The organism is Myxacorys chilensis (assembly GCF_059505265.1).
In genome coordinates this window covers 1-56,193 of the sequence record NZ_JCACKG010000195.1, presented here as the reverse complement: position 1 = coordinate 56,193, position 56,193 = coordinate 1, and the positions used below count along the sequence as shown (strand labels likewise).

General features: G+C 47.9%; 58 protein-coding genes (1 of these 58 only partly in view). 24 read left to right on the top strand and 34 right to left on the bottom strand.

The genetic code is table 11. The features are described from left to right. From AC5JLB_RS18140 to AC5JLB_RS18105, 8 genes are all read left to right on the top strand, one after another. Positions 1-214 carry the 3' portion of a hypothetical protein gene (locus AC5JLB_RS18140; RefSeq protein WP_495875255.1) on the top strand. It extends 191 nt beyond the left edge of the window, so the window shows 214 of its 405 coding nt (coding positions 192-405); its start codon lies beyond the left edge, outside the window; it ends in the stop codon at positions 212-214. Beyond that, the gene (locus AC5JLB_RS18135) at positions 180-641 is read left to right on the top strand and encodes a hypothetical protein (protein ID WP_495875229.1); all 462 of its coding nucleotides are present in this window, start codon (positions 180-182) and stop codon (positions 639-641) included. The genes AC5JLB_RS18140 and AC5JLB_RS18135 overlap by 35 nt, the downstream gene beginning before the upstream one ends. Beyond that, a complete protein-coding gene (locus AC5JLB_RS18130; RefSeq protein WP_495875228.1) occupies positions 638-1,705 on the top strand; it encodes a hypothetical protein in 1,068 nt (355 codons plus the stop codon). The genes AC5JLB_RS18135 and AC5JLB_RS18130 overlap by 4 nt, the downstream gene beginning before the upstream one ends. A gap of 451 nt (positions 1,706-2,156) precedes the next feature. After that, a complete protein-coding gene (locus tag AC5JLB_RS18125) occupies positions 2,157-3,617 on the top strand; it encodes a glycoside hydrolase family protein (protein ID WP_495875227.1) in 1,461 nt (486 codons plus the stop codon). Positions 3,618-3,820: 203 nt separating this feature from the next. Beyond that, positions 3,821-6,988, top strand: a complete 3,168-nt coding sequence (locus AC5JLB_RS18120) for a PAS domain S-box protein (protein WP_495875226.1) — start codon at positions 3,821-3,823, stop codon at positions 6,986-6,988. 137 nt (positions 6,989-7,125) lie between these two features. Beyond that, the gene (locus AC5JLB_RS18115; protein WP_495875225.1) at positions 7,126-7,455 is read left to right on the top strand and encodes a carbon dioxide-concentrating mechanism protein CcmK; all 330 of its coding nucleotides are present in this window, start codon (positions 7,126-7,128) and stop codon (positions 7,453-7,455) included. Positions 7,456-7,484: 29 nt separating this feature from the next. Continuing rightward, the gene (glsA, locus tag AC5JLB_RS18110) at positions 7,485-8,417 is read left to right on the top strand and encodes a glutaminase A (protein ID WP_495875224.1); all 933 of its coding nucleotides are present in this window, start codon (positions 7,485-7,487) and stop codon (positions 8,415-8,417) included. Between the two features lie 217 nt (positions 8,418-8,634). Continuing rightward, positions 8,635-9,420: an SH3 domain-containing protein gene (locus AC5JLB_RS18105; RefSeq protein ID WP_495875223.1), complete on the top strand. Its 786-nt coding sequence runs from the start codon at positions 8,635-8,637 to the stop codon at positions 9,418-9,420. Positions 9,421-9,539: 119 nt separating this feature from the next. Here AC5JLB_RS18105 and AC5JLB_RS18100 read toward each other — a convergent pair whose 3' ends face one another. From AC5JLB_RS18100 to AC5JLB_RS18055, 10 genes are all read right to left on the bottom strand, one after another. Continuing rightward, positions 9,540-11,804, bottom strand: a complete 2,265-nt coding sequence (locus AC5JLB_RS18100; RefSeq protein WP_495875222.1) for a caspase family protein — start codon at positions 11,802-11,804, stop codon at positions 9,540-9,542. A gap of 105 nt (positions 11,805-11,909) precedes the next feature. Beyond that, positions 11,910-13,073, bottom strand: a complete 1,164-nt coding sequence (gene sat / locus AC5JLB_RS18095) for a sulfate adenylyltransferase (RefSeq protein WP_495875221.1) — start codon at positions 13,071-13,073, stop codon at positions 11,910-11,912. Positions 13,074-13,216: 143 nt separating this feature from the next. Further along, entirely contained in the window at positions 13,217-13,693 is a 477-nt protein-coding gene (locus AC5JLB_RS18090; protein WP_495875220.1) for a hypothetical protein, read from the bottom strand. 240 nt (positions 13,694-13,933) lie between these two features. Next, entirely contained in the window at positions 13,934-14,509 is a 576-nt protein-coding gene (locus AC5JLB_RS18085) for a TIGR04376 family protein (protein ID WP_495875219.1), read from the bottom strand. A gap of 101 nt (positions 14,510-14,610) precedes the next feature. Then, entirely contained in the window at positions 14,611-15,756 is a 1,146-nt protein-coding gene (locus AC5JLB_RS18080) for a type II secretion system protein N (RefSeq protein WP_495875218.1), read from the bottom strand. 241 nt (positions 15,757-15,997) lie between these two features. Then, positions 15,998-16,294, bottom strand: a complete 297-nt coding sequence (locus AC5JLB_RS18075) for a hypothetical protein (protein ID WP_495875217.1) — start codon at positions 16,292-16,294, stop codon at positions 15,998-16,000. Between the two features lie 189 nt (positions 16,295-16,483). Next, a complete protein-coding gene (locus AC5JLB_RS18070; protein ID WP_495875216.1) occupies positions 16,484-17,011 on the bottom strand; it encodes a hypothetical protein in 528 nt (175 codons plus the stop codon). A 717-nt stretch (positions 17,012-17,728) separates the two neighbouring features. Beyond that, positions 17,729-18,712: an RNA polymerase sigma factor, RpoD/SigA family gene (locus AC5JLB_RS18065; RefSeq protein WP_495875215.1), complete on the bottom strand. Its 984-nt coding sequence runs from the start codon at positions 18,710-18,712 to the stop codon at positions 17,729-17,731. A 969-nt stretch (positions 18,713-19,681) separates the two neighbouring features. Then, entirely contained in the window at positions 19,682-21,487 is a 1,806-nt protein-coding gene (locus AC5JLB_RS18060) for a glycoside hydrolase family 15 protein (RefSeq protein ID WP_495875214.1), read from the bottom strand. A gap of 202 nt (positions 21,488-21,689) precedes the next feature. Continuing rightward, positions 21,690-22,817: a beta-galactosidase gene (locus tag AC5JLB_RS18055; protein ID WP_495875213.1), complete on the bottom strand. Its 1,128-nt coding sequence runs from the start codon at positions 22,815-22,817 to the stop codon at positions 21,690-21,692. Positions 22,818-22,934: 117 nt separating this feature from the next. On the opposite strand from AC5JLB_RS18055, the gene AC5JLB_RS18050 reads away from it, so the two are divergent. Continuing rightward, the gene (locus tag AC5JLB_RS18050) at positions 22,935-23,708 is read left to right on the top strand and encodes an SGNH/GDSL hydrolase family protein (protein ID WP_495875212.1); all 774 of its coding nucleotides are present in this window, start codon (positions 22,935-22,937) and stop codon (positions 23,706-23,708) included. Between the two features lie 194 nt (positions 23,709-23,902). On the opposite strand, the gene AC5JLB_RS18045 is transcribed toward AC5JLB_RS18050, so the two are convergent. Then, positions 23,903-24,526, bottom strand: a complete 624-nt coding sequence (locus tag AC5JLB_RS18045; protein WP_495875211.1) for a cold shock domain-containing protein — start codon at positions 24,524-24,526, stop codon at positions 23,903-23,905. A 74-nt stretch (positions 24,527-24,600) separates the two neighbouring features. Beyond that, the gene (locus tag AC5JLB_RS18040) at positions 24,601-25,110 is read right to left on the bottom strand and encodes a pyridoxamine 5'-phosphate oxidase family protein (RefSeq protein WP_495875210.1); all 510 of its coding nucleotides are present in this window, start codon (positions 25,108-25,110) and stop codon (positions 24,601-24,603) included. A 262-nt stretch (positions 25,111-25,372) separates the two neighbouring features. Here AC5JLB_RS18040 and AC5JLB_RS18035 point away from each other — a divergent pair, with 262 nt between their 5' ends. Then, the gene (locus AC5JLB_RS18035; protein ID WP_495875209.1) at positions 25,373-26,104 is read left to right on the top strand and encodes a DUF928 domain-containing protein; all 732 of its coding nucleotides are present in this window, start codon (positions 25,373-25,375) and stop codon (positions 26,102-26,104) included. A gap of 53 nt (positions 26,105-26,157) precedes the next feature. Here the strand turns inward: AC5JLB_RS18035 and dapB are convergent, their stop codons facing one another. Continuing rightward, positions 26,158-26,979: a 4-hydroxy-tetrahydrodipicolinate reductase gene (gene dapB / locus AC5JLB_RS18030; protein ID WP_495875208.1), complete on the bottom strand. Its 822-nt coding sequence runs from the start codon at positions 26,977-26,979 to the stop codon at positions 26,158-26,160. A gap of 293 nt (positions 26,980-27,272) precedes the next feature. Here dapB and bchI point away from each other — a divergent pair, with 293 nt between their 5' ends. Beyond that, positions 27,273-28,373 (top strand): magnesium chelatase ATPase subunit I, encoded by a 1,101-nt coding sequence (gene bchI, locus AC5JLB_RS18025; protein ID WP_495875207.1) that lies wholly within the window; start codon positions 27,273-27,275, stop codon positions 28,371-28,373. Positions 28,374-28,716: 343 nt separating this feature from the next. Here bchI and AC5JLB_RS18020 read toward each other — a convergent pair whose 3' ends face one another. Beyond that, positions 28,717-30,522: a PA14 domain-containing protein gene (locus AC5JLB_RS18020; RefSeq protein ID WP_495875206.1), complete on the bottom strand. Its 1,806-nt coding sequence runs from the start codon at positions 30,520-30,522 to the stop codon at positions 28,717-28,719. An 888-nt stretch (positions 30,523-31,410) separates the two neighbouring features. Here AC5JLB_RS18020 and AC5JLB_RS18015 point away from each other — a divergent pair. Beyond that, on the top strand, positions 31,411-31,641 hold the full coding sequence (locus AC5JLB_RS18015) for a low temperature requirement protein A (RefSeq protein ID WP_495875254.1): 231 nt from the start codon (positions 31,411-31,413) through the stop codon (positions 31,639-31,641). Positions 31,642-32,098: 457 nt separating this feature from the next. Here the strand turns inward: AC5JLB_RS18015 and cysW are convergent, their stop codons facing one another. From cysW to AC5JLB_RS17995, 4 genes are all read right to left on the bottom strand, one after another. After that, a complete protein-coding gene (gene cysW / locus AC5JLB_RS18010; RefSeq protein ID WP_495875205.1) occupies positions 32,099-32,971 on the bottom strand; it encodes a sulfate ABC transporter permease subunit CysW in 873 nt (290 codons plus the stop codon). Next, positions 32,964-33,818 (bottom strand): sulfate ABC transporter permease subunit CysT, encoded by an 855-nt coding sequence (cysT, locus tag AC5JLB_RS18005; protein ID WP_495875204.1) that lies wholly within the window; start codon positions 33,816-33,818, stop codon positions 32,964-32,966. Before cysT ends, cysW begins: the two co-directional genes overlap by 8 nt. Positions 33,819-33,968: 150 nt before the next feature. After that, complete coding sequence (locus AC5JLB_RS18000) at positions 33,969-35,087, bottom strand: sulfate ABC transporter substrate-binding protein (protein ID WP_495875203.1); 1,119 nt, start codon at positions 35,085-35,087, stop codon at positions 33,969-33,971. 176 nt (positions 35,088-35,263) lie between these two features. Further along, the gene (locus tag AC5JLB_RS17995) at positions 35,264-36,046 is read right to left on the bottom strand and encodes a class II glutamine amidotransferase (protein ID WP_495875202.1); all 783 of its coding nucleotides are present in this window, start codon (positions 36,044-36,046) and stop codon (positions 35,264-35,266) included. A gap of 238 nt (positions 36,047-36,284) precedes the next feature. On the opposite strand from AC5JLB_RS17995, the gene cysE reads away from it, so the two are divergent. Both cysE and AC5JLB_RS17985 read left to right on the top strand, forming a co-directional pair. Next, positions 36,285-37,034, top strand: a complete 750-nt coding sequence (gene cysE, locus AC5JLB_RS17990) for a serine O-acetyltransferase (protein ID WP_495875201.1) — start codon at positions 36,285-36,287, stop codon at positions 37,032-37,034. 39 nt (positions 37,035-37,073) lie between these two features. Next, positions 37,074-37,679 carry a Crp/Fnr family transcriptional regulator gene (locus AC5JLB_RS17985; protein WP_495875200.1) on the top strand — a complete coding sequence of 202 codons (606 nt, stop codon included), beginning with the start codon at positions 37,074-37,076 and terminating at the stop codon, positions 37,677-37,679. A 92-nt stretch (positions 37,680-37,771) separates the two neighbouring features. Here the strand turns inward: AC5JLB_RS17985 and AC5JLB_RS17980 are convergent, their stop codons facing one another. Then, positions 37,772-38,647 (bottom strand): DUF4037 domain-containing protein, encoded by an 876-nt coding sequence (locus AC5JLB_RS17980; RefSeq protein WP_495875199.1) that lies wholly within the window; start codon positions 38,645-38,647, stop codon positions 37,772-37,774. Between the two features lie 54 nt (positions 38,648-38,701). Then, a complete protein-coding gene (locus tag AC5JLB_RS17975; RefSeq protein ID WP_495875198.1) occupies positions 38,702-39,694 on the bottom strand; it encodes a Rieske 2Fe-2S domain-containing protein in 993 nt (330 codons plus the stop codon). 52 nt (positions 39,695-39,746) lie between these two features. Between AC5JLB_RS17975 and AC5JLB_RS17970 the strand changes: the two genes are divergently transcribed. Next, positions 39,747-40,532 (top strand): TetR/AcrR family transcriptional regulator, encoded by a 786-nt coding sequence (locus AC5JLB_RS17970; protein ID WP_495875197.1) that lies wholly within the window; start codon positions 39,747-39,749, stop codon positions 40,530-40,532. Positions 40,533-40,650: 118 nt separating this feature from the next. Here AC5JLB_RS17970 and AC5JLB_RS17965 read toward each other — a convergent pair whose 3' ends face one another. Beyond that, positions 40,651-41,070, bottom strand: coding sequence for a hypothetical protein (locus AC5JLB_RS17965; RefSeq protein ID WP_495875196.1), 420 nt, complete (start codon positions 41,068-41,070; stop codon positions 40,651-40,653). A gap of 43 nt (positions 41,071-41,113) precedes the next feature. On the opposite strand from AC5JLB_RS17965, the gene AC5JLB_RS17960 reads away from it, so the two are divergent. Continuing rightward, positions 41,114-41,722 carry a TetR/AcrR family transcriptional regulator gene (locus AC5JLB_RS17960; protein WP_495875195.1) on the top strand — a complete coding sequence of 203 codons (609 nt, stop codon included), beginning with the start codon at positions 41,114-41,116 and terminating at the stop codon, positions 41,720-41,722. A gap of 12 nt (positions 41,723-41,734) precedes the next feature. Here AC5JLB_RS17960 and AC5JLB_RS17955 read toward each other — a convergent pair whose 3' ends face one another. The 5 genes from AC5JLB_RS17955 to AC5JLB_RS17935 form a co-directional block, all read right to left on the bottom strand. Next, positions 41,735-42,199, bottom strand: coding sequence for a heavy metal-responsive transcriptional regulator (locus AC5JLB_RS17955; RefSeq protein WP_495875194.1), 465 nt, complete (start codon positions 42,197-42,199; stop codon positions 41,735-41,737). 205 nt (positions 42,200-42,404) lie between these two features. Further along, the gene (locus AC5JLB_RS17950) at positions 42,405-42,824 is read right to left on the bottom strand and encodes an alr0857 family protein (protein ID WP_495875193.1); all 420 of its coding nucleotides are present in this window, start codon (positions 42,822-42,824) and stop codon (positions 42,405-42,407) included. A 609-nt stretch (positions 42,825-43,433) separates the two neighbouring features. Continuing rightward, complete coding sequence (locus AC5JLB_RS17945) at positions 43,434-44,246, bottom strand: nickel/cobalt transporter (RefSeq protein WP_495875192.1); 813 nt, start codon at positions 44,244-44,246, stop codon at positions 43,434-43,436. A gap of 182 nt (positions 44,247-44,428) precedes the next feature. Then, positions 44,429-44,890: a hypothetical protein gene (locus AC5JLB_RS17940; RefSeq protein ID WP_495875191.1), complete on the bottom strand. Its 462-nt coding sequence runs from the start codon at positions 44,888-44,890 to the stop codon at positions 44,429-44,431. Between the two features lie 115 nt (positions 44,891-45,005). Then, a complete protein-coding gene (locus AC5JLB_RS17935; RefSeq protein WP_495875190.1) occupies positions 45,006-45,179 on the bottom strand; it encodes a hypothetical protein in 174 nt (57 codons plus the stop codon). Between AC5JLB_RS17935 and AC5JLB_RS17930 the strand changes: the two genes are divergently transcribed. Next, positions 45,178-45,876, top strand: coding sequence for a DUF4142 domain-containing protein (locus AC5JLB_RS17930; protein WP_495875189.1), 699 nt, complete (start codon positions 45,178-45,180; stop codon positions 45,874-45,876). The genes AC5JLB_RS17935 and AC5JLB_RS17930 overlap by 2 nt on opposite strands. 121 nt (positions 45,877-45,997) lie before the next feature. On the opposite strand, the gene AC5JLB_RS17925 is transcribed toward AC5JLB_RS17930, so the two are convergent. From AC5JLB_RS17925 to AC5JLB_RS17910, 4 genes are all read right to left on the bottom strand, one after another. After that, positions 45,998-47,368 carry a DUF2330 domain-containing protein gene (locus tag AC5JLB_RS17925; RefSeq protein ID WP_495875188.1) on the bottom strand — a complete coding sequence of 457 codons (1,371 nt, stop codon included), beginning with the start codon at positions 47,366-47,368 and terminating at the stop codon, positions 45,998-46,000. Further along, complete coding sequence (locus AC5JLB_RS17920) at positions 47,365-48,192, bottom strand: RnfABCDGE type electron transport complex subunit D (RefSeq protein WP_495875187.1); 828 nt, start codon at positions 48,190-48,192, stop codon at positions 47,365-47,367. Before AC5JLB_RS17920 ends, AC5JLB_RS17925 begins: the two co-directional genes overlap by 4 nt. A gap of 427 nt (positions 48,193-48,619) precedes the next feature. Further along, the gene (locus tag AC5JLB_RS17915; protein ID WP_495875186.1) at positions 48,620-48,874 is read right to left on the bottom strand and encodes a ribbon-helix-helix domain-containing protein; all 255 of its coding nucleotides are present in this window, start codon (positions 48,872-48,874) and stop codon (positions 48,620-48,622) included. A 263-nt stretch (positions 48,875-49,137) separates the two neighbouring features. Then, the gene (locus tag AC5JLB_RS17910) at positions 49,138-50,118 is read right to left on the bottom strand and encodes a hypothetical protein (RefSeq protein ID WP_495875185.1); all 981 of its coding nucleotides are present in this window, start codon (positions 50,116-50,118) and stop codon (positions 49,138-49,140) included. A 626-nt stretch (positions 50,119-50,744) separates the two neighbouring features. Here AC5JLB_RS17910 and AC5JLB_RS17905 point away from each other — a divergent pair. Next, a complete protein-coding gene (locus AC5JLB_RS17905) occupies positions 50,745-51,017 on the top strand; it encodes a hypothetical protein (protein WP_495875184.1) in 273 nt (90 codons plus the stop codon). 426 nt (positions 51,018-51,443) lie between these two features. Here AC5JLB_RS17905 and AC5JLB_RS17900 read toward each other — a convergent pair whose 3' ends face one another. From AC5JLB_RS17900 to ndhC, 3 genes are read right to left on the bottom strand one after another with little or no spacing between them, the layout of a single operon-like run. Beyond that, positions 51,444-52,007 carry an NAD(P)H-quinone oxidoreductase subunit J gene (locus tag AC5JLB_RS17900; RefSeq protein WP_495875183.1) on the bottom strand — a complete coding sequence of 188 codons (564 nt, stop codon included), beginning with the start codon at positions 52,005-52,007 and terminating at the stop codon, positions 51,444-51,446. After that, on the bottom strand, positions 52,000-52,731 hold the full coding sequence (locus AC5JLB_RS17895) for an NADH dehydrogenase subunit K (RefSeq protein WP_495875182.1): 732 nt from the start codon (positions 52,729-52,731) through the stop codon (positions 52,000-52,002). Before AC5JLB_RS17895 ends, AC5JLB_RS17900 begins: the two co-directional genes overlap by 8 nt. Next, positions 52,722-53,084, bottom strand: coding sequence for a photosynthetic/respiratory NAD(P)H-quinone oxidoreductase subunit C (gene ndhC, locus AC5JLB_RS17890; RefSeq protein ID WP_495875181.1), 363 nt, complete (start codon positions 53,082-53,084; stop codon positions 52,722-52,724). The genes AC5JLB_RS17895 and ndhC overlap by 10 nt, the downstream gene beginning before the upstream one ends. A gap of 390 nt (positions 53,085-53,474) precedes the next feature. Between ndhC and AC5JLB_RS17885 the strand changes: the two genes are divergently transcribed. From AC5JLB_RS17885 to AC5JLB_RS17860, 6 genes are all read left to right on the top strand, one after another. Beyond that, positions 53,475-53,810, top strand: a complete 336-nt coding sequence (locus AC5JLB_RS17885) for a rubredoxin (RefSeq protein ID WP_495875180.1) — start codon at positions 53,475-53,477, stop codon at positions 53,808-53,810. Between the two features lie 75 nt (positions 53,811-53,885). Then, positions 53,886-54,893 (top strand): photosynthesis system II assembly factor Ycf48, encoded by a 1,008-nt coding sequence (locus tag AC5JLB_RS17880; protein ID WP_495875179.1) that lies wholly within the window; start codon positions 53,886-53,888, stop codon positions 54,891-54,893. Positions 54,894-55,054: 161 nt separating this feature from the next. After that, positions 55,055-55,321, top strand: a complete 267-nt coding sequence (gene psbE, locus AC5JLB_RS17875) for a cytochrome b559 subunit alpha (protein WP_495875178.1) — start codon at positions 55,055-55,057, stop codon at positions 55,319-55,321. A 20-nt stretch (positions 55,322-55,341) separates the two neighbouring features. Continuing rightward, entirely contained in the window at positions 55,342-55,476 is a 135-nt protein-coding gene (gene psbF, locus AC5JLB_RS17870; protein WP_495696217.1) for a cytochrome b559 subunit beta, read from the top strand. A 12-nt stretch (positions 55,477-55,488) separates the two neighbouring features. After that, entirely contained in the window at positions 55,489-55,617 is a 129-nt protein-coding gene (gene psbL, locus AC5JLB_RS17865) for a photosystem II reaction center protein PsbL (protein ID WP_495875177.1), read from the top strand. A gap of 69 nt (positions 55,618-55,686) precedes the next feature. Further along, positions 55,687-55,806: a photosystem II reaction center protein J gene (locus AC5JLB_RS17860; protein WP_495875176.1), complete on the top strand. Its 120-nt coding sequence runs from the start codon at positions 55,687-55,689 to the stop codon at positions 55,804-55,806. A gap of 91 nt (positions 55,807-55,897) precedes the next feature. Here the strand turns inward: AC5JLB_RS17860 and AC5JLB_RS17855 are convergent, their stop codons facing one another. Continuing rightward, positions 55,898-56,026 (bottom strand): photosystem I reaction center subunit VIII, encoded by a 129-nt coding sequence (locus tag AC5JLB_RS17855; RefSeq protein WP_495875175.1) that lies wholly within the window; start codon positions 56,024-56,026, stop codon positions 55,898-55,900. Between the last annotated feature and the right edge of the window lie 167 nt (positions 56,027-56,193).

Genomic DNA, 56,193 nt, shown 5'->3' with positions numbered 1-56,193 from the left:
GGTTGAGCAAGGAGCCACTAAGAGTAAGGTTCGCGGAATTTTAAAGGAGCCTCATTGCAAATTGCCAAAGGTTCAGGTTCGAGCCGATACGCCACCTGAGCGAGACGTTTACCTAGTTGACGCCGATGATTTTGTGGAGCTTCAGCCAAAGACTCAACTGGTGGTTTTATACGATGGGGATGAGTATAAAGGGTTTCGGTTCTGGGTGCATTAAGGCAGGACTGATCGCCCTGTTGGCTGGCGGATGCCAATTGCAGTCTGCTACCCGCTCTAAAACTAATGTGCCGCTTTACCAATCCTGGCAATTGCAGCCGGGAGATGCGATCGCGGGCTACAAGGTTGCAGGTGGTTTGGGCGACATCTCCATTGTGCTAAACGGCAAGCCGGTGTTTGCGCCCTACGACGGAGACACGTTTCTTGATCAGCGAGGCTGCCTTTATTTCTCAACTCCAACGATTCCGGCTTACTTGTTTCGATATTGTGGGCTGCGATCACCGACGATTGGCTCACTCAAGCAAGGACAACCGCTTGGAACAGCAACGATTCTGCAATTTGCGGCGCTGCTGAAGCAGCCAGATAAAACCTGGGCAATTGTTGAACCCGATAGAACCCTTTTGCAACGAACCTTAAAAACACCATGAAACGACTTGTGGTTGTAGCGATGAGCCTTGCGGCTCTGATGTTTGGTGCTGCGAGATCTGCTCAAGCGGGCACCGTGTTAAATTTTGCGCCTCCTGTCAAAGAGGCGATTCATTCAAACCGAGAAGAACGGCCTTCATACCGCGATCGCAGCAAGAGCGAACCTAAACAGATCAGCGCTGATGCTCAGCAAGATAGTTCTGCTCAGGTTGTAGTACCCGTTAAACAAACTGCCGCGCTTCCAAGCCCGTCGAGAAGCGAATCTCAGCGTCGTGTTGCAAAGCGAGCCGCAGTTACCTTTCAGCCTTCACCGCGTCGAGATGCCATTGATGCCAGCGCATCCGACTCTTCCAACGCATCAAGATCTGAACCGCTAACATCTGAACCGCCGATGTCGATCGGAGCAGATGCGATCGCACCTGCATCTCCTCGTCCTGCCCTCTTTCTATCTGCTGACCAGCTTTTCGAGGGCGGATCTGATTCTCTAGTCGCTACTGCCGTTGGTAGTGCTGAGGGAACCCGGACGCCTAATGGTGGGAAGACTTGGGCGTACTATGGGCATGTCGATCCGGGAAATGCACAGTGGAATTTGGGCAGTTTCTCCTATCAGCATGGAGCGCGATCGCCAGAAGAGGCCGATGAACGACAACTCAATCGATTGCGTCGGCAGTTTGAGATGATTCGTCAAACGGCAGAACTCAGCGGATTGAAACTATCTCTAGAAGAGCAGTTAAATGCGATCGATTTAGCCAATCAAGCTCCGTTAGCGGCCCTCGCAAGCGGTGGCTATATTGAGCGACTCCGCCAAGCCTATACTGAAGGCTTTCAAGGAACCGACGCCGTTCTGCGTGCCCGCACGTACTCCTACATTAACCCTGCGACTCGCCGATGGGATGCCCCCGGACTTGGCAACACCGAGTACAGCATTAGTCGAGATCAGGCGCGGCGATTGAGCGCGATCGCGCAGGCCCTCTCTCTTCACCCATCGACTCGCGCTCTAGAATCCGTTGCTGAGAAGCAAAACTCCACATCAAAACCCGATTCAAGAGTAAGTCGTCTTCCATAGCATCTTCCATAGAAGTAAAGAGCAGGGCTGAATGTCCCCGCTCTTTTTCTATTAGCAAGAATATAGATTGTGCAAGGATTGCGATCGCAGTATTAGTCTTGAAACTGAAAAGGGTACACTCTAGGGTGCAAGGTTGAAACCTTTCTGTCGCTTCTGTCACTAAATGGTCTGACACCCATATTTGACTGGCTCAAATTTGACTTGCTTAAAGCGGTCTTGTTAAAGCTATTTAGTGATTTTTTGTGACCACTCTCCTACTTCTGGTTTATAAGACTGAGGGTGAGGAGGTTTAGCTGTTTTATAAGAGTTGTGCGATCGTTCTATGGTTAATGGGCGTCTTTTTTCTAGGAGTAGTGCCGCTGCGTCTCACTCTGTCGGACTTCAAAACATTACAAAACACGTTTGTAATACCATCACTCGGAGCTTAGTCTCTCTTGCAGGAGCGAGTCTGATGGCGCAAAATTTCTGGATTCCTCCTGCTGGAGCCGCCGATTTTCTTCCCTACTGTCAACAGACATCGGATGGTATTGCCCAAAAAGAAATTGCCCGCCGTGATGCGACCAGTGGAAAAAAAGAGGCGCGGCAGCGGTATCAAGACATTATTGCTAAACAAGCCAATCAACTGAAACAGTGTCGCGGTCAGAACTGGCTGAAAACGCAAGCAATTTGGATACGGCTGTATGAGTGTGACCTAAGGCCCGGAGCGCTAGATGAAGTATTAGATCGCATTGTCGATCGCGGCTACAACCAGGTGTATGTCGAAACCTTCTACAACGGACAGGTGTTATTACCTGCGGCTGACAATCCGACCGCATGGCAGCCGGTTGTTAGAAGCTACGGCAACGAGAAGGCTGACCTTCTAGCACAGGTGATTCAGAAAGGACGAGAACGCGGCTTAGGCGTTTACTCCTGGATGTTCTCCATGAATTTTGGCTATAGCTACGCGATTCGACCCAATAAGCAGATTTCACTCTTACGCAATGGTCGCGGACAAACGAGCTTGTCTGCCAACACGCTTGCGGGACTAAGTACCGATTTGGGTAGTCTCAATCCCAACGAAGCGTTTATCGATCCGTATAGCTTGGCAGCGAAACAAGACTATTACCAAATGGTACAAGCGGTGCTAAAACGCCGCCCCGATGGAATTTTGTTCGACTATATTCGGTATCCGCGCAGTGTGGGCAATGCCTCGATCGCAACCAAAGTGCAGGATCTATGGATCTACGGCGAAGCGGCTCGAAAAGCGTTTTACGATCGCGGAACCAATGGCAAAGGGCGAGAGTTAATTAAGCGGTTCCTCGATCGCGGGTTCATTAATACGGCGGATGTGGTTGCGGTTGATAAACTCTTTCGCAACGAAACAACCCCCATGTGGCAAGGACGCCAACCGCTCGCCAATGAGTTTCGTGCTTCTGTTGCTCAACGCCATTCAATTTTGCAAACCGATCTTTGGCGCTTGGGTGTTGCCCACGCAATGCAAGGTGTTGTGGACTTCTTGAATGCCGCCGTCTACCCGGCTCGGCAAACAGGAATCCCTGCCGGAGCGGTCTTTTTTCCAGAGGGTAACCAAACGATCGGGCGAGGCGGATTCGATTCGCGATTACAGCCGTGGGATCGATTTCCTAACGGCGTTGAGTGGCATCCCATGTCGTACGGGGTGTGTGGTCGAACCGACTGCATTGTTAGTCAGGTGCAGCGTGTGATGAGCCAAGCCCGACCAGGAACGCAAGTTAAACCTGTGTTAGCCGGAATTTGGCAGCAATCGATCAGTAACCGTCCCCCGTTAGAAGTGCAGATGGAAGCACTGCGGCGATTTGCCCCACGAATTTCATCTATTAGTCATTTCGCTTACTCTTGGCAAGAACCGCAGTCCGATCGCGATCGCAAGTCTTGCCCCGCTAGGAAGTTTTAAAGCGAACTGTAGTTTTAAAACGAACTGTGATCGTTTGTGAATGAATTGTGTAACGAATTTGCAACGATCTATTGAGTTCTATAGCGTCTAGCGTTTTCGGATCGGAGTGGGCACTCCACCAGAATTAAGTTCCCTTGATTTTGATATGACTTCTGTAAACTGAGGTGATAGGTTTAACTCATCCTAGAGATATAGGAGTGGTTATGCCGCCGTCTTATTCCTGGGTTGCGCTGCCCGCCTTAGAAGAATCTGTGATCGATCAACTTCCGCTAACGGTCGCACCGCATACGATCGTGGCGGATGCTATTCGCGCCCTCTGCAATTCTGACAATGTACAGATCCAGCCATTTGGAATTCTACTAAATCACGCACCGCATATTCCATCAACGACTCAACCGACGGCTCAACTGATCTCTCGTTCTCAACTTGAAAGCTGCATTTTAGTGGTTGAGACAGATCCATTAGATCCGGCTCGTCAGCAATTGGTCGGCATCTTCACCGAACACGACGTTGTTCAACTGGTTGCTAAGGGTGTAGATCTCTCGAAATTAACGATCGCAGACGTGATGTCGTCAGAAGTGGTGACGCTCACTTTGCCATCAACCCACTTAACTCAAATCCATTCAACTCAAATCCATTCAACTCAAACCCTACCTACACAAACGCTCCTCACGGCGTTGTCCTTACTCCATCAACATCAGATTCGCCATCTGCCCGTTTTGGATGAGCAAGGCAATTTGATCGGTGTGACGACGCTCGATCGGCTCAGCGCTGTTTTAGAAGATCAATTTGCGGCAAGAATCGCGCAGAACGCCGCTTCAGAACCGTACGAGTTAGAGCAAACACGCCCGCCACTCGACATTCTTGCAAGGCGCAACTCCGCTGAAACCGTTAATCAACCGATCACTGATCCACAGGATTCTGAGATGCTGCCTCATCAGCAAACCGACCCCGAAAATCTTGTCGCTCATATTGCTCAGCGGATTCGGCAATCGCTCAATTTAGATGAAATATTGCAGACCACTGTGGATGAAGTGCGACAGGTTTTGCAGACCGATCGCGTGCTGCTATTTCGCTTTGCCCCAGATTGGCGCGGCACAATTGCCGTTGAATCAGTCGGAGATGAGTGGACGGCGATTTTATCCACCAAAATCTACGATCCGTGTTTAAGCGAACAGTATGTAGAACCTTACCGGCAAGGGCGCGTGAGCGCGATCGCAGATATTCACGCGGCTGGTGTGACCCCGTGCTACGCCGATCTGTTGTCTCAATTTCAAGTCCGAGCCAACCTCGTTGTTCCGATTTTGCAAGGAGAAACGCTGTGGGGACTGCTAATTGCTCATCACTGCTCGGACGTGCGATCGTGGGAACTCTCTGAAATTGAATTACTCCAGCACATTGCAACTCAAGTGAGTATCGCCATTCAGCAGGCCGGACTGTACCATCAAGTGCAAACCGAACTGATTGAGCGACAGCAGACCGAAGCCGCCCTGAGAGAGAGCGAAGCCCGCTTTCGCATGATGGCAGATACCGCTCCAATGCTGATTTGGCTTTCTGATGTCGAGAAGGCGCGGATCTATTTCAATCGGGTTTGGATGGAGTTGACGGGGCGATCGCTAGAACAAGAACTCGGTGACGGTTGGGTCATGAGCGTTCATACTGACGATCGGGTTGACTGCTTTGAGACTTACACCACTGCCTTTGATGCCCGCCAATCTTTTCGGATGGAATATCGACTGCGCCGATCGGATGGTAAATATCGTTGGATTTTAGACGAAGGGACACCGCGCTTTGCTCCAGACGGAGAATTTTTAGGATACATTGGCTCTTGTGTTGATATTACCGATCGCAAACTCGCTGAACAAACCATTCGCGAACAGGCAACATTAATCGATGTTGCAACCAATGCCATTTATGTTTGTAATTTAGACTATCAGCTTACGTTTTGGAATAAAGGAGCAGAGCGGCTCTACGGGTGGACAGGCGAAGAAGCGCTGCACCAAGATGTCACTCAATTCCTCCATCGCAGTTCATCTCAAGCGTTAGACCTTGCCCACACTACGGTTTTTCAGCAGGGAGAATGGCAAGGCGAACTCTCAAAAGTTACGAGATCGGGTAAATCGGTCATTACCGAAAGCCGTTGGACGCTGGTTCGCAATGAGGCAGAACATCCCGTTTCGATCTTGATGGTGGACACTGATATTACCGAGAAAAAAGATCTCGAAGCGCAATTTTTACGAACACAGCGCCTAGAAAGTCTAGGAACCTTAGCCAGTGGAATTGCGCATGATCTCAACAACATCCTGACGCCGATTCTCGCGATCGCGCAACTTTTGCCGATGAAGTTGTCTGACCTCGACGAACCCACGCGATCGCTGCTAGTCATGCTAGAAACGAATTCCAAGCGGGGCGCGAATCTTGTCAAACAAGTCCTCTCATTTGCACGCGGCATCGAAGGAGAACGAACGATTCTTCAGTTGCGCCATCTGTTGCGGGATGTACAGCAGATGATGCGGCAGACCTTTCCCAAATCGATCGAGGTCGATCTCACGCTGCCTCAAGATCTGTGGGTGGTATCTGGAGATGCGACCCAACTCCATCAGGTCTTTCTCAATCTAGCCGTGAATGCACGAGATGCCATGCCAGAGGGCGGCAAACTGCGCGTCACCGCCGAAAACCGAGTGATCGATGAACAGTACGTTCGGATGCACCTAGACGCGATTGTAGGCACGTTTAGCGTCGTCACGTTCTCCGATACAGGTGTTGGCATTCTGCCAGAGGTACTAGACCACATTTTTGAACCGTTTTTTACCACAAAGGAGCTAGGCAAAGGAACCGGACTCGGACTCTCAACGGTAATCGGCATTGTCAAAAGTCACGGGGGATTTATTGAAGTGTCGAGCGTCGTTGGCAAAGGCACGCAGTTCAAAATTTTCCTACCCGCCCTGATTGGGTCTGAAGCGCCGCAAACTCAAGCCCCTGAAACTTCAGATGGGCAAGGCGAACTGATTTTGCTCGTCGATGATGAAACCCCGGTTCGAGAGGTTTTAAAAGCAACGCTAGAAGCGCATCAGTATCAGGTGATGACGGCTCGTGACGGCATTGATGCGATCGCACTCTATGCTCAACATCAGGCTGAGATCCAGGCTGTGGTGATGGATATTATGATGCCTTCGATGGATGGAATCACCGCGATTCGCACCTTAAAGCGGCTCAATCCGCAGGTTAAGATCATCGCCTTGAGCGGACTCAGCACCAACGAAGCCCAGACTCAAGCCGCTAGCGTTAAAACGTTCTTACCCAAGCCTTGCACGTCAGAAGATCTGCTCATTGCCGTACGACAAGTCCTCTCATCGTCGCTCGGCTCCTGAAATTCTGTTCTTCTCCAGGCGAGAGGCTAAGATCGTTCATAAGCTCTTCTAATAGATTCCACAAGCCAAATCATTTCACCAAATCCCACGATGCTGTAATAATCTTAGGTATTAGAACCTGGAAGGGAGTTTTGGTCATGGGCTACGCTGTTGGAATGGTCGAGGTGCGCGGGTTGCCGCCTGCCCTCTCGGTCGCAGATGTTATGTGTAAAGCCGCTCGCGTAACCCTCGTTGAGATGGAGAAAGTCAGCGGTGCGTACATCACCATCGTGGTGCGCGGCAATGTCTCAGAAGTCAAGATTGCTGTTGAGGCTGGTATCGAAGCTGCCAAGAAAATGAATCCATATAAGGAGGGCGATAAGCTGTTCCTGTCCTCTCACTACATTCCGCGCCCGAGTGAGAACCTGATGGCAGTCTTGCCGATTGAATATACCGAAGACACGATCGAGTTTAACGAAGCGAGATGAGACGCGGGAAAGGTTAACCCGGGATTCCTATGAGTCTGGCAATGCTCACACCTGCTCAACTCGATCGTTGGCTGACTCAAGCGCGATCGCTCACCTCTCATGGACGGTTGCCAGACTACATTCCACAATTGGCTCGCGTTAACCCTCAAACCCTCACAATTCAGGTTGAAACCGTCGATGGACGGCAGGTTGTTGCGGGGGATTGGGCGCAGCCGTTTACGCTAATGAGCGTGATCAAACCGTTTCTCTTGCTGTTTGCCCTTGAGCAGTGGGGCGCAGAGGCAGTGTTTCGGCGGGTAGGAATGCGGCCTTCGGATCAGCCCTTTCATTCTGTCGCTCAACTGTCACTCGATCAGGGGTTTCCCCGTAATCCCATGATTAATAGTGGCGCGATCGCGCTCACCGCATTCTTGACTGGAAACTCGGGTGAGAGCCGCTGTGAAGTATTGCGGCAATGGCTCAATACCCATGCTGGCAGTCAGCTTGTGCTGGATGAAAAGATGCTGCACTCGGTGCGATCGCTCACCAATGAAACAAATCGTGCGATCGCGCGGCTGTTAGTGGAAGCGAAACATCTAGATCAGGTCGAAGTCGCACTCGATACTTACAACCATATCTGCTGCTTGTCAGGCACGATTGCCGATCTTGCTCACCTCGGTCTGTTGCTGACGCGCTCTAACGCCGTTCCTTTGGAGGCTTATCCTCCGATCGCAACTCAGCATCAGCGCATTGTCAATACACTTATGCTCACCTGCGGGCTATACGAAGATTCTGGAGCCTTTGCTGTCCGCATTGGCTTGCCGCTCAAGTCTGGGGTGAGTGGCGCACTATTGGCGATCGTGCCGCATCAAGGCGCGATCGCCTGCTACAGTCCAGCCATTGATCAAACTGGAAATTCTGTTGCTGGACTGTTTTTAGTTGAAGCTATTGTTCAAACTCTAGACCTCAGTATTTTCGGCTAATTAAAATAGTTACTCTGCACCCGTAAGAAAATCTTTAACTTTTCTTTATAAAAAATCCGTGATAATACTCAGATAATTTTAAGTGGGCTTGAATGTTTCACGTAGTGAAAGCCATTTTTCTATGAAAAGATTAATCTTTTCTCCGTAATGCTCCGGAACGAAGCTACAGTAAGCTGATTTTATATTCCACACGTGTAATTATCGGGGAATTCATACCATGGAAACTTTTGCATTTCTTGAAACTGCTGTCGCCCATGAAGATCCTTCTCCGGATCTCCAGGTGCGATCGCTAAAGGAACTAGGTTTAACGGTTCCAGCGGCAGCATCAGTTGGGCTTGCAGGTTTGCTTTTGGCGACCACACTTTTGGTGAGTGTCCCTAACGCAAATGCTCTTCCCGCTTCGGTGACTGTGACCTCATCAGGCTTGAATATTCGGTCAGGTCCAGGAACAGGATATCCGGTCATCGGCGGATTAAGCAGTGGTCAGACGGTAGGCGTTAGCGACTATTCTGGCGGTTGGTATCGCATCAGCAGTGGTGGTTGGATCGCCTCAAACTATACTACCTATTCTGGTGGTAGCGGCGGCGGCGGCGGTGGAGCCCCAATCGACACCCGCGTCAGAGTTACCGGCAGCATTGTCAATGTCCGTAATGGTCCAGGAACAGGCTACGGACTCAATGGCAGACCGCTCTACTATGGTGAAGTCGTAAGAGTGGTTCGCTCTTCCGGCGGTTGGTATCAATTGCCGGATGGCGGTTGGTTCTCATCCTCCTATGCCACTAGTGCCGGCTCTAATCCAGGTACTGGTGGTGGCGGTACTCCGATCGATCGAGTTGTGACCGTTACGGGTAGTGTTGTCAACGTCCGCAATGGCCCAGGGACAGGTTATGCACTCAATGGCAGACCGCTCTACTACGGTGAGCGGGTACGTGTTGTGCAGTCTTCTGGCGGTTGGTATCAATTGACAGATGGCGGCTGGTTCTCAGGATCGTATGCCAACTAACTGAGCCGACTTCTTCAGAAAAACCTGCTACACCTGAGTCGCCTGTAGAAGTACTACAGGCGACTTACTTTTGGCTCAACGCATGTGTTTAACGATGCACCTGTTCAGCATGTTCTATGTCATACCATCACTTGATAGGTAAATCGGAATGTTGCCCAAGCATTGACATCTAATGCAAAAACGTCAGTCGCCCCAATCCACTGGGCACTGTTCGCGTCGCGAAGCTCCGAAGGAGCGCTGGCTTGATGCAAATCCTGTAGTACTGCTTGAGCGACCTCTAAAAAATTCGCGATCGGGTGGATCACACCACTACTAGAATCAGCCGCCAGTAACCGTTCAGTTCGCTCAAACGGAGTGCGGCTGCAAATCACATAAGTTTCTGCCAGTCCTGCCGGGTCGCCAACAATCCATTCGGAATTAGTCCCTACAAGTGGAATCGTCATGCTTTCGTTGGGTGCAATGCAGTTCGGAGGACTGGGGGCGCTAGATGGAGATTGCAGGGCAACCACTTGAGGAGGATGCCCAACCCTAACTGCCGTTCCTCCGTTATCCAAGCCCAAAATCAGAACATAAATCGGTTGAGTACTCGTATTCTGAATGTGATACTGAACGCGGCTACCAACCGGAATCGTGATCAGCTTTCCATCAGAAGGCGTAACAAGATTAGAATCAGCAGCAACGCGATCGGTCTGTTGTTGCACCAGCCATTTTTCGGGTGTTCCAAGTTGAGCTAACGTTGCCCGGACTCCTAGCTGTGAGGAGCTGTCATTCACCGTCAGACCCAGTAATTTAGCGCCTAGCAAGGTTTGCAGTTGGGGCGCTAAGCGACGGACAGCAAATTTGACCGCTTCATCAGAATCACCAAGCGTCTTTGGAATCGCTTCTCGTCCTTGAGAAAAAAGCCCATAGCTGGAGGGCGAAATTGATCCCGCGATCGCATCGTTAGACAGAGACGCCACTTGAGTCGTCGTGCGAACGCTACCAAACAAATAATCTGCCGATTGCTCTCCAGCCGTGACGGCTGAAATATGAGATATGGCCGAAAAGGCACTGATTGCATCGACGCGCTCGATCCGTTTGAGGTTGGCATCAATAGCGATCGTGAGTCCCACCGATCGCGGCAACACGCGAATCGCTTCTTGGACTCGTTGCCCTAGGCTCAACGTTGCATCTTGCGTTGCTGGGGTTGCGACCGTCTTGGCTCGTGCCGTTAATCCATTCCGTTCATACACCTGTAGCAGGGGAAGAGGCTGCAATTCAGTCTCGGCTTCTTCAGCCGCTTCTACAGTGAACAAAGAATTGAGGCTGTACTGCTCAAGCACTTGTGGAGCTAATCCGCCTAGCCAGAGTTGGGCTGTTTTAGAGTCGTCGATCGCAACGATCACTCCATCTGCTGGAGGTTGAGATGGTGACAAGTTATAGGGCTTTAAGGGACTATTAGCGCTGAGCGCAGATCCAGAAGAACCACGATTCTTGCCGCTCAGCGTGATCTGTTGTTTTTGATCAACGCGCCTGCCAATCCGCTCAGCGGTTCGGCTCAGGTTAAGCCGTAGGCTTGAGTCTGGCAGAGCTTGCCACAGTTGTTGCGTAAGGGCGTAGGTAAAAAGTCCGGCATAAAACCCGTTCCAAGGCGCTTCGGTGGCAACTTGCTGATCTCCCGCCGCCGACAGAACGATGCCCGGCATTTGCCCGGAGCGGCGCTGAGTCCTGACTTGAGCGCGATCGAGACCCAGGGTGTTGAGCAGCTTTTCTTGCAACAGATGCTCTGTTTGATCGATCTGAGCCACTTGATCGAATTCGCCTGGTGAGGCTAACGAGCGGATGTTCAAGTTGCCTTGCAAGGGATATCCAGGATAAAAGTAGCTCGTGTCTAAAACAGTGGTGACTTGATGCGTGGGCAGCGATCGCAGTAACAGGTACAGCGTGTCTTCTGGAATTGCATTTGTGATCAGCTCCTGGGATGGCTCATCAGCGGTGATCAGGGCAGACTGCACATCATCTGTCGTAGCGCCTAGCTTGAGCAGGGTACCATAGCCGCTGAAATGAATCACGACAACATCATCGGGTTTCGCTTGATTGATCAGATGTTCGGTAAAGGCAGTTTCGATCTGCGATCGCGTTGCTTTCTCATCAGTCAGCGTGACAATATCGCTCGGCTGAAACCCAAATCGATAGGTTAGCAACTCTCGCTGCAATTCCACATCTGTAAGACTGCCGTTTAAGTTGCCATTGCGGTAAGCATTAATTCCAATGAGTAGAGCAAGCTTGCGAGTCGTCGGCTGCGCTAGAGCTTGAGCGGTGTGACGGAAGCCAAGACCCAGTTGAGCCGTGCCCCAAGCTCCAATCAAAAGCCCTGTTTTCTGCAACAACGATCGTCGCTTCATCTTCTCAATCACCCTACGCCCATAGCTATCAGCGTAACAGGTAAAGAATTCGTAATTCGTAATTTTGAAAAGATCTGCTTAACTACGAATTACGAATGACCTACATTAGGCTTTCATGGCTTTTGCAAGCTCGGCAGCCACTTCAGGACGCGAAAACTCTGGCGGAGGTAATTCTCCCCGACGCAGCATTTCTCGCACTTTTGTTCCAGATAGATGAATGCGTTCTTCTGGTGTACTCGGACTCGTTTTTGTCGTCGCCATACCTTGAGTCCGGGTGCAGTAGAAGGCATGTTCAAACTTCATCGGCGTGATGCCTAGCGCTGCTGGATCGAACTGATCAAAAATATATTGAGCGTCGTAAGTGCCATAGTAATCACCAACGCCAGCGTGATCACGACCGACAATAAAGTGAGTACAGCCATAATTCTTTCTTAAGAGAGCATGAAAGATGGCTTCGCGAGGTCCGGCATAGCGCATTGCCGCCGGATTAATGCCGAGAATCACCTGATTTTTTGGGAAATAATGCTCCAGCATAATTTCATAACAGCGCATCCGAATGTCGGCAGCGATGTCATCTTCTTTTGTTGCGCCTACAAGCGGGTGCAGAAATAAACCGTTCACCGTTTCTAGCGCACACTTAATAATGTATTCGTGAGCGCGGTGGATCGGATTGCGCGTCTGAAAGGCGACAACCGTTTTCCACCCTTTCTCTCGAAACATCTGCCGGGAGGCGGCTGGATCAATTTGATAAGTAGGAAACAAAGGATGAGCATCCCGCTCTAGCAACCAAACATCACCTGCCAGATTCACATTTCCCTGACCGTATACCACTGCAACGCCCGGATGCTTCTCTTCATCGGTGCGATAGACGTTAACGGCTTCGTGAGCTTTATCGTAAGTATATTTTTCCGTGAGCTGCAAAACGCCGATAAAGCGGCCTGTCAGGTCATCTAACCGGATCAAAGCACCTTCCTTTAGCGGTTCTGCAACGTCTTCGCTAACCGAAAGAGTGACAGGGATCGACCAAGGTAATCCATTGGCGAGGTGCATGTCAGTGACCACACGATCGTAGTCTGCTTTGCCCATGAATCCGGTGAGGGGACTAAAACCTCCGATCGCAATCAGTTGCAGATCAGACACAGCCCGTTCGTCAAGCTGCACTCTCGGCAAAAACTCTGCTTTAGAAAGAAACTCTTCACGCTGTTGCGGCGTTGCGATGCGATTAATCAGTTGACCCCCATGAGGGGCGATGCTATCGGGATGACTCATAAGTTCCAGCCAGTAAGGGTTAAGCTCCTCCTTCTCTATCAAGAAAGGGGTCTTTATTGAGAGTAGCAGGATGTGATGCAGTTTAGAATGCCTGTTTTAGGTCAGCGCGGGGACAAGGCAGGGAAAGGAACCTGGCGTTAGTTTTAGGTGTTGCTGAAGAAGAGCGGCAAGCCATCTGCGATCGGGTCTTTTACATCTTCACCCTGGATCTGTGCCCAAAATTTGCTCAGGAAATGAATCTGCCGCAATCCGACAACCAAATTTAATCCTGGAACAAACATCCACCACACAATCAGCGGTTCTTTCAATCCAGCTTGTCGATGCAACGTATTGACTGTGCGATACAAGCGGAACTGCACGATATAGATCCAAACAATGCCAAGCAGCGAAGCCCAAGCGAACCCTGTTGGCACATCGGGATCAAACCTCGCCAGTGCTAAGGGAATGGTGACTCCTAAGACAAACGGCATTAAACACAGCGTTCCTGACCACCCGTAGCCGTTGTAGTGTCGCAACTCTTCTTGAATTGCCCACTTGTAATATCCGTAATACAGTAACCCCGTAACACCAGACAGCAGAATTACAAGCCAAAGGGGGCGCGGTTTACCAGCGTGCGACATGAAGGATAAGGACAAAAAAACGATTGCTTCTTAACCAATCTTAATACAGAAACGTTCCGCCTATTTTTAGAGTCAGTCAAATTCAGAGTCAGTGAAAGCACGGGCGATCGCTCCAGATCCGTACTTTAGCTATGGCACTCAGTTTTTGATGCGACCCCTTGCGGGTAACTCGAAGAGATCGCCGTGATAGCGGATGTAGCAAATAATCCTCCTGCTCGACGCTTCCGCTTCAGTCCTTCCTCATCTCCCCATCTGCCGCTTCATTTGTTCAATCTCTTCCTGCGTTTCCCACGTTCTGAACCTCTGCTCTAGCGGATCGCTTGCATCACGAAACGCATTTGTACTTTGATTCCATCCCGTCGTTGATGCCCAACGTTGTTCGGCTTGCGTTGCTCGTGCCGTTTGAACTTGCGCGAGTTCTTCCTTTACTTCCTGTCGGCGCACCTGAATCTTCGGCAAAAGCTCTTCGGTTTGTTTGATGCGATCGCGCAGAACTTCCATCTGTCCCCACTTCTGGTTGCCTTCTCGCAAAAGGGACGCTTCATGCGCTTGAGCAGGCTCGGCAAGATCCGTCCGACCTGCGGCTTTTGCTTTCTCAATTCGGACATGCCAACGCTGAATCTCTTGAGCGGTTGTGAGAATTTCGCTCTCAACTTGCTTTTCGCGCGATCGCAAGTCTGAGATCAACCGCCTTGTTTCTAACTCTTGCTCTCGGAGCTTCTCATCCAATGCTTGCAGTTCGAGATGAGGATTGTTTTTGAGAAATTCATCCAGTCGACTTTCTAGAAACCGACCGAGATCATCAAACAGACCCATAGTGAAACTCCGATACTAGCGATTAACCTCAAGAGTAAAGCGATGGAGTACGGTCTGATCACCATCAAGCACTCTCCACTTACTCTCACCTAATCGCTATTCTAGAATTTTTGCCCGGTTGAGAACGTTCGGAGTTCCCCATTGCGCCTCAGCACAATGCTACTTCCTGAAATCTCAACAATACTCCAGCCGCTAGAGCCAATGGTTTCCCCTGTATAATATCGCTGAGTCACGCCATTGGTATCGACTAACGCCGCCGACTGACTCGGATCAGTCGCAATCACCAAGCCCCGAATGGTGCGTTGCAACTCAGGCGCAGCTTGAGCGGCTCGCGTTGGGGAAGCTGTCGGCGGCTGAATCACGACTTGCGGACGGTTAACCGCAGGATACATTCGCTCTAAAACACCAGAGAGCCGTGCCAAAAGTTGATTTAGCTCCTGACGTGCCGGATCGTTGACTGTAACGGAGGCTGGAGCAGTCGGGGGAGCCGGAGGAACAAAGGGAACAGAGGGAACATTAACCACGACTGGCACTTTTGGCAGCAAGGTCGAAGACTTGACGCTGCTGACTGGAACAGTCGCAAGACTGGTTTTGTAAGGAGTTGTGGCGATTCCTACGGAGTTGCGCTCTGCGCTAATCGCGCCCGATTTTCCACTCGCTACTTTCCGATCGATAGCGTTGAGCGATCGCTGCACATAGTCCGAGAACTGCTGATTGAGTTCAACGGGCGGTGCTTTTGCCATTGCCGCTGGGGTCACTACTTGAGGTTCTTGAGCGATCGCTCTGAAAAATCGACTCGCCACGCCTCGTTGACTGAGCCACACTGCTGCCGCCGCGATCGCAGAGGCACACAGCGCTACGACTAGAGCTTTTTGAAGTACACTACTGAGCCGAGATGGAGACGGCTTAGCGTTGATTAATTCATCAAGCTCTGGAACCGCTAAACTGTCTTCTTTGATATAAGTATTCCACTGGGGCGCTTTTGGCTGTGGAACAATGTCTGAAAATTGTGGAGTCGGACTGAACTCAATGGGCTGTCGTTTAGCCGTTGCAATAGGTTTGAGAGGGGGTGGTGGTAGACTCCCATCTAGCAATCGTTCAACATCATCAAATAGGTCATCCATCAGCCGATCAGCAAATGAGTCAACCCGAGGTGGTTCTGGTGTTGCAACGGCTTGAAGAGCCTTCCCAGAAGCATCTTGGGACGGGTCAAGAAGAGCCTTATTACCGCTGATGTCTTGAGGCATGGCTTTGGTGTGAATGACAAATCAAAGGAACAGAAAATGCAAAGAACACTCTGAGTCGGTCGCCAAGATTCTGCAAAATTTGGCAACCTCATTTGTGCGCCTACCTCATCTCTCAAGCCTCCGTCAGCACAAGTCCAAACGGTAAGCTCTACGCGTAGTTGAGGGCGCATGTTTGCGATTATACTCGTCGAATTTGAAATGGGATCAGCTTACGGAGGGCAAATCCAGAAGTCTAGTAGATCTACTGCTCTTGCGCTAAATTCTTGCTCAGGATGTCGATCGCTTGATCAGCCGTAATGAGTCGCTTCAAAACGACTTGCCCGATCGCCGCCATCTCTGTTTCTGACTTCGGTTTAACCTCTACCATCAGTACGGCGTCTTCAACACGGTAAAGCCAAAGCTTTTCGCCATTTTCCCAAATGCAAACGGTCATCTGCTCAATTTGGGGTCTGCGTCGCCAGGACAGGTCGTTCCACAAACCGCCGAGTTCCCAAACGCGACCTACTACCCACCCATTAGTTAGAAAGAAGTATTTCACAGGAATGTTTGCCTGCTAGAGTCAGCATTTGCTGTTTAACCAGTTGCTGTTTAACATAGCGTGAAAGTTTGACACGCTAGTTAGAACAAAGTAAATCTTGTTCGTTTTATCACCTAGACGTAAAAAACAGGGACATTCCATAGAACATCCCTGCCAAAGTAAACCTTTTTTTATATGTCTTTTATCGAACTACTTCCAAACGCGGTTTTGATGATCGGCTTTGCACGTGTTGAGAATGCGGCGATCGGTGTCACTAATCCGGGAAATTTGATGAAACCCTTCGAGTCCAATGGGAGAAAGAACCGGATTGTTAAGCGATGCGACAGAGGCGTTGCGCTCGATTGCGATCGCGTAGGGATTTTCAGTCTTCTCATATGAGTTGACTACCGTTAGCGCGACTTTATTAGATTGCACTGAGCCATAGGTACAATCGAACGACGATCGAGGCATATAAAGCCCGCCGATCAATTTGCCTTGCTTGACCTCAAATACAAAGTACGACTTGCCAACCTGCTCAGGCTGCGAAGACTGTCCGTAGAGATAGACTCCATTAGGAAGCGTTGCGGTTGCTGCTGCAATCTGAGGTTTGCGAAGCGGCACAGCTTGGGATGGAATACTCGTTGCGAGTAATCCAGTTGCAACAGATAGCCCAGTCAAAAGGCGAGCGGCTGTCTTAAAAGGATTAAAAAATGTGCTGCTTAGCAGTGTCGTTTTCATTACAAATGCTCTCTTAAAAAATATACAGTCAAAAAAGTTTCACTATATCTACCCTGATGATTACAGGCGATTAGTGAATAGATTAGGGGTTAGTGCAGGTATCACTACTCTTCCTATAGGTGGGATTTCGGAAAGAAATTGAAATCTAAGAGTTATATTTTTTCTTAGTACTTCGGGTGTGGCGGAAGAGCGAACAGAGGTTTAGAAATCGATAGAATTGTGTACATACGACTAATGACTCAATAAGAAGATTTACCTTCTTTGAGCAGCAGTCAATGCCATATCGCTATCAAATCATTTGTGTAGAGCTTACACAACCGACCATCGTGACAGTCTGTGTTTTGACCCCTTATAGAAGTGCTTTCAAAACGCTTTAGAAAATGCTGAAGCTATCTATGGTTGATAGTTAGCGGGCAATCAGAATCTGGCTTCTTCAATTCAGATTATCACAACCCACAGAGCGAGAAAGTTCCCCTCCAAGAAAGGGGCGCATAACTTAACATCTATTTTCTAGTTATTCAAAAATAAAAGTTCAAGAAGCGATTGAGGTCTACTTACGGCAGGTTGAAAAACACTTCTGAAGAAACGCTCCAGTTTGTTCAAGATGGCACTGTAACTTCTAGACTACTCTTAGTTAAATAAGTAACAACTAGCTTAAAAAAATCCTCACCCCTTTGAAGTAGAAGGGTGAGGATAGAAGACAGAATCTAAACGAGTCTAGCTGGCGATATATTCGCGGACATTGGCTTTGCGACGACGCAAGTGGTCTAACGCCTGCCGCTCAAGCTGACGAACCCGTTCGCGGCTCAAGTTTAAGCGATCGCCAACTTTAGCAAGAGATAGCTCGTGACCATCATTTAGGCCATAACGCAACGCTAAGACCTCACGTTGCTGAGGGGTCAGATCGTCCATCATGTTGTTGAGATCTTGACGAAGAAAGTCTTGAGTTAAATAGACATCAGGTGATGGCCCATCGTCTTCAAGCAACTCTTGTAGCTCAGTATCTTGGTTGTCTCCGACGCGCATATCGAGTGATACGGGTTGGCGAGACATAATCAAGAACTCACGGATTTGCTCTGGCTCAAGCTCAAGCTCTTGAGCAATCTCAGTAGCAGACGGACTACGTCCTAACTGCTGAGATAACTCGCGCTGGACTTTCTTGATCTTGTTGAGCTTTTCGGTAATGTGAATTGGCAATCGGATCGTGCGGGCTTGCTGCGCGATCGCTCGGGTAATGGCCTGACGAATCCACCAGTAAGCGTAGGTCGAAAACTTATAGCCACGGGTTGGATCAAACTTCTCAACGCCGCGCTCTAAGCCAAGCGAACCTTCTTGAATCAAGTCCAAGAACTCCAAATTACGCTTCTGATACTTCTTCGCGATCGAGACGACAAGCCGCAAGTTCGCCTCAATCATCTTCTGCTTAGCGCGACGACCACGCTGAAAAATACCATTCAACTCTGACTCGCTCAAGTGAACATGCTCAGCGAATTCTTGCTGACTTGGCTCGTGATCAAGCTTCTTAGTCAGCGAGTCTTTTTTGTCTTGCAACGCCATCATCTGCTGCACCTGCTTTCCGTAGAGAATCTCCTGCTCATGGGTCAGCATCGGCACACGCCCAATTTCGTGCAAGTAAGTTCGCACCATATCGGCTGAGAAGGTGGACTTGGAAGCTTTGGATTTGGTGTTGGCAGTAGCCATGATGTGCTTGTGAACTCCGTGAAAACAAACTGAAAAACTGTTGCGGGGCAAAAATAGGAAGAGAAACAGTCCACTTATCCTATTAGGGTAAGGAATGGGCTATAGAGCTTCATCTCTCGGTGTAAGGAGATGAATGCTACGAATTCTAAGGAATCATGACAAAACGAAAGAAGTAATGGTTCACTGAATCTGATTTAGAAGCTGAGGGAGTGGCGATCGCAAATGAGTCGCGTTGAGCTGTAGATAAATTGACAATGAGCTGTAGCGTGGTGGAGCGGTGCTATCTCGAAATCAGTTCGACTTCAGGTTATGCTCTAATGATATAGCACTTTTTCTATAAAGTAAAGGGTTTGAACCTATTTCTAGAGGTAATTTTTTCCAGCCGCTGACGGAGCAGAAAAACATACTTAGCAAGGGATACAGCATGACTGAATCACTCCACAAACTGCGTTCTTTATAATCATGAATGTTTAGATAGAGTTTGAATAGAGAGCATTAAGGGGGATAACCGAACCTTTCTAAAGCGATTTTGTAGGGCAATCTGAATGAACCTTTTTGGGGGCGTTCCGAATGCTGAAACCCATTAACAGAAAGACTTTCTGCGATCGCTCAAATCCTGATTCCTGAGAGTTTGACTTAAAAATAATGCGATAAATAATTCAAAGTTACGCTCTAGAACTAATATATGAAATTCTTGTGTCATTGAGATGCCAATTGAATAGCACCACAGTGAAACTTTGCGAATTAAATCGACCAAGAATGGTTTGACCTAAAGAATAGAGTCTTTATTTTTATAGCTGAAAATAGACTGAAGAAAGTAAAAGAAATTCTGTTGATTTAAAAGGGAGCGGTAACAGCGCACTCAGTGACCGATGTAACAGGTGAATACCAACTCGGCGGCGCTTACCTGCGTATGTTGCCAACCCCTTGAAAGGAACGATGGGCTGCCCCTCAAACGGGGTGATGAACTCAATCGGAAATCTTAACCTTTCCTGCCTTGTCCTGCTCCAATCCAGCCTCCAAACTAATGACCGCTCCGATAAACGCTGCGTGAACAAACGTTTGAGGAAAATTGCCTAACATCTGTTTTGTCTGGGGATCTGCCTCCTCAGCAAAAAATCCTAAATCATTTGCACAAGCTAAAGCGGCATCAACGATCGTGCGAGCACGTTGAAAGTCGCGGCGAGCGACCCAATATTGAGCGACCCAGAGCGTACCTGCTAAAAATGCCCCTTCTTGCTGAGAGTCAGCGTTTTCTAGATGCCGTCGGTATAGATTCCCGCTTGCATAGTTACGCTCAAGCGCGTCAATTGTTGCAACCATTTCGGTTGTGTCAGGAGCCGTGTATGCCCAAACGGGAAATAGAGCGGCGGAGACATCAACTGCTTCACTGCCTGCAAAAGCAGCATAAGCCCCTTCGGAGGTCAAACAATGGCGTGTCACAAAACGGCGAATCGCTTGTTCTGCCGCTCGCCAGCGACGAGCTTGAGCGTCGGTTTTGGCAAAATCAGCAATGTGCATCAAACCACAGGCTGCAAGCACTTTACCAACCGTGTAATGTTCCTTTGACTCTTCTTCCCAAATACCGTGATCTGGTTCGCTCCAATGGTCTGCCAAATAATCTGCAACCTTTTCGACAACTGACCAATGCTCATCAGTCTGAAAACGGCTATAAATCAGCTTAGCAACTAATAAAACATTACCAAGAGCATCAAGCTGCAATTGAGATTTTGCACGATTGCCGATACGAACGGGTTGGCTGTTGCAGTACCCAGTGAAATCGAGTTTTACTTCGTCGGAAACAGTTTCACCGTCAACATCAGCAACCGGAGAAAGGGGAAGGTCTTTAGATGAGCCGCGATTCTTCGGCGCTTGGCAAAGCCAATCGTAGCCACAGACAAACTCTAAGAACTGTTGCGATTCAGAACCATCGCTACATGACCCAATCAAAGCACTCACAACCATGCCTGCATCGCGTAGCCAGACGTAGCGGTAGTCGTAGTTTCGTTCTGCCCCGATCGCTTCCGGCAGGGAGGTAGTTGCTGCCGCTATAATTCCACCTGTCTGCTCAAACGTGAGTAGCCGTAGAGCGCGAACTGAGTGTGCGACTTGATCTTTATATGCCCCGTCATAACAAACAGGACTGAAAAGTTGCTGCCAGCGATCGCGCGTTGCGGTTAACCAGTAGTTCACATCCTGTTCGGTTGGCAACGGCAGCGATCGATTGACCAACACTGCCCAACCCGCTTCACCTTGAGGAATGGTGAAAGAAACGTGTGGTTCTGAGATTTCGTCACAGGTGTCGCTTGCGCTAATGCTAAGAGGATGAGAGGCGTAGAGATAGTAGCGATCGTCAATCTGAACGCCCTGATCAACAAATTGCAGATTAGGGGAACGACGACCGTAGTCGGGTGCAGGCTGTAGAATCACCGTCAGGTCGGCTGGAGCCACTGAAAAGCGACGACAAATTCCCTTAGGAACCTTCTCTCCCATTGGCATCCAATCAAGAATGGTTAACTCGCCCTGCGGGGTTGTCAGCCTTGTTTCCAAGACACCGCTGTCTCCCAAATAAGCGCGGTTCGCAAACGAGGCATTGGGTAACTGTAGCCACCAAGATCCGCCGCGATTTAGATCAAGTAAGGATGCAAACAAAGATGGAGAGTCAAATCGTTCTGGACAGTACCACACTACCGAACCCAATGTTGTGATCAAGGCAGAAGTGCAGCGATCGCCAATCACAGCCAAGTCGCGAATTTTCGGAAAGCGGTTTGTCATCTTGAGATTAGAGTTTGCTTGCACTTTGGAGAGACTGATCTTCAATTTTTAGGAAACATTCAACAGGTTGTCTGTTTAAGAACCGTTCTAGTTAAAGTTCGAGTACTCCATCTCCAAAGTCTAGCTCAGTGCAAACGGCTAGATTGGGATATCAAGAATAAGCTCTCATATACGCTTCTTTGGATCTTGCATCGCCTTGAACCTAAGCTTCAAGCAACTTTTGCACCGTCCACCACCACAGGTTCCGTCCATTGATCTTGTTCCAGTACCAATACTCACAGCCCCATAGCAAAACCCTGCTATAACCGATATCCATTAGAGTCGTGACGATATATTCCACTCGCTTTGGGGTGGAACTCAGATAATCAGTTTTACGAGTGGCAACCAATTCATGAGGCTCCCAAGGCTCTGCCTGTGCTTCGGCAATCCAATCCTCTTTCCCCATGTGTACCAGTATCTTCTGCCATTCCTTTAGCTTTGTCCGATAGGCTTCTTCAGGTTCCAGGTAGCTAGAGGAGTTGCCTACTGGCACTTTCGTATAAACATTCATCCCGACAGCATCGGCTAGAGCAAGGCTTTCTTGAAAGGCACGCTCGTCTTCAGCGTCTTCAGCAGTAGGCAAGGTCAAGGAGTTGGTCATCAATACTTTTTGCTTAGGAAGGGCTAACGATCGCACGAGTTCAACTTCCCGGCGCACAAAGCCGTAGCTGAGGTAGCGGCCTGCCGTAATATCTAAGCGAGTAAAAGGTTCGTTTTCAACCTGCCAGTACTTCAGACTAGGGGCATGACGTGTGTGCTTCACAAGCGTTTGAATGAACTGGAGTGTGTAGTCTGCAATCTGCTCATTGCGATCTAGCGGTTCTGGATTGCCAGATGTATCACAGCGATCGCTGAGCCACTTTGGAAAATGAAATTCGGGCCAGCGAGGTGATTTCATTCCAACCGTCAGCACTACATCAATTCCCTGCCGATGACTTTCATCGAGCAACCAATCCAGGATTGTGAAATCAAACTGGTTTTTGAGCGGTTCGATTTCATTCCAGTAACTACACAGCCGAATGTAGTCAAACCCCAGTGAGCAAATGTGGCTGAAGGCTTTTTGGTAGTCTAATCCTAGGTAGCGGCACTGAAGTTGGCTGAACGTGGTTCCCAAGTATACAGGTCGTTTACGGCTTGCTGTCTGAGGGGAGAGTTGAGCCAGAGAAGTGGCTTTAGTCCGGTCAGCACTCAATGCTATCAAAGCGGAAACGCTTGATCCGAGGAAAAGCGTGAACTGCCTACGGGTCAGACGTAACTCAGTAGTAAAGTTGGTTTTTTCGATTCGCTTCATCGTCGGCACGTCAAACCTTTATCTCAATAATTGTTGCATTTATTACGCCTTATACACTGAAATTCTAGGTATGGGTAAGCTTTTAACAGTTCAATCTTAAGAATGACTTTTTAGTCCATGCAACGTTCCTTCTTGATTGCTCTGGCAACAGCACTCAATCTGATAACTTTTAAGCTGTCTGCTGATGCATATCCTCCTACTCTTGATCCTAAATCGCCTAATGAGTTGCGCCAGCAAATTCAACAAATTCAACAACGCTTGGAGGATTGGGCACAACTAGAGGTGTATCGCCAAGCGAATGCCACCGTCCCCCCACCTGCAGTGGGCGAAAACCGAGTCGTGTTCTTTGGCGATTCCATCACCGATTTTTGGGATCTATCTACCTATTTCCCGCGTCGACCTTATATCAACCGGGGCATTTCTGGGCAAACAACGCCTCAAATGTTGATCCGATTTCGTCCAGATGTAGTTGCCCTCAAGCCACGAGTCGTCGTCATTCTCGCAGGAACAAATGACATTGCAGGCAATACAGGCCCCATGAGCTTAGACCAAATTGAAGACAACTATGCGTCGATCGCAGAGTTAGCGAAGGCCCACCAGATTCGAGTAGTGTTTGCGTCACTGCTTCCAATCCATGATTATGGCGCGAAAAAAATCTTAGCTGGACGACCGCCAGCTAAGATTGAAGCTTTGAACTATTGGTTTAAGAAGTATTGCAAAGCGAATCATTGCATCCATCTTGACTACTACAGTCACATGCTGGATGACCGAGGAATGCTGAGAGCAGAGTTATCAGACGATGGACTACATCCGAATGCGAAGGGATACAACATCATGGCTCCTTTAGCAGTGAGAGCAATTCAGCAAGCATTGGAACAACTGAGTCCCTAATGACTAAAAAATCCCTGATGACTGGAAAAACCGTTAAGACCAAAAAATCTGTCGATTTAAGCTTCTGAAGTAGCAGTTGTTCAGTTGGAAAGGAAGCGTAACAAAAAGGTTACTAGCTGAACCCGGATCAACTGAGTCCAGCTTTTTATTAATGCAATATCAAGTACAAACCGCTTGGCTTCTAATGACACCTGCTATCGCCATCCTAGCGGTGGCTCGATTAAGTCTTGATCTGCTTTGCCTTCCCGCACTCCGGGTTTGTCAACAATTTGAACCGTGGTAGCCTGCAATCCTTGTTCTCCTTCGGTGGCAACAAACCTCACTGCCGTTCCCACTTCGATGCGATCGAAATCGTTGTGACTCACACTGTTTTGGTGAAAGTAAACATCTAATCCATTCTCTAAAGTTTTGATGAATCCGTAGCCATCTTCCCGAAACAGCTTTGTCACGATCGCAGTTGAATCGCCACCCGCTCCATGAGTTTTAGAATGTTCAGATTCTCGTTGTCGATCGGTGAGTTCTTTTAGCTGACGCTCAACTTTAGTAAAAGCAGTTCTAACCACTGCCTCTAGAGGAACGCTCAGATCGTTTGGGTGATCTTCTCCAACTAATTCATGGTTAGGAGGAACTCTTAGGTCGATTCGTACTCGGTAGGGAGAACCGTGAGTCGGTCGTTCGTTGATCTTCTCGACTGCGATTTGACCGCTACTGATGTAACTACACAAGCGCTCTAGTTTGTTCAGCTTCTCGTGAATCAAAGTATCGATCGCATCGGAATGATCCAGATTGCGATATGTAATTTCTAAAGGTGTTTTCATCCTGTCCGTGTCCTAAGCTATTAATGTTCGTGGTCTAGCACGCAGAGACAACGTGTTCCACTTCAGATTATTTTTTACTTCAAATTAATCTTTTGGTTGTCTCCACTGCTCGCAGGCTCACCTGTTGTCGCTGCTTTGATGAAACCAATTGTTTTTGCCACGACACCTGCAGGCGAATCCCAATATTCTGCTTTCTCAACGCTAACTTTTAACAACGCGATGTCAGGCTCATTCACACCGTTGGGGAACCAAGCCTTGAGATCAGGAACCCAAAGCTCCTCGATCTTCTGCTTATCTTGGATCAATTCGGCTTGCCCTGACATCGCAACATAGGTCTGCTTATCGGGTGCAGCGAAACTAACGTTAACGTGGTGATTTTGATTTACTTCATCGACTTTATAAGAGCTTGCGTAGGTGAAGAACCAAAGATCGCCATTCTCTTCGATCTCGCGATTGGTTGCCATCGGGCGACTGTGCAAACTGCCGTCGGGATTAACGGTCGTCAACATGCAGTATTCGATGTCTTTGACGAGATCGCGCAGCTTCTTCAGTTGCTCGGTGTGATTATCGGTAGAAACAGTCATTGCTAAATTATTTCTGTGTAGATTTACATTGAATAGAGTGTGAGCGATTCGTTTCGCCAAACTCAAAGGATTACGCGATACTAAGTCGCTTGTCCTTTAGTGTTAGCGCGTTGGAGCCGCGATCGCATGTGTCAGAAGAGAGAGTGTCCCTGCTTAATAGTGCGCTGATAGCGCTGTGGGAATTCTAAGAGGTGAGGTTTTTTTAGAGACTTCGTTGCCTTGCATCGTGCTGGTTCTCTTTATCCAAACACTTCATTTTCCTATGATTAGCAAACGTCGAGCTTTTTCTTTAGTTGCGCTGACTCTACTGCTTACAGGTTTGGCGAATGTAGCGATTGTTCCCATAGGGAACTGCGAAGCAACCACCAAATCGGTGCTGAAATTTAGACCACCCAGCCGAGGCAGCCTTTCGACTACGCGCGGGGGCGCGAGTCGAGGTGACACAGCGCAAGTCAAACAACTGCAAGCGCTTGTGCCTCAAACGAGCATCGGGTACACAACGGCTGCTTATCCAAGCTTGATGGTGTACATTCCTAAAACAACGGCCAAGATGATGATTGTCCGGATCAGATCTGCTGATGGTAAGAAAACTTTGTTTAAGAAGGAAATGGCTGTGCTGCAAACGCCCGGCATTGTGCGAGTGAATTTTGAGGATGCTGCTCTGCCTCCCTTAAAAATCAGAGAGCAGTATCGCTGGTCGGTCTCATTAGTAGCAAGCGCTGTGGATCGCTCGACAGCTACGGTGATCGAGGGCGCTTTAGAACGAATTCAGCCTGATGCACAGTTAACTCAACTGTTAGCCAAAGCCGACTTGCAGCAGCAAGCATTTATCTACGCAGAATCAGGAGTTTGGTGGAATGTTCTCCTCACGTTGGATGATTTGCGCAAGGCACAGCCTCAGAACCCGGCGCTCAATCAACAATGGACATCATTATTAGATTCGGTAGGATTGGGCGCGATCGCACAGATGCCCATCCTTGATCTCAAGCCCTAAACCTGCCTTCTCCCTTCTTTACAAATTGGAAGAAGGGAGATTCAGAGCCAGTATCAAAGAATTTTTTCTAACCCATAGACCAACGTCTTAAGCTGGAGCACTTTGCGAATTGACAGCAGTACTCCAGGCATATAACAGGAGCGATCGCTGGTGTCGTGTCGCAGCGTGTAGATTTGTCCCTGAGCGCCAAAAATCACTTCTTGATGCGCTACCAAACCCGGTAAACGGACGCTGTGAATCCGAATTCCTTCACCTGCTTGCGCTCCTCTTGCACCCGCCATTTTCTCAGTTTCTTCGACGATTTGAGGATTATAGGTTTTCCCCATTTCTGCTAAGAGTTGCGCGGTTTGAGCGGCGGTTCCGCTGGGAGCGTCCGCTTTTTGATTGTGATGAAGCTCAATGATTTCAACATGATCAAAATACTGGGAGGCTTGAACGGCTGCCTGCTGAAGCAAAATCACGCCAATCGAAAAATTAGGAGCTAGTAAACATCCGGTGCTGGCTTTGTCGGCAAATTCGGCTAACTCTCCAATCTGAGCGGGACTCAATCCTGTTGTGCCCACGACTGGACGAACTCCATACGCGATCGCAGAACGAATGTTGCCGTACACCACGTCAGGATGGGTCACATCCACCACAACGCCCAATTCTTTTTCTTGAGACAGCATTGCCATCATTGGCTCATACTCATTCGTAACCGGCACTTCTAGCGCCCCGCACCCAACTATTTCTCCGATATCTTCTCCGACGTACTGGGGATTGCGTGCGATCGCGCCGATCAATGTCATGTCCTGCGCCTGAGAAATTGCCTTCACAATCTCGCGCCCCATCTTTCCTGTCGCGCCGTTCACCACCACCGGAATTCGACCTGCCATATTCCACCCTCAGCTTAGACAACTCAGTCTATCGATTTTCTTGCCTTCAGTGTAGAGACTTTAAAGCTTAGTGAGCTTCAGTGAGTTGGCTATTCTGACGTTTATTCGTCGATTTCTGCGCTCATCAACACTTAGCATTTATTGCTGATGTGCTGGCAATCCAACCCTGAGCCTGTGTTGGTTATAGATGCGATCGCTCTAGCGCTCCCCTGACTCTAGCGGTTTTCGCCTCACACAATATGTCACAATGAAAGACACTCATTAAACTTGCTTTAAACCCTTCAGGATATCCCGTGACCTATACGACAGAAGCTAGATCGCCCAACGGACGTGCTACAGCGTCCATCCCTCGCCGTCGAGCAGTCTTTCCCTTCACCGCGATCGTTGGACAAGAAGAAATGAAGCTGGCACTGCTTCTCAATATCATTGACCCCAAAATTGGCGGCGTCATGATTATGGGCGATCGCGGCACTGGTAAATCGACCACGATTCGAGCGCTGGCAGATTTGCTGCCCGAAATTGAAGTCGTGGCAGATGATCCTTTTAATAGCCACCCCAGCGATCCTGAAATGATGGGTGACGAGGTGCGTCAGAAGATCGAGCAAGGGGCAGATGTGCCAGTTGCACAGAAGAAAGTGACAATGGTAGACCTGCCACTAGGCGCGACTGAAGATCGCGTGTGTGGCACGATTGACATCGAAAAAGCTCTTTCTGAAGGGGTGAAAGCGTTTGAACCCGGACTGCTGGCAAAGGCAAATCGAGGCATCCTCTATGTTGATGAAGTCAACTTGCTCGATGATCACTTAGTGGATGTGTTGCTCGACTCGGCAGCATCCGGTTGGAATACGGTTGAGCGAGAAGGCATCTCGATTCGTCACCCTGCGCGGTTTGTGCTTGTTGGCTCTGGCAACCCAGAAGAAGGCGAACTGCGTCCTCAATTGCTTGATCGCTTTGGAATGCACGCCGAAATTCGCACGGTGAAACAGCCTGAGCTACGAGTGCAAATTGTTGAACAACGGACTGAGTTTGATCAAGACCCGATGCCGTTTCTAGATCACTATCAGCCGCAGCAAGACGCCCTTCAGCAGACGATTGTGGATGCTCAGGCACGCTTAAAGTCAATCAACATCGATCACGATTTGCGTGTCAAAATTTCCCAAGTTTGTTCTGAACTAGATGTAGATGGTCTGCGGGGTGATATTGTGACCAACCGCGCTGCTAAAGCTCTAGCAGCGCTTGAAGGTCGAACTGATGTAACTGTAGATGATATTCGTCGAATTGCGCCGCTGTGTCTCCGCCATCGCTTACGCAAAGACCCGATGGAATCAATCGATTCGGGGTACAAAGTTGAAAAGGTATTTGGTCAGGTGTTTGGCATAGAAGTAACAGGATAGTTTTCTCAAATTTTTCTGGTAATCATCTCAGGAGGCTGTCTGCAAATGTGCTAGGCAGCCTTTTTGCTGCGTGGTTAGCGATCGCGCAAATCACAATAACTCAGAAAAACTACTTGATACGTCCGTAACCTCGACTAGTGCTTTCTCAAAGGAGAAGCGCCTGCGGCAACGCTTAGCAGAGGGATGAATTAGGTATAGTCACTCATCCCTCAAGCCATCTTCTAAATTTGACAGATTGCTAGCAAGTCTTTACGTTTAACTTTTCTTTCAACTAGCATTGTCAAATTCTCTATAGCGCTATTAGATGAAGCGCCCTAATCATGTCTTAGAGGCATTCGTCAAGTTATGCAGGCGTCAATTTCACAATCAACGGTTCATCGGGTACCTCCAATGTAATTTGGGTTGGTGAAACATATTGTCCAGTAGCATTGGTCGATTGGTTTGACAAAAACGTTGTTGCTTGACGGATTGGAGTTGACACGTTCAAAGTCACTTGCTGGTTGACCGTTGCATCCGTGCTAATTCCATTCGTCCACAGCACCAAGAAAAACTCTCCATTCGCCTTTTGCAGCAGCGTGTGATGCAGATTTGTGGTGTTTCCAGTCAAGCTATAGTTCAACGTTCCTAATGGAACATTGCTGGGTGTGTCGTTCAGCAAACTTATTAAATTTTTAACTGCATAAAACGCAGGTTTTGGAGAACCATCGTGTCGAATTAAACCAAACCGATTCTCTTGAGAAGATTCAGGCTTCTGATCGATCAGTTCATACATGAACGTTCGTCGGATATTCCAGTTGAAGTTCTCCAAGTACTGTCTAGGAACGTATTTTGCTGCAACCTGCTCAGTCACATTCGGCTGCTGAAGTGCCGTGTAGTGATCGGCGGTGTGCCAACCCGTCTCAGTTACAACAATGGGGCGATCGGCTGTTACCTTTTGCATTAGAGGCATCCATCGCCAATCGTAATCACTAGTGGGTGTTCTGCCGCCTGCATAGCTGTGCATATTGCCCAGATCGGACACGTCCCGCAAAGACCCCATCTGATCTGCATTTTCGGGTTGTGCTAAAGAGGGAGCAATCACCCAATAGCCTGCCGTCGCCGGATCGCTTTTCATTGCTCGGTATAGCTCGGTCTGATATTGGCGGGCTCCAGCGTAATTCCCCTGTCCTTGATACGTAGAAACGTTGTTCACATCCCATTCATTGGGACCTTCAACCGCGTCTACTGAAGCTGCGACTCGTTTGACAATGTTGACCGCCTCAGTGGGAGAAATATCGTCTTTAGGATCCATTACCAGCGTTGAGCGAATTCCAGACATTGCTAGGCGATTGAGTTTCTCAAATAGCTCAGCATTATTGCCACCATCCCGAATATGACGAATTCCAAGTTCAATCAATCTTGGTTCGATCACATCGTTAAACCGACCGTAACTGGTATCGTTGTACCGCAGATGGGTATTGATTCCTAGCGAGTCGATGAAGGCGCTGGCGCTCCGGGCTTGTTCTCCGGGCAGAGCAATGTTGGCCTGTCCTGGAACGGTTTCCTCTAAAAAGGAGGAAGAAAGCTGACTTTGAGGAACGATCTCTTTGGTTTGACTGAGGCTTGACCAAAAAAGTTTAGCGATCGCTTCGCCGCCCTGCTCATAATATTCCAGCTTAATGTCATAGGACTGATCCGCAAGGAGGCTAATGCTTCCGGTGTCAGTTGTTGGCGCGTGATCGTTCCAGTGATCAATCACGAGTTGTCCGTTAATCCACAATTTGATGCCGTCATCGGACAGTGTTTCAAACGTGTACGTCTCTGAGTACTTTGGCTGAATCTGCCCTGTCCAGCGCACTGAAAAGGCATCTGCTTCGACTTTAGAATCAGGCGAACCGTAGTTCCAAGCAAAATCAACGGTGGCATCGACGCGCTTGAGAACAGGGTTGGTGAAGTCTGGGTTATCAAAGTACTGCGCCGTTAGACCGCTCGATTGTGAGTCAGGAGCGGCGATAAGAGAACTCTGTAGCGTAGCCTCTGCGCTGGCTTGCGATGTAATTGGCAGTCGCTCATCGAAATAGGGGGACGATTCGAGCGCGCTAAAGCTACGATCGCTGCCGCCAAGCTCCGAAGCATCGCTCGATAAAGTATTGAGTTTGGAGTCTAACACAAGGTTTTCCTAGAATTTGACAGTCTAATCTGACTAAGCTTTGCGAAAAGCTCAGGGAAGATGCATAGCAAACAAAATGATCTGTCTAGAAAACTGATGAAGCAGTAATTACACTGGTTTGAAAAGAAACAGTATTGCGATTCAACACAGGACTAAAGAGGACTGAAAAGTGGCGAATTTGGCACTGCTTTGCAGACCGTACACACTGTTTATTGAAAGAATTGGCGTTCCACCTTTTGACCAAGTATAAGGAACTATTTGCTAGGGTTTGGGTCTATCCGGCTGGAATTCTAACTAAGAGATTGTAAAAAAATAGCAACCATAAAATTATTACTGTTCGGTTGCCCATATGAACTCGGTATTATATTACTTGAATTCATACATCTTGACTACTTAAAATTCAAGATTTAAATTTAATCCTAGAAACCGCCACAATCCAGCATTCGCTGTGGTTTTCAACCGTTTTTCTCCTAATTTAATAGTGGACTGAAGAAAAAGAAGATGAAAAAGTGTTTGCGATCGCGGACGAAATCTCCCTCTTTATTTGCAGCAGTTTCTATTTCTTGATTCGTGCTTCTGTTGCTCTTTTATTCTTCACTCGCTTCATATTCTCTACGTGCTTCAAAAGTATTAAGGCTTTACCAAGCCGTAGAATTGCAGTTGATTTTTGCTTATTTTGCTGTTTCTAAATCACAGGCAACTGCCTATGTTTCAATGTTCGTTGAACTACACACAAAAGTGTAGAAATCAGGCAGAACTTTGGTTTGGTCGTGTATTGGATATGACAACTCGTTTATCTGCTACATTCATAAGCAGATGGGCACACGTCAGAATTCTGCATAATTCAATCTTGCTGACTGTTGCATTTCATAAATTGAACGCTGTTGAATCAATATTTGCGTTGAGCTTGCTCGCTTTCTGTTAGAGCATCTCACGCTAGTTAGTTCTTTACAGTTTGCTGCATTATTTATTCCATGCTGGCGGACATGGATTTTGTTTATATATTATGCTAATGGTCGCGGCACCGATGATATTCGCCACCACTTGTTAATTCTTGCAGAGATGTTAGCTGTACTGATTCTTGGTGTTAATCTTCATGATGCATTTAGTGATGCATGACTGCGCTTCTGCTGGCGCATTTTTTATTTACAAGATTGTACTAGCGCTATCTATTCATGCAACTCGTGATATTCTTACTGACTTAGCAATCGTATGATTACGTCTCTAACTTTTATGTTTAAAGTGTCGTTCTATAAGTAATATTGTTTTCAATTTTATTCCTTAGCGATCGCTGGGTGTTATGTTGTGCGGTGGCGCTATGTATGCTGCCTATTGTCTTTATTGTGGTTGCGTCTTGCCTGATGCAGATTTCTAAAACAGAAGTCTGTCTCTAACGATCGCAAGGCATAGCGATCGTTAGAGACAGACTTCGTTAGCCGAAGGAATTGCGTTAGTAGCGCCGTTCATAAAAGTAGATCTAGATTCCTCTAAATCTGATATCAATTTTCTAAATTAATGCGACAGACCTCATAAAGGCACAGCACTGCCATGCTCTAACAGGAGCCTCTTAAACCAATTACTCAGTGTCTTTAATGCGAGTTTTACGTTCTAGAATTTCCTTCAATACCAAAGTCACGACTGCTAGTAATGCCAGTAGAACGGCAGCAGAGTAGGCAGCTTCCCCTTCGTACTGTTTATAAGCTTCTTCTACAAACAACGGTAAACTTTGAGTCTTGCCAGCGATATTTCCCGATACCACCGACACAGCTCCAAACTCGCCCATTGCTCTGGCATTGGTCAAAATTAATCCGTAGAGCAGTCCCCACCGAATGTTTGGCAGGGTGACTCGCCAAAACGTCTGCCAATCGCTCGCACCCAAGATTTTTGCCGCTTCTTCTTGATCGGCTCCGGCTTCTTCCAGCACAGGAATCACTTCACGCGCTACAAACGGCATACTGACAAATGCAGACGCTAACACCATTGCCGGAAACGCAAACACAACCCTGATTCCATGATCTTGCAACCAACCCCCAAACCATCCTTGTTGCCCATAGACCAGTACGATCATCAATCCTGCGACTACGGGAGAAATGGAAAACGGCAGGTCAATGATGCTGAGTAGGAAGGTTCGACCTGGAAATCGTCGCCGCGCGATCGCCCAAGCAGCACATAAGCCGAACACCGTGTTCAAGGGCACGCAAATGAGAGCCATCAGCACAGTGAGCTTGATCGCGTGCAAAAAGGTTGGCTGAGTCAAGTTCGCGAGAAAAGGCCCAACGCCTTTGCTAAACGCTTGCATGAAGACGTTTAAGGCAGGGATATAGAGGACGAGAGCGAGGTATGCGATCGCAATGCTAACTAGCGCGATCGAAGCCCAACTTTTAGATTTCGTTGGCTTTTTCTCAGAGGTTACCTGAGCCGTTGTCAGAAAGGGATCTACACTAGTCATACCGTCTTGCCCAAGCCTGTAGTAAGTTAATTCCAATCAGTGCAACTAGCGAGATGATCAACAACACCATGCCGATTACCGTTGCACCTGGGTAGTCGTATTGTTCTAATCGCTGAAAAATTAACACTGGTGCAATCAGATCTCTAAAAGGAGTATTTGACGCAATAATTACCGTCGAACCATACTCTCCAACCGCGCGAGAGAATCCCAGCGCAACTCCGGTCAAAATAGCTGGCAGAAGCGGCGGAAAAATGACGTGTCGAAAGGTTTGCCACGGTGACGCCCCCAAACACCAAGCGGCTTCCTCAATGTCCTGCTCCATTTCTGCCAACACGGGTTGCACGGTGCGGATCACAAAAGGCAGTGAGATAAACGTCATTGCAACGCCTACCCCAATCCGAGTAAAGGCAATTTTGATACCAAACGGCGCAGCCAGTGAACCTAACCAACCGTTTTGGCTATAGACTGTCGCGAGCGTCAAACCGGCAACAGAAGTTGGTAGGGCAAAGGGCAAATCAACTGACGCATCGATAAATCGCTTTAATGGAAAGTCTTCACGCACCAGCACCCACGCGATCAATGTGCCAAACACTCCATTAAATGCCGCTGCAATGAGCGAGGTCGTAAACGTCACATCATAGGCAGATAGGGCAGTTGGGCTAGTCGCAATTTGCCAAAACTTGGCAGGTCCAACCGCACTCGCTTTGGTCAGCATTGCCAGCACGGGTAGAATGAGCATCACGGCTAAGTAGCCGAGCATAATTCGCCATGTCCAGGGCGCATGGATGATTTGCCGGAGGAAAGCTTTCCCTAACCTCGGTTTTTCTGGAAGTGAGGAGATAGTCATTGGTGGCAAACTGAATTGATATGAGCAGTGATCGTTTTGGTGAGGACTGGCAGCCGATCAGACTGGTAAGAATGAGAAGCGGAGGTTGAACCAGGCGTTTTACGATCGACTACCAGACAATACTACGATCGAGCGACTGTGATCGAGCGACTACGATTGAGCACGAATGCTGTCGAACGTGCCGCCGTCCTCAAAGACTTGCTGGGCTTGTTCCCAGCCGCCATACTCGCCGATTTTGCCTAACTGCTTCACAGGCGGAAACTTGTCAGTAAATTCCTTTTGCTTGCTCAAATCGCCTAATGGACGGAAGCCAACCTTGGCAAATTCTTGCTGAGCTTCTGGCGTAAACAAGAACTTCACAAAGGCTTCAGCCGCCTCGCGTGTTCCATGCTTATCCACATTTTTATCTATGACTGTAGTTGGCGTGTCGATCGAGATATTCACGTCTGGCACAACGTAATCTAACGATTCACCCTTTTGCGTTGCCAAAATCACCTCATTTTCGTAGTTCACCAGAGCGTCTCCCTGACCCTGCTTGGCGAACGCATCGGTCGATTCCCGCGCATCCTTGGCTAACACCGCCACGTTTTTGTATGCCTTCGCGACAAAATCCTTGGCTTTGGCTTCATCATTTCCAGCTTTGATAGCAGAGTTCCACAATGCAAAGTAGTTCCAACGCGCTCCTCCCGAAGTTTTCGGGTCAGCCGTCACCCACTTAACATCATCTCGCGCTAAGTCAGTAAAGGATTTGATCCCTTTGGGATTTCCCGGACGGGTAATAATAGCGGCTACCGTTTCACCCACATTGCCGTTGTTGGGAACGCGCTGATTCCAGTTAGAGTTGACGAATCCAGCACTCACCAATTTGAGTACATCGGCTCCGATCGCAAGATGCACAACATCGGCTTCCAAGCCATCGATCACGGCGCGAGTCTGAGAACCCGATCCTCCATAACTTTGATTAAACGTGACGTTCTGACCGTTGTGGTCTTTCTTCCACTGCTCGACAAACTTAGGAATAATGGCATCATGGGCTGCTTTGGGCACCGCATAACCAACTAACGTCAACTGAATATCTTGCTGTTGATTAGAGGCTGGGCTGGCGTTATTAGAAGTGGTGTTACCAGACGAGCAAGCCGCGATCGCAACACTCAACACCGCCCCCATCAGAAACAGCGATATAAACCCTCGAAGCGAAGCGAATTTAATCTTATTAAATGGGTTAACCATTTCCTGCACGGTTTGTAGCGTGCGCTGCCAAGCCTTCATTCTGTCATCTCCCAAACAATCTACGGTTTATCCCTCGGGTTACCGTAATTCCAGTAGACTCTGATTGTATCGAGTGCGGGTGACAAACGCAAGAATAATCTCCTAAATCTTGAGCGGCAAAGGCGAGATTGATGTGACTGGCTCAGGACTGACACAACGGCTTCTTGGTGGCAGGATCAGCAATGCTGAGCAAATTGGCGTGATCGACCATCCTGAAAAACTAGCAGTTCTCCTGGTTGGAGAGTCGTCCAGGCTTCATTATCGGTCAGTGGCGTCGTCGCAATGACCGCTACTCGATCGAGCGGCGTGGTCAACTCCTGAAAATCAACGGTCACTTCTTCGTCTATCAGGTGAGCAGCGGCAAAGGGAGCCTGACGCACGATGTAGCAGAGTTTTGTAGAGCAATGGGCGAAAAAAGATTCTCCGTCTGAAAGCAGATAATTGAACGTCCCATAATGAGCGATGTCTTGAGTAACGGCTTGTAGTACGACGTACAACTGCTCTAAGGTCGGCTTGCCCTGCGGAAACGCTTGCCGCAATGTATTGAGGATCAAACAGAAGGCGCGTTCGCTGTCGGTTTGCCCAACAGGGACATAAAACCCCTGACGGGCTGGCTCAAAATTGGGCAAGTCGCCATTGTGAGCAAACACCCAATATCGTCCCCAAAGTTCGCGCTGAAAGGGATGGCAGTTTTCTAGTGCCACTTTGCCAAATGTCGCCTTACGAATATGAGCAATCACATGCTTTGACTTGATCGGGTAGTGGCGGACTAATTCGGCGATCGGGGATGTGATCGCGGGTTTTTCATCGAGAAACACTCGACACCCTGCCCCCTCAAAAAAGGCAATTCCCCAGCCGTCCTGATGTTCATCTGTCTTTCCGCCTCGTGCCGCAAAGCCTTCAAAGGAAAAGCAGATGTCTGTCGGCACATTGCAGTTCATTCCCAACAGTTGGCACATTTAACCCGCCTGCAAGACACTATGCCAACTGATTGTAATGGTGAAGGTCGAGTCTTTTGAAATTTATCTGAGATGAAGTGCGACTTCGGGCAGGAGAGCTTTGAGAGTGTGATAGTATTCTAATTCAAGCAATCTACTGTAACTTGATGAGTTTGCCGTAGTTTAATCAGAACTCGCTTTAGGGTTCACTCTATCGGCGGAAATTAGGACGATTTTTCTTCACTCCTTGCTGATACCCATGCTGTTAACCGATTTGCAAGCTATCTATCAGCGCGATCCTGCTGCTCGCCACTGGCTAGAAGTGATCACGTGCTACCCCGGACTTCATGCCCTCTGGTTTTACCGCTTCGCCCACTGGCTCTACCGACTTGGGCTGCCTGTTATCCCTCGGCTAATTTCGCAATTGGCACGGTTTCTAACTGGAGTTGAGATTCATCCTGGCGCAACCATCGGTCAAGGAGTGGTGATTGATCACGGAAGCGGTACCGTGATCGGAGAAACTGCGATCGTTGGAGATAACTGTTTGCTGTATCAGGATGTCACCTTGGGTGGAACCGGAAAGGAAACCGGAAAGCGTCATCCAACTCTAGGCGAAAACGTGATCGTAGGCGCAGGCGCGAAAGTATTGGGCAACATTCAAATCGGCAATCAGGCGCGGATTGGCGCGGGTTCAGTAGTGTTGCGAGACGTGCCCTCAGATTGCACGGTTGTCGGCATTCCAGGACGAATCGTGAGAGAAAAGAAGACGAAAGAGAGCCTCAATACCGATACACTGCCCGACGTCGAGGCTCAAGTGATTCGAGTACTGTTCGATCGCATTCAGGAGTTAGAACACGCAATCGCTCGTGTGCAATTGGCGCAAGGCATACCCCGGCAGGAATCGCAGAAGCCAATAACATCGGTAGCAATTCCCTCTCCTAATTCTCATAACAATCATGCAGTCTCCAATCAACTAATTGAAGAGTTTTTAGATGGTGCAGGAATTTGAAGCCGACAACTTTCGTATTAGTAAAGGTCAATGCTAAAGATGATTAAATCAGATATGCCAACAGCGCAACTAGCGCCCCTAATACCGTACTACCCAACCTATACCCGATCGTTTCATCGGCGATCGCTCTTACCGCCAACATCAAGTTCTCTTTGGCGCATTGATCGAGGTATTGTGCGAACCTTAACTTGGTTAGAGGATGGAACCGTAATTACGCTTGGGATTTGGAAAGCAGGAGATATCATCGGACAAACTCTTTCTAGGGTTAATCCATTCCAGATGGAATGTCTCACTGCCGTGGAAGCGATCGCTCTGCCGCCAGAAAGTTTGTCTCACATGACAGAAGCAGTACTGGGGCACATTCAGTGTTTAGAAGAACTCACTGTTATTCGACATCACAAACGCATTGAGGATGCTCTGATCCAGTTGTTACTCTGGTTGGCGAAGCGATTTGGGCGAACGGTGGAGCAAGGGCACTTACTCGACTTTCACCTGACTCACCAAGATTTGGCAGAACTTTTAGGCACAACCCGCGTGACGGTAACTCGAATTCTTAGCCATCTTGAAGAGCAAGGATTGATCAACCGCTTGTCTCGCCAACAGATGGTCATTAGCGATATGGACGTTTGGCACTATGAGATTTAGAACGTAAGATTTAGAACGTGAAATCTAGAAAATCTAGAGCACGTTAAATGGACAGCATGGGATTGTTAGCCTGCTATTGATGAACGTTAAGGTTAGTCACTGACAGGCAACGTCCACTTTGGATAAAGCCGGTTGAACGTTTCACGCTGCTGCTTGAGGTCAACTTGCGGCAAGTGCTTCTCTACAAGGTCGAACGTTTCTTCCGTGAGTTGTCGCAACTCAAGAGTTCCGCTCGCGGCATCCGATTGAAAAACACGCTCCAACCGCGCAAAAAGCTCAGGCGGTTTAATGCTCATTACTTCAACCCAGTAACGTGTCCACTTGAAACCGGGGTGGTATATGCGGTTTAGTCCGAACAGCAAGTTGAGAAGCGATCGCACAATGGCACAGTTGTTTTCATACAGCATCGGAATTTCAAGGCGTTCGGTCAGGATTTGTTGACCATCGAACGGACGGAATTTTAGATGCTTCTGAACCATCGCAACAGCAAGTTCTTCAGGATAGGGAGAAAGTCGAGTTCGCCAATGTTTGACAATATCTTTGCCGTAAAGAACAACCCCATGTTGAAGATGAGATACTGTGGCTTGCTTCTCAAACAAAAGCCCGTTTTGTGATACATCGTAATGCTCAACAACATCAATGACGATGTTGTCCATCGTATCTCGCGCCCAGTGGCCCGCTTCAACCTTCATACCGTATATGTAGAACTGCTCCAACCATGCCTGTTTCGCCTCCCCATACGGCTCAATTTCCCATCCTCTGACACCAACACTTTGTGCTGTGGCTTGTAATTCTTCGGCGGATGGTAATTGTGACCAGATAAAGGCTAATTCAAGGTCAGAATACTGGTCTGAAATACCTAACGCTGCTGAGCCAAATACAAAACACGCTTCGACCTTGGGGTTAACAGTGAAAGCAGGAGCGATTTTGTGAGCCAACGAGATTCGCCATAGGCTGTGTCCAGTCATGTTGAGAATTATAGTTCCTCCGCTGAAACAATGCAGAGTGCGGCAGGCTGACGATTACTTGGAAAGGTTCGGTTCTACAACACTGGGGAAACTCGCGAAATTACGCCGTACCCAATCCATTCCCACTTCATTGTTGAGTTTAATTTTCTGAGGCGTATTGGCATAAATCTTGCTTAAAATATCGGCATCTTGCTCAACAACGACCTCACCAAACTTAAGATACGTGCTACCCAGTAGCTTAAAGAGCGGATGCTTGGCTTGACCAAACAGCAGAATAAAAGTCCTTGTTCGATTCTCGGTTTCGGGCACAAAAATGTGACATTGGGCCGCTTTCCCCAATGACGATTTTCCATGAAAAATGACCAAGGACGGGAAGTGATTTTCCAGGTGCGCTTTAATCGTGCTAGGCAACAACATGAGATCGGGTTTTCTGAGCTTTTCTACCATGCTGTAAGGGGCGGTGGGCATGTCATAAAATGCATGGGAATGATGCCCCTGATCAATAAATTGATGAAACTCCACATCGGTGATGCGAAACAAGTTTCGATGCGTGCCGTTTTGGTGATTGTAGTCATGCATATTCAGCAGCATGGTCAACAGATCGGTTTCCACACTGCGATCGGCAGTATGCCCAATAAAGGAGTACGTCTTTGCAATTTCATTCAGCACAGTAGGAATGGGAATTTTCGGTTCGTGACCTCCATACGACCAAACGAAATCGCCTTGGATAATGAGGTCTAAAGGGTTCAGTTGCGGTAATGTTTTCTTGTTCGAGCCAGGCAAAACGGTGCAGCCTTCAGCATCAAACTGGAGGGCATGAAACGGACAAACAACCGCACTCCTGCGATCTCCTTGAGGTTCGCACCACCCTTCTGACAACATGGCTCCCATGTGTGGACAGGCGTTTGGCAGGGCGTGAATCTCTCCAGCAGCGTCTTTCCACATCACATAATCAGCACCGTACAGCGAAATCTTTCGAGGTTGATTCACGGTCAGCATCGACTTGTGCGCCAACAACCAAGGCGCACCGGGAAGCATAGACTGCATAGTGTTCTCCGCTAGATATAAAATTGTGAAAAATCCGTCGTGTTTCTAAAATATGACAAAACATTCGCTTTCGTCAAGAAGTTTGCGTCGCCAGCCCAAACAGCAGCGAGGCAAAGAACGGGTCGAAAAAATTTTGGATGCGGCGGCAGCCGTGTTTGATGAGGTGGGCTACGAAACAGCGACGACTCATCTAATTGCTGCGAAAGCGGGGACAGCGATCGGGTCTCTCTACCAGTTTTTTCCTGATAAAGCTGCAATTTTCAACGCAATGGAATTACGTCACAGTGAACGAGTTAAACAAATGTGGGCACAGACTAACACCCCAGACATTGTTGAGCTACCCCTCCGTCAAATGATTCACACTGTTGCAAGTGCTGTCGCAGGGTTGTTTGAGCAGCCGGTGTCAAGGGTCGTGTTTGTGCAGTTTTATGTTTCTCGCCAAATCTTCCAGTCGATCGATGACAGTATGACCCAGGAAGCAATTAATTTTATGGCAAGTCTCTTGCAGCAACGAAACTCAGCTTTGAATGAAGCGCAATGCAACTTACTAGCAGAGGTGTGTGTTCATAGCAGCAACGCTGTGATGCTTGCTGCACTTCGTAGCCCAGATCTCCAGCATAGGCAACAGTTAACGGATCAAATTGAAGCGTTGCTCGTGTCGTATTTAGAGCCGCATGTGGGAGATAATCTGTTAGACAATGTAATGAAAGTAATGAAATGTCCTCATTGTCAATCGGAGCAGCTATCTAAAAACGGGCATCGTCGGGGGAAGCAGTGCTACCGCTGTAAGGATTGCGGGAAACAGTTTGTTGAGACTCAGCGATCCTTCGGAGCTTGACAAAGCCAATCGATTACCTCGATGCGATCACTCACTCCATAAATGCCAGTAGATCAAACTCTTGACGAATATCTAGAAGCGACCGATCAAGCAAAGGAGCAAAATCGAGAAACGGAACTCATTGCGATCGCCCACGTGACTTAGACCACATTGAAATCAACTCTGGCAACAGTTGAGGCAACACAGCGAAGATTGAGGTATACAACCAAATCACGCCATGCTCTCTAATCAAGTCATCATACATAACCTGAATTGCAGGACTGATGGTTGGATCTTTACGGGTGTTGAGGTAGTCCCGAAATTTGTAGTTGCTAGTCCACCACGTGAGCGGCAAAAGTTTGAGTTCATCGTACATGCCTGTGTCGCAACCGTAGATAATATGCGAGACATCATGCGCCAGCAAAATTTTCGCAAAGTCCGGGGGGAGTTCTCTTGGATCGGTGATGTTCGGATTCAAGACATAATATTCCTCTAGTCCTTCTCGAAGCGTCTGAGTACTGTTCTTGTTGGTGTAATAAGGACGAGGCTGCTGGCTCATACATTTTCGATACGATACAGTTTCGTAAACTATACTAGCATCTATGAACGAGATCAACAAAAAGCCACCCGGAAGACCTCGCAGTGTTCAGTCTCATGCAGCCATGCTGCAAGCAACCCTAGAAATACTGGGAGAAGTTGGGTTTGATGCGATGAGCATTGACACGATCGCGGCTCGGGCTGGAGTCGGCAAAACAACTATTTATCGTCGCTATGCCTCTAAAGCAGAACTGGTTGCAGATGCGATTGAACGAGTTCGAGAAGAAATCGTCATTCCTGATACGGGTCGCCTTGAGAGCGATATTGACGCGTTAATCCAAAGTGCTGCACAAATCACGCTCAGTCCGCTCGGACGACAAACCGTTGCCATGATTATCAGCAGTGCATCGAGCAATCCTGAGTTTGCGAAGATATACTGGACAAAATATTTACAACCTCGACGACAAGCCTTTGCAGTTGTACTGGAGCGAGCAAAAGCAAGACGTGAAATTCAGGCAGATCTAGATCCTGGTTTAGTCTTCGATGCGATGAGCGGAATCATGCTTTATGCCTCAATTTTTCAACCAAACCCTGAATCTTGGACGGAATACGTTCGACGCGCTCTAAACCTTCTCTTTAAAGGCGCTTCAAGTTTTGATGCGGAACCTCGCTAAAGAGCCTTAACTCTAATTGATTTCAAACAGAGTTGCTGTTTCTAGGTTTGGACAAATCGTTCGGGCCGCAATCTCCTTTGAAGGCTGATCTTGCCAACCTGACAACAAACCTTGCAGCTCAAAGCGCAGCAGTTGTAGAGCTTCAATCTGCTCAGTAATTTGTTGAAGTTTCCTCTGAAGACTGTATTTTACTTCGTCACACGGAAGTTGTCCTTGATCATGCACATTCAGAACGTCTTGAATCTCACGCAAGGTAAGACCTAACGCCTGCGATCGCTTAATGAACGACAACCGATCCAAAACGGTCGGTCTAAATAGTCTGTAGTTAGATTCTGAGCGGCTGACGGTGGGTGTCAGCAATCCAAGCTCCTCATAATAGCGGACTGTTTTAATCGGCAAATTGCTGCTAGCCGCCACTTCTCCAATCTTCAAAAGATTTTCTGTCTTGACGCTATACATTTTTTGTACCTCGTTCATCACAACTTGAAATACTCAGTATCTCTCTTTATTCTAAAGGTTCCAGTTTAATGGAGAGTCAAGAATAGCTTCAGAGCAAAAGTCATCAACAGAGGTGCTGTGTAATTTTTGAAAGTTACCCTTTCTTAAACCTTCTCGATTAAAACAAGATGTTTCCAGTAGGTCGTAATCCACCGTGATTTTTCAATCGACTGTGGATTACAACTTACGAATTGCAGACGGCTTCTGCTTGGGTGACTTGCCACAGCTCATAAACAAAGAATTCAACCCGCTCTTCTAATGCCGTGACAAACATTCCCTCGTCAGCATCCGCGCTGTCTGCTATCCAGCTACCTTGCAAGCCGACCTCGACAAATTCATCATCGACCAATGCCAGTGTTAGCGTCGAGTGCTGCGATTCTTTGAGCGATTCGCTTTGCGAAGCTCCGAAGGAGCGCACCATTCCTTCTAGAGTGGCTAACCCCGGAGCGTGAGCAGAAATCAGAAAGGCGGCTCGGCTCGACTCAACGTGCAGCGTGCATCCTAAACGCAGCGCCAACACAACTCGCTGAGCAACCAGCGTCTCCAGAGAAGTGGTGACCCGCTCTAAGTGCAATCCAAATTCGGTGTAGGTGAGCTTTAACATCGTGCGTCACTCCTGGGTGGCGGTTTGAGCCAGCCGTGCAAAGGTTGAAGTCTCATTCAATCCATGACTGGCTCGGTTAACTAATGTCCTTAATGTTCTAAAACTGGTTAGCGACGGCTAATGTGCAAACCTCCAAAAAAGAACCCCCGTCTCTGGTTCTAAGAGCGGGGGTAGCTAGTTACAGTCGATAAACTGCTCTGGCTTTATGTGGGTGACAGGACGCGCCTGCACCTTCCGCTCTGAGTCGATTGATCTAGATCTGGCTCTCTGTGGTCTGATTTCTCCGAGATCATGCCAATGGCATTAATAGCTATATCGCCGCCGACGCCATATGTTCCCGCAACTGCGAACAGCACATTACCCAAGCTGGTGCTGGGTCGTGGCTCAACGGTACTGTTCCAGGGGAAGTTACATAACATGGGAAGGCAAGCTCCTCAAATATTCTTCTATTAAAATACTACACATGTAGTATCAATATGTCTACTCTATCTTATGACAGATTTACGAAATTTCCATCATCTATAGAAAAGACTATTTCAGTCTTCACTCTCAAGATGCGCAATTTCGGAACTGTGATTTAAGTTGAACTTACGTTGAATTATAAACGGATTACAGAAGTGCGTTTGCGGATAGTACAACGCCAACAAGGGTGATAGTGATCGCACTAGCAATCGGAAGATATTTTTGAAGCAGTTGCCCCATTGAAAACTGCTCAAATGAGAACTGCTCAAACCAATGGTGGGCATAAATTGCCGCGATGCCTAATGCGATTAGTACAGACGCTAGACCGAGACTAAAAGCGCTCACCAGAACGATGCCATAAACGGTTTGATGAAGTGCGATCGCGCTGAGCAATAATACTAACGCCGACGGACAAGGAACTAATCCACCCGCAATTCCTAAAGAGATCAGCGAAGAGGTGGTAACGGATTTGTGATGGTGATGCTCATGATCATGAGCATGATCGTGAGAATGATGGCTGGAAGATGATTGAAGCCGATCTAAAATTAATTGAGAACCAACACCAACGATTGTGATTCCGCTCACTAGACTGAGAACAGGATACAAATCTTCTGGTACAACATATCGAGAAGCAACTAACGCAACGATTCCTAAAGCAAACACTCCGATCGTATGCGTTAATGTGGTGACAACTCCGAGCAAGACTGCCTGCTGCGGAGTGCCTTGAGTTCCAACTAAGTAAGCGGCAACCATCGTCTTACCGTGACCTGGCGTTAACGCATGTCCTGCACCAATACAAAACGCAATACCCAATCCTGCTAGAAATAACGCTGGTGTCAATGGCTCTTGTGTAAGCAGAAATTCTAGGTGGAGTGGATGCGCGATCGCAGGCGATGCGGTCAAGGCAAACCCGAATAGCATTACTGTGAGATAACCCGCGAATTGATGCAGTCGTTTCATGGGAAAACCTTCGTTGTCAGTTATATCGCTGTTAATTTATAGCCGTTAACTTATAGCCGTGTTGTAACAGTAACCGTGTTGTCAGCGATCGCACTTTTGTGGAGCGCGAGTGAGTAATTGTAAAAAAGCGATCGCTCTTGATTAAAGTGCGATCGCGCGTTGGAGTATCGAATATGAAAAACCTACCGATTTAGCAGACGGGGCGATAGCAAGCGAGTTCCGGTAATACCCGCGATCGCGGCAAATCCCCAAATGGCGAGTTGAGCTTTTAGCGATCGCATGAATCCTTGGCTGATCTCGTTTACTTCAACTCCGCGATCGCTGACCGGAATCGTCAAAATATCTTTGTGGTCTGACTTGCCAATTTTGACTGTCCAATCGCCCTTCTGCAATGGATCTGGAATAAACTCAAACTGTCCTTGAGCATTGGCTTTGCTCTCCAACCAAGGGCGAGTTGCATCTTTAGGAGCAAAGACTTGCACATCTGCAAACGGGTATGGTTCTCCAGTGCTAAACTTCGCCTGAATTTCTAGCTGAGACTTCTGGAGCAGCGAATAGTCTGCCTGTAGCGCGTGGGCGGACGCTGCTTTCGGAAATCCTAATAGGGTTAGCACCAACAGCAGCGCGACGATCATGGCTTTCATGCCTATGTCCCTCAAAAACAATGAATGCTCAATCTGGTTTAATCTTGCATATCATACCAGCCCAGACAAAACTGGATTTTATTTGTAGAACACTTAATTTTTGTTGAACATTTGCTCAAAGTTGAGACGATTTTAAGCCGCTGTCTATAAGGGCGATGTGGGCGTGGTAATAAATGTGTTCTGTCTCGTGGTTGAGACCAAGTTGTTCTTTGGGTAGACGAATCGTGGAATAGCGATCGCTAATCTGAAGCTGAAGATTAACCCTTAATAGAACGTTGTTACCCCTCATGACCATCTTTCAAAAACACAAGGTTAGAAAAATTGCTGGTTCTCTAAGTCTGGTCGGCGTTGGGGCGTTGTTTGGAATTATGGGACTGCCTCATACTGGGCTGAAGACTCACTCGCCTTTAGAGGCAGACTCGCTTGCTTTAGCTCAAGCTCCTACCTCTCCATCGTCTCCTCGTGCGCCCCAAGTAGATACTTCGCCTCGTCCAAGACCAGCCACACCAGCAAAACCAGCCACACCAGGTTCGAGAGTATCTCCTGCGGCAACTCGCGATATCGATACTAAGTTCGCTATCAAAGCGGCCCAAAGCGACCAAACGGAAATTCAAACCAGCCAACTCGCGTTGCAGAAATCGACCAATCCAAACGTGCGGCAGTACGCAGAACGCATGATTCGCGACCATACGACTTCTAGCCAAAGGCTCATGCCGGTTGCAATGAAGAAAGGCATCACCTTGCCAAAGGATGTTGGTCCTCTCAATCGTCCTTTGCTAACTGAGTTGTCTCAATTATCAGGTGCTGACTTTGATAGAGCCTATATTGTTGGTCAAGTCCGAGGTCATGCCGGAACTCAAGCTGAATATCAGACTTATCTGAGAGAAGGACGCGATGCAAATCTGAAAGCGCTTGCAAACCAGTTCTTGCCGATTGTCTCAGATCATTTAGAGATGGCGCAAAATATGGCTGCTAAAGGCTTTTAAATAGGCTGACAGGGATATTAATGAAAGTATCCCTGTCAATCTGATCTGCAAACAGAGACAGGTTGATGAGGCTGACGCAATGATTGCGAGCCACACCAGCCCATTCTTCATTAATGCAACGTTAGTCTACTAACGACAGGAACACCTGCCGCCACCACGAGAGCTTCTGAACTTGCGGCAATTTCTTGCGAATGTCATTAATATTCCAGCCCGTTAAGCGAGCGAGGGTTTGAGCTTCTTTTTCATAGCGCTGAGGCAGCGATCGCGTGTAACGTCTTTCCTCTTGACACGTCGTTGTGCCAGTAAACGCATGGCGCAACACATACCGCCCTTGAAATGAATCGCGATTTGACGTTTCTTGAAACATCAGATCTTCAGGAAATTTGTCGCGAGTGTAGCGCACATGTAGTCGAGTGATAAACACTCCTGCATCCGCTTCGGGCATCGGACGCCCAAACATCGGTGGAATCGATCTTGTTGATGCTTCAGAACCATTGAGCCAGAATACACCTGCTTGCTTCAGTTCGTCTTGATTTAGAGGCTCAGCCGAACAGGGGTCGCAATTACTCATATCCCACGCGTACTCCAGAAAAGCGACATTTCGACCTTCGCGATCGTAGGAACTGGCAAATGTCGAAGTATAAAAGTCGGAAAACTCATTTTTCACAAACACAGGAACTTCCTCACCCGACGGCACTTTCACCGTTCGATAGTTGGTGACGTCTGCTTGTCCTTTGGGTGAAAGAATGTAAATCAACAAATCTTGTGCTTGTTTTGCATTGATCATGCCTAACCGAATCGGCAACATAAATCGCGGTGACTCGTAAGCAATTTGCAGAGGACGTAATTTTTCGATTCCAGACTGGTCAAATTTTTCTAAATTGACCTTAGTCACAAAGAATTTTAGCTTCTGTCGAATGTAGGGTTTCAGCAATTGGTTTGCGCCTTGAGGCAGTTTGTAGCCATTCTGACGCAGCCACGTTTCGAGTCCACCAGATTCTTTGGCACTCAGAATCAGAATGTCGTATTCTCCTACATTGAATTTGGCTTCAACCGTTACTCCGAGCGATGCCTCACCTCTTTGACCGGCGGCGGGAGCTGGAGCTGCTTGAGGCATTGGCGCTCTACTATACGCTCGATCCTCGTTCACCCGACAAGGATCTTCGTCAAAGTATTCAACCAATCGTGGAGCGCTAAAAGCATCTAATCGCTCAATGATTTTAGGCTCCGCGATTTTAACCTGCTCCTTTTGCAAGACAACGGGAACGGGAACAACAATAGCAAAATCTTTCACCTCGCCTTGGTAATCGTTTGCCATCGTTAAAACAGTTTTTTTACCACTATGCGCGATCGCAACTTGTGACGCTTGGTTGTATAACTTGGAATCAGCTTTCGCAACATAAAAACCGCAGAATGCCCATGCTTTTGTGGCAAATATGCATCCACTGATGACAATAACTAATAATGAAAGTGCAAATCGAATTAGCTTCATACTGAAACCTCCAGTTGAGAATCTTGCGTTTGAGAATTTTGTTTCCACACAAAACGATCGTCTGGAAACAAACGATCTAACAGAATCGTGAGCGGCGCGAGCGCAAACAACGCCCAAAACACTGCTGTTGGAATGAAAAAATAGTTGCGAAGAATAAAAGTAAGTAGCGCGATCGCACCTGCCCAAATAATTCGACCCGTCCGAGCATTGGGAATCGATCGCGGATCAGTCACCATAAACAGCGCAAACATCAGCAGTGAACCGCTCATCAGTCGATGTGCCCAAACATCCCAAGTCCACCCCAACCAGACATTTCGTACCGCTTCTAACCCGGCATACATGCCCAAAAATGCCAGTGTGGTGTCCCATCTCCCGACCTTACCCACTACCAATCCACCTGTGGCCAAAAACAGCACCACATACCACCCTTCTTCACCCCACTGCCCCGGAGACACCCACGCTCCTGTCAGCAGCAATGCCACCACAATTCCAAAATTGGCTGGATTAAACACATGTTTGCCGCCAACCTGAAATACAGATTTACTTAAAATTGCTGCTCCGCCAGCCAGCGCCATTGTGCTGCAATGATCTACCCGTAGCAGCAAACTCAATCCGAGTGATGTGATGAGTGGACTCAAAAAAGATTGAGGTGTGAACGGTTGATCTTCTCTGTACCGTTGCACTGCAAATTGAGTTAACAGGCACGCTGCGATCGCTACTCCAATGACCTGCGATCGCAGTGTCCAGTCGCGAGTCCAAAAGCCTAGAAACAGAAACGTTGAGAGAAAAAGGATCTGAACCAGCCGAGCATCTTGAAACGCCATAACTCAGAACTAGCGATAGAATTTGCTGGTGCTATTATGCCGAGCTAGAGAGAATAGAAATTCATTGGTTACAGTTTATGCAACGGCTGTATAACGACTAGAATGCTCAAATGCAAAAGCCGAGTGTAGTATCTGCGTTGGGTTTAGCTCTATGACTTATTGTTATGACGTATCAAAATGTAGACCCTTTGCTTTAGCGATTTGACTGGGCGATCGCAATAAATGGTAGAAGCGATGCTTTAAAACTTTAAGGATGTGATCGCTATTGATCTCGAAATCGTTCAAGAGATCGCTACACCTAATAAGGCTGAAACCATCGCTGAAGGCAGTGCAAGAATGTATCTTAGTTGGATTCTTCAAAGAGTGACGGAAAGTTACGACGACCGCTTACAACACACAGAATTTCAATACCGTCTCATATCTATGCTTAATGCGCTTGCTGAAACCGCTCCAGAATTTGGTTTACGAACGTTTCACCATCTATTAGAGGGGTATGCGTTGGGGTTTTAATCGCGGCATCAATTTTTGCTCGCACGTCCTCAACCCATTCGGCGTCGGCGCGATCGTATTGGTCGAGTAAGCGCAAGGCAATTTCAAGCACTTCTTCTGCGGAGCGGTATTTGCCAGACTGAAGTTTGGTTTGAATTAGACGTTCTTGGTCGGGAGTGAGACTAATGCTCATAAGAGTTTTGCATTCAAGGTATCTACTAGTTTAAGCCTGAAGGCTTATTCTGTTTTCTCTTGCTTGATCTAGTTTGCTGCCTGTTGGCGCACTTGTTAATCACGGGCGTTAGTGGCGCGATCGCTCCGGGTTTGGGACAGCCAATCGCTTTGAAACTTAACAGAGGCTATCGCTTTCGGGTTCAGCAGAAGCGATCGCGGTGAAACTTAAAATTGAGTAGCAAAGCCTAACGGTTCCTGTCAACGGTTGCTACTTTAGAGTACCTAAAAAGCCAATTCATTATCTTCAGCAGCAGGAGCTTTAGAAATCACTCCCTGTGGAAGTGGTAAGTTTGTAACGACATAAAGATTCAAAATGTCCTCTCTGTCCATGAAAAGGATCTGACTACGTTTTGAGACATCAAGCTTATTTCCAAGCCAGTTCCGCGCAGCTTTAGTGATTTCTCCACCAGCAACAATAAAGGCATGATCCACAAGAACTCGTTTTCCAATTTCAGGATCAAAAATCTCATGCCCTAGCATCATCATGACTTGGTTGTGAATCTCAGCTACATTTGCATTACCTGATTTGGTAACGCCTGAAGAATCAAGCTTGCCTTTTTTTGCTTGGAGACCGAAGTAGAGAACGTGCTGTGTTGGGAGGATAAATTTCATCCATACATCCTTACCGTACTCAAGCGCTTTATCTTTGTGACCCGCTGCCGTAATTCGGTGATAGCCCAACTGTCGAAACAACGGGAGCAAGACTTCTTCGATTAGTTCATCTTCAGAACATTTATCCAAATAATCAGTAAGTTGTTTTCTCCTTTTAATCTCCTTCGGCGTGAACGGTCGGTGAGGATTAGGAGCCGTCGATACCGTTTTTGTCCCGATGTGACGTATGTACAATAGATCATCTTCCCCATAGAAGGCTTCGTAGCCTTCTCGCGATAGAGATTTATTCAATGCCTCAAGCGCGAGTGAACGATCTGGGTCGTCTTCCTCTGCATCGGATTTATGCATCAATATTCGTAATACATGCACAAAGCGCTCCGGTAAGGCGTAAGCAGTCGGTTGTGGTTCTTGCAGCAATTCCGCTAGCCTTTCTTCAGTCCACCAGCAGCGAGTTGAACCATCATGAACAAAGTCCAAGTCGCATTCTTCAAAAAACCGAGTGATATAACTACTAGAGCGATACGGGAAATGCGGGACGTTGCCTATTACCATTTCCGCTATCTCGCGCAAGTTCCTGTTCTTGAATTTCATGTCAATGGTGTCGTTCAGAACACGCTGTGTCTGCTTAATTTACCCTCAATCTAGGCGTGTGCAGCATAATTAAGATGAATTTTTCCTACTCTAATCTGTCCATCTCTCAAATTAGAGGAATAGGCAGACGGAGAGCCATATAATATTCCTATGCAACATGTTATGCAGCGGGCTGTTCAGATAATATTCTCAAAGATTAAAGAGCATTTTCGTCCCTTCAACAAACCTTTGTTGTTAATCCCTAAACCAGATTTGATGCTGGGTTCCTTGATACTCACAGGTTGACTTATTTACTGAGGAAAACCCGTTTTAGAAGGCAATCCTTCGGAGCTTGGCAGAGCCAATTGCACCCCTTCAATCCCCAGCGCCCTACTTGACGAACATCGCAAAATCTTCTACGCTCACAAATTAAGTCGCTTCCGTGACTCACCCAAAAATTTAGCCGCTACTCAAAGTTGCGCCAACAACCTTGAGCAGCTAACCCGCCAAACTGAGGTAGCAGTTCGGTAGGCTAAGGATGGATTTTACCATTCTCCTCAGCCACCCTGCTTCGTGTGTCGTGCGGGGTGGCTAACTTTTTGGGTTCATAATCTCGCGATTACTGAACTCAACTCGGAGAATCCATCATGAATAGAACCTTGCGTCGATCGTTTGTCGAACCTCAGCCGCCGCATGAGAATGCACTGCAAACCGTCGTCGCGTCTCCTCCGCCTCTCACTCAACAAGAACGCTTAAGGATCATTATCGTTGGCACGTCTACAGGTGTAACCGAAACAATTCACACCTTGCATCGACGCGGATTTGCCGAAGCCGGAGATTGGAGTCCGCTCTTGCCGACTGGCACTGCCGATGAAGTCATGAGCATTCTCACGCGGCATCAACGGCGATCGCTGCCTTAACTGCGATCGTGAATTCGATAAAACCACACATCGCTCCCTCTCCCACGGGAGAGGGTTGAGGTGAGGGCAACCCCGCAGAGCAGTAGCTGAAAGATAGCCATTCCAGTTCGATTCACCGCCAACTGACATCCTTTAGTTCCTAACTAACCTGGACTAATAAAAAAGTAGAGAGGTATTGAACTAAAGTTTCCATTTACGTTATCGATCAACATTGTTTTGTTCTTGATCAACGAACATTAAGAACAGATCTTTGTTATTTTGTTCTTGATCCTTGTTAATCGATAACATAAGTAGAAATGTATTGAACTAAAGTTTCTGCTTTTCTTATCGATCGCAATTTCCCTTGCGAAGCTCCGCGCGATCGCATTCCCACAAAAAAACTCCCCTCAAGAACTGAGGAGAGTCTTCACGTTAAACAAGTCAACTCTAGTAAGCGTCTTGCAGTTCGTAGAAGTCTTGTGAGATGTAGTCTTTCCGAAGCGGATAGCCCACCCAATCTTCCGGCATCAGCAACCGCTTCAAGTTTGGATGCCCTTCATAGATAATGCCGTACATATCAAACGTCTCGCGCTCTTGCCAGTCTGCTGCCTTCCAAATCCAAAACACCGAAGGCACTCTAGGATTTTCGCGCGGGAGAAAGACTTTGAGCCGCACCTCATCAGGACGATCAACATCATCGCCGCATTTAATTAGGTGATAGAAACTAACCAAATCCCCACCAGGGCCAGTATCATAACCGCCCTGACACTGGAGATAGTTAAATCCTTCTGCATGCAACGCCGCACAGAACGGAATGAGAAGATCAGGCTCTACCTTAATCATCTCAACACCACTCGCATCCCTGCCCAAGAACTCGTGATCGAATCCCTGCTCGGTGAGCCACTTCGATGACTTACCCGCTTCCACAATCGGAGCAGCTTCGGGAGCAGGTTTGGCTGCTGCTTCAGGTTTGGCTTCTGCCTCAGAGGATTTAATTTCTTCTTCAGACACGATCGCGTCCCTCCTTCTCTGCTTCTTTCAGCGCCACCGGAATCGGTAGACCTAACGCCTCAGCCAATTCACGAGGCGGAGCCATCCGGCTTTCTGCTTGGAGATACTTTCCATCGTGAATCGCCTCTGCCGCTTTCATGTTATGCGTCGTGCTGTAATAGCGGTGAACCTGACGCAGTGCGCCGCGTTCTTGAATCGATTCGTTCGAGATCTTCTTCCGCAGCTTAATGATCGCATCAATGATCGCTTCAGGACGAGGCGGGCACCCCGGTAGATAAATATCGACCGGAATCAGCTTATCCACTCCTCGAACAGCGGACGGAGAATCAACGCTGAACATCCCGCCCGTAATCGTGCAGGCACCCATCGCGATCACATACTTCGGTTCCGGCATCTGCTCATAAAGACGCACCAACGCTGGAGCCATCTTCATGGTGATTGTGCCTGCCGTAATAATTAAGTCAGCTTGCCGAGGACTCGATCGCGGAACCAGTCCAAAGCGATCGAAGTCAAAGCGCGACCCAATCAACGCCGCAAACTCAATAAAGCAACAAGCTGTCCCAAACAGCAACGGCCAAAGGCTCGACATCCGCGACCAGTTATAGAGATCGTCTACGGTGGTTAGAACAACATTCTCAGATAATTCTTGCGTCACAGCAGGACGCTCGATCGGATTTATCAGCGACTCTGTATTTTCAGTCGCCATTTCAGGATTCATGACCATTCCAACGCTCCTTTGCGCCAAGCGTAGACGAGACCAACAACAAGAATTCCAATAAAGATGAGGGCTTCGATAAACGCGAGTAACCCCAAGCGGCTAAACGCGACAGCCCAAGGATATAGAAAGACAGTCTCAACATCGAAGATTACAAAGATCAGAGCAAACATGTAATAGCGAATGTTGAACTGAATCCATGCGCCTCCAATTGGCTCCATACCAGATTCATAAGTAGTTCTCCGTTCAGGCCCACGTCGACTGGGGCGCACTAGCTTCGATGCCACTAGCGCCAAGATCGGAACTAAACTACAAACCAGAAAGAAGCCTAAAAGATACTCGTAGCCGCTTAAAACAAACACGTAAGTCGCTGCCTCTACTTCAAAACATAGATTTCAGACCATGATTTACGTCAAATCACAGTGTTGAAGATCGTTACGTTAATGATGCTTCACAGTTTATTATAGGTCGCTGCTCCTCACTCCGATGCGGCCAAACCCTGATTTTCCTTAAATTGACGCCACTCTTTTATAGATACTGTCTATTGAGATCAAGCTATGGAAAATCAGAATGTTAATAAGATTTATTACAGAAGTTAGTTTAATTGACAGTTGACGCGAAAACTTCGCGCGTCTCATCGATCTACTGGTAGAGATTTGTAGAATACTGCGAAGAGTAATCCAGCTAATGTCATAATATGTAACGGAGATTTTAAGGTTGGCAGAGTTATCCCCTACACCTAAGTTTCTTTTATGAGTACCGAAGCTGTTGATCCAAAGACTCTCGATCGCTACGAATGTGCTGCCTGTGGGTACGACTACGAGCCTATCAAAGGTGACGATCGGCGCAGAATTGCTGCTGGAACGGCATTTGAAGATTTGCCTGCCGACTGGAAATGCCCGGTTTGCGGTGCGCCAAAGTCAAGATTTGCCAGTATTGGCCCGGTAGGTGCGCCATCCGGATTTAAAGAGAATTTGAACTACGGTCTTGGTGTCAATACTCTCACCCCAGGCCAGAAAAACATTCTCATTTTTGGGGGTCTGGTCCTAGCGTTCCTCTTGTTTCTCGGCATGTATGGGATTCAGTAAGGCTTCTAGACGTTCGTATTCATGCTCGTACAAAACCTTGTAAACCCTCTAAGTGGACAGAGATTAAGTAAAGTGATGCACCGGATTGTGAAAGCTTGGAAACAAATTGTCATCTTAGTAGCGGTTGTCTTGCTGACAACGGGCTGCCAAGTATTTTTGCCCGCCTTGAGCGTCAATCCGTGGCAAGTGATTGAGTTGCCGTTGCAAGAAAATATGTTGGGGATTAGCTTCACCTCTAATTCGCAGCACGGCTGGATTGTCGGGACAAATTCAGCGTTGCTAGAAACAACCGATGGCGGCAAAACATGGCAGCAGAAAGTGCTGGATTTGGGAGAGCAGAAGTATCGCTTCACCTCAGTCAGTTTCTCTGGTGACGAGGGCTGGATTGCAGGTCAGCCCTCCCTCTTGTTGCACACCACCGATGGAGGTCAATCGTGGGCACGAGTGGCACTGAGCGAAAAGCTTCCGGGCGCACCCGATCAGGTTGCGGCACTTGGTGACAAGACAGCGGAAATGTCTACAGATATTGGCGCTCTCTATCGCACAACGGATGGCGGTAAGAATTGGAAAGCGCTTGTTTCTGACGCCTTTGGAGTCGTTCGGACGCTCAAGCGATCGCAAGACGGAAAATACGTGGCCGTCTCGGCCCGTGGTAACTTCTACTCGGTCTGGCAACCCGGCGACACCGAATGGCATCCCTACAACCGAAATAGCTCTCGTCGCTTGCAGAGTATGGGCTTTAGTCAAGATGGGCGGCTGTGGATGTTAGCCCGAGGCGGACAGCTTCAATTCACCGCATCTCCTGATCCGGAAGATTGGCTAGACGCTCAAAATCCTGAATTCTCCACCAGTTGGGGAATGTTGGATCTCGCGTATCGGACACCTGAAGAACTCTGGATTGTGGGCGGTAGCGGTAACTTACTTGCAAGCTTCGACGGCGGACAAACCTGGCAGAAAGACCGCGAAATTGAAGACGTTCCGGCTAACCTCTATAAGATCGTTTTCTTTGACACCAACCGGGGTTATGTGTTAGGTCAGCGTGGTACGTTACTAAAGTATCAAGGTGTGTCTAATGCCGCGTAATTGAGATAGAAATTTCGACCGAGAATAGGCTTGTTTTCTGACATCTGAATCATCGGGAATGGGCAAGAAAAACCTAAATTCAAAAACCTTGCTTGTGAGGTTTTCTGAAGTCCCGTATGATAGTTATTACAGCTTTCAATGTTGTTTGCGGAGGAATCTAAATGGCTGGTACTACTGGTGAGCGTCCATTCGGTGACATTATTACGAGTGTTCGCTATTGGATTATTCATAGCATCACTATTCCAGCATTATTTGTTGCTGGCTGGTTATTTGTCAGCACCGGGTTAGCTTACGACGTGTTTGGTACTCCTCGTCCAAACGAATACTATCCGATGGCACGTCAAGAATCGGCTCCCATCGTTAGCAATCGTCAGCAAGCGAAGCAGCAGGTCGATCAATTCACATCTCAAGTTCGTAGCGGTAAGTAGTTTAAAAGAAGAGCAAAGCAATGACGAGCGGAAATCCGAATCAACCCATTTCTTATCCCATTTTTACGGTCCGCTGGATCGCGGTTCATACCTTAGCTGTGCCCGCTATTTTCTTTATCGGCGCGATCGCGGCAATGCAATTTATTCAACGTTAGGAGAATACTACAATGGCTGGTATCAAAGGCTCTCCCAACCCCAACAAACAACCTGTTGAACTCAACCGGACGTCGCTGTATTTGGGTCTGCTGCTCATTTTCACGATTGGAATTCTTTTCTCTAGTTACTTCTTTAACTAGTGAGAGAATGGTTTCAGTCCAGCTTGCCTGGATCAGGTTTATTTATGGTCTTGCTTGTTAGGAGGAGAAATGATCAATAACGGACGGGTTCCCCTTTGGCTTGTAGCAACGGTTGCGGGCTTGGGCATTATCGGAATTATGGGACTGTTTTTCTACGGTTCTTACGCAGGGATTGGCTCTTCCATGTAAGAGAAGCTTCGTTAAGTTAGGTTTTAAGACAAGAAACCGCCTTGCTAGAGCAGTAAGGCGGTTTTGTATTTCACAAGCTTGAAATTAGAGATTAGATGCCTGTGGGGTCTTCGTGCTCGATGTAAAGAAACAGAAGTCCCATAACGACGACTGGCAATAGCCAGGTCACTACAGGAATCAGAATCCAGGGCAAATATGAGGCTGCATATGAACCTGTCATAAGAAAACTTCCTATTAGTGATGAAATGATTCCAATTGTGAATTTACCTGTGAAGGGTGACAGAGGAGTGGAGTTCTTAGAATTCTTAACATTCATCTCTGATCTACCAAACCTCTAGGTTGTGTTGACATTTCAGCGAAGTTCAATCAGCAAGGCAGTGAAATAAA

Coding starts and splice junctions, on each gene's coding strand:
- AC5JLB_RS18135 (WP_495875229.1), top strand. CDS start 180: ATGAGTATAAAGGGTTTCGGTTCTGGGTGCATTAAGGCAGGACTGATC.
- AC5JLB_RS18130 (WP_495875228.1), top strand. CDS start 638: ATGAAACGACTTGTGGTTGTAGCGATGAGCCTTGCGGCTCTGATGTTT.
- AC5JLB_RS18125 (WP_495875227.1), top strand. CDS start 2,157: ATGGCGCAAAATTTCTGGATTCCTCCTGCTGGAGCCGCCGATTTTCTT.
- AC5JLB_RS18120 (WP_495875226.1), top strand. CDS start 3,821: ATGCCGCCGTCTTATTCCTGGGTTGCGCTGCCCGCCTTAGAAGAATCT.
- AC5JLB_RS18115 (WP_495875225.1), top strand. CDS start 7,126: ATGGGCTACGCTGTTGGAATGGTCGAGGTGCGCGGGTTGCCGCCTGCC.
- glsA (WP_495875224.1), top strand. CDS start 7,485: ATGAGTCTGGCAATGCTCACACCTGCTCAACTCGATCGTTGGCTGACT.
- AC5JLB_RS18105 (WP_495875223.1), top strand. CDS start 8,635: ATGGAAACTTTTGCATTTCTTGAAACTGCTGTCGCCCATGAAGATCCT.
- AC5JLB_RS18100 (WP_495875222.1), bottom strand. CDS start 11,804: ATGAAGCGACGATCGTTGTTGCAGAAAACAGGGCTTTTGATTGGAGCT.
- sat (WP_495875221.1), bottom strand. CDS start 13,073: ATGAGTCATCCCGATAGCATCGCCCCTCATGGGGGTCAACTGATTAAT.
- AC5JLB_RS18090 (WP_495875220.1), bottom strand. CDS start 13,693: ATGTCGCACGCTGGTAAACCGCGCCCCCTTTGGCTTGTAATTCTGCTG.
- AC5JLB_RS18085 (WP_495875219.1), bottom strand. CDS start 14,509: ATGGGTCTGTTTGATGATCTCGGTCGGTTTCTAGAAAGTCGACTGGAT.
- AC5JLB_RS18080 (WP_495875218.1), bottom strand. CDS start 15,756: ATGCCTCAAGACATCAGCGGTAATAAGGCTCTTCTTGACCCGTCCCAA.
- AC5JLB_RS18070 (WP_495875216.1), bottom strand. CDS start 17,011: ATGAAAACGACACTGCTAAGCAGCACATTTTTTAATCCTTTTAAGACA.
- AC5JLB_RS18065 (WP_495875215.1), bottom strand. CDS start 18,712: ATGGCTACTGCCAACACCAAATCCAAAGCTTCCAAGTCCACCTTCTCA.
- AC5JLB_RS18060 (WP_495875214.1), bottom strand. CDS start 21,487: ATGACAAACCGCTTTCCGAAAATTCGCGACTTGGCTGTGATTGGCGAT.
- AC5JLB_RS18055 (WP_495875213.1), bottom strand. CDS start 22,817: ATGAAGCGAATCGAAAAAACCAACTTTACTACTGAGTTACGTCTGACC.
- AC5JLB_RS18050 (WP_495875212.1), top strand. CDS start 22,935: ATGCAACGTTCCTTCTTGATTGCTCTGGCAACAGCACTCAATCTGATA.
- AC5JLB_RS18045 (WP_495875211.1), bottom strand. CDS start 24,526: ATGAAAACACCTTTAGAAATTACATATCGCAATCTGGATCATTCCGAT.
- AC5JLB_RS18040 (WP_495875210.1), bottom strand. CDS start 25,110: ATGACTGTTTCTACCGATAATCACACCGAGCAACTGAAGAAGCTGCGC.
- AC5JLB_RS18035 (WP_495875209.1), top strand. CDS start 25,373: ATGATTAGCAAACGTCGAGCTTTTTCTTTAGTTGCGCTGACTCTACTG.
- dapB (WP_495875208.1), bottom strand. CDS start 26,979: ATGGCAGGTCGAATTCCGGTGGTGGTGAACGGCGCGACAGGAAAGATG.
- cysW (WP_495875205.1), bottom strand. CDS start 32,971: ATGACTAGTGTAGATCCCTTTCTGACAACGGCTCAGGTAACCTCTGAG.
- cysT (WP_495875204.1), bottom strand. CDS start 33,818: ATGACTATCTCCTCACTTCCAGAAAAACCGAGGTTAGGGAAAGCTTTC.
- AC5JLB_RS18000 (WP_495875203.1), bottom strand. CDS start 35,087: ATGAAGGCTTGGCAGCGCACGCTACAAACCGTGCAGGAAATGGTTAAC.
- AC5JLB_RS17995 (WP_495875202.1), bottom strand. CDS start 36,046: ATGTGCCAACTGTTGGGAATGAACTGCAATGTGCCGACAGACATCTGC.
- cysE (WP_495875201.1), top strand. CDS start 36,285: ATGCTGTTAACCGATTTGCAAGCTATCTATCAGCGCGATCCTGCTGCT.
- AC5JLB_RS17985 (WP_495875200.1), top strand. CDS start 37,074: ATGATTAAATCAGATATGCCAACAGCGCAACTAGCGCCCCTAATACCG.
- AC5JLB_RS17980 (WP_495875199.1), bottom strand. CDS start 38,647: ATGACTGGACACAGCCTATGGCGAATCTCGTTGGCTCACAAAATCGCT.
- AC5JLB_RS17975 (WP_495875198.1), bottom strand. CDS start 39,694: ATGCAGTCTATGCTTCCCGGTGCGCCTTGGTTGTTGGCGCACAAGTCG.
- AC5JLB_RS17970 (WP_495875197.1), top strand. CDS start 39,747: ATGACAAAACATTCGCTTTCGTCAAGAAGTTTGCGTCGCCAGCCCAAA.
- AC5JLB_RS17965 (WP_495875196.1), bottom strand. CDS start 41,070: ATGAGCCAGCAGCCTCGTCCTTATTACACCAACAAGAACAGTACTCAG.
- AC5JLB_RS17960 (WP_495875195.1), top strand. CDS start 41,114: ATGAACGAGATCAACAAAAAGCCACCCGGAAGACCTCGCAGTGTTCAG.
- AC5JLB_RS17955 (WP_495875194.1), bottom strand. CDS start 42,199: ATGAACGAGGTACAAAAAATGTATAGCGTCAAGACAGAAAATCTTTTG.
- AC5JLB_RS17950 (WP_495875193.1), bottom strand. CDS start 42,824: ATGTTAAAGCTCACCTACACCGAATTTGGATTGCACTTAGAGCGGGTC.
- AC5JLB_RS17945 (WP_495875192.1), bottom strand. CDS start 44,246: ATGAAACGACTGCATCAATTCGCGGGTTATCTCACAGTAATGCTATTC.
- AC5JLB_RS17940 (WP_495875191.1), bottom strand. CDS start 44,890: ATGAAAGCCATGATCGTCGCGCTGCTGTTGGTGCTAACCCTATTAGGA.
- AC5JLB_RS17930 (WP_495875189.1), top strand. CDS start 45,178: ATGACCATCTTTCAAAAACACAAGGTTAGAAAAATTGCTGGTTCTCTA.
- AC5JLB_RS17935 (WP_495875190.1), bottom strand. CDS start 45,179: ATGAGGGGTAACAACGTTCTATTAAGGGTTAATCTTCAGCTTCAGATT.
- AC5JLB_RS17925 (WP_495875188.1), bottom strand. CDS start 47,368: ATGAAGCTAATTCGATTTGCACTTTCATTATTAGTTATTGTCATCAGT.
- AC5JLB_RS17920 (WP_495875187.1), bottom strand. CDS start 48,192: ATGGCGTTTCAAGATGCTCGGCTGGTTCAGATCCTTTTTCTCTCAACG.
- AC5JLB_RS17915 (WP_495875186.1), bottom strand. CDS start 48,874: ATGAGCATTAGTCTCACTCCCGACCAAGAACGTCTAATTCAAACCAAA.
- AC5JLB_RS17910 (WP_495875185.1), bottom strand. CDS start 50,118: ATGAAATTCAAGAACAGGAACTTGCGCGAGATAGCGGAAATGGTAATA.
- AC5JLB_RS17905 (WP_495875184.1), top strand. CDS start 50,745: ATGAATAGAACCTTGCGTCGATCGTTTGTCGAACCTCAGCCGCCGCAT.
- AC5JLB_RS17895 (WP_495875182.1), bottom strand. CDS start 52,731: ATGGTCATGAATCCTGAAATGGCGACTGAAAATACAGAGTCGCTGATA.
- AC5JLB_RS17885 (WP_495875180.1), top strand. CDS start 53,475: ATGAGTACCGAAGCTGTTGATCCAAAGACTCTCGATCGCTACGAATGT.
- AC5JLB_RS17880 (WP_495875179.1), top strand. CDS start 53,886: ATGCACCGGATTGTGAAAGCTTGGAAACAAATTGTCATCTTAGTAGCG.
- psbE (WP_495875178.1), top strand. CDS start 55,055: ATGGCTGGTACTACTGGTGAGCGTCCATTCGGTGACATTATTACGAGT.
- psbF (WP_495696217.1), top strand. CDS start 55,342: ATGACGAGCGGAAATCCGAATCAACCCATTTCTTATCCCATTTTTACG.
- psbL (WP_495875177.1), top strand. CDS start 55,489: ATGGCTGGTATCAAAGGCTCTCCCAACCCCAACAAACAACCTGTTGAA.
- AC5JLB_RS17860 (WP_495875176.1), top strand. CDS start 55,687: ATGATCAATAACGGACGGGTTCCCCTTTGGCTTGTAGCAACGGTTGCG.
- AC5JLB_RS17855 (WP_495875175.1), bottom strand. CDS start 56,026: ATGACAGGTTCATATGCAGCCTCATATTTGCCCTGGATTCTGATTCCT.